Genomic DNA, 57,671 nt, shown 5'->3' with positions numbered 1-57,671 from the left:
GACAAAAGAGCGCTGTTTTATTCCGATGCCGAGAAAAACATTCATCTTTTAGATTTTGAAAAACTTATTAAAGAAAGTGTCGAGGCTGGCGAAAAAAGAATTGCTGTGCGATACTATTATTTATGGCTCTTGAAAGTAATGGCACAGCATCATTATATTAAATGGGATATCGAAAAGACCAATTCCGATTATTTGTATGAATTGCATAATCCTGCTCACAAAGAAGAGTTTACTTATCTTTCTTATCTATACAATTATATTTGGTATGGCGAATTTGAAATTGATGATTCAACATTCAGAAAGACTGAAAATAGTTTTAAAAAAGCATTAAAAACCTTTGGTAATGGATAATAAAGTTAAAATATACATTGCTATTCTGGTTTTAATTTTCGGAATAACATTACTCGTAGATAAAGGACAGCCAAAACCTATTGATTGGACTCCAACGTATTCTGTTGAAGATAAAATCCCTTTCGGATTATACGTTTTTGACCAAGAAGCTGATGGTATTTTTAAGCAGAAAATAGAAAGAATTTCTACGCAGACTCCTTATGAATATCTGGACTCTCAATATGATTCTAGAGAAAATGTAGAAAAGTATAAAATTAAAGGCTCTTTCATGAACATTTCTGAAGTCGATAATATTGACGAAGGATCAATGAGAGAAATTCTATACTTTGTTTCTCATGGAAACAATGCTTTTCTAAGTATGAAAGTATTTCCAAAAGCGCTGTTAGATTCTTTAAAAATCGAACTGAAAACCGATTTTATGCCCAATGATAGCATTTCGGTTTGGATGGCAAACAAAAAAGTAAGCGCAAAAAAATATACTTTTAATACCGGATTAAGCGATTATTTTTCTAAAATAGATACTTTAAACACAAAAGTTCTGGGATATCAAATCAGCAGTAAAAACAAAAGACAAGTCAATTTTATTGAAGTTCCATACAAAAATGGCCATCTCTATCTGCACACGCAGCCAGTGGCTTTTACCAATTACAATCTGCTCAAAAAAGATTATTATCAGTATGCTGAAAACGTTCTTTCTTATATCCCGAAAGGAAATATTTTCTGGTACAACAAAACTTTTAACGATAAACGAATTTCAAGCTCTCCGATGCGTTATATTTGGAGTCAGCCCGCTTTAAAATCGGCTTGGTATTTAGGCTTACTTGGAATTCTTATTTTTATGATTTTTAATGCAAAACGCAAACAGCGAGTCGTGCCAATCATAAAACCATTGCAGAATCTAACTGTTGATTTTACCAAAACAATTGGAAATCTATATTATCAAGAAGGTGATCATACCAATATAATTGATAAAAAGATTATTTACTTTTTAGAAAAAATTAGAACCGATTATTTGCTTGACACCACCAAACTCGATGACGATTTTATAACCAAATTACATTATAAAACAGGAAAAGATGAAAAAGATATTCGCGATGTAGTTCAGTTAATTAATGACCACCGAAACAGTTATCACGGAAGTCTTGAAGAAGATTTGATTAAAATAAACACAGCAATAGAAAAGATTTTACATTAATTTATTTAGCCACTCCCGATAGCTATCGGGATAAAAAGATTAGCACAGATTAGTTTTCAATAAAATCATTTTAATCCTTTAATCTGTGGCAAAAAAATAAAAAAACATACCAAATTATGGACGATATCAATACAACATCTAGCGAAATCACAAATGAAAATGTGAATTTTGAAACGAGAATTAATTTAGGACCTCTTTTAGATCACGTAAACACGATCAAAAAAGAGATTGAAACGGTAATCGTAGGACAGCACAAAATGGTAGATCAGCTTTTGGTTGCTATTTTGTCAAACGGTCACGTGCTTTTAGAAGGTGTTCCTGGAGTTGCCAAAACAATTACAGCAAAATTATTAGCTAAAACTTTAAATATCGGTTTCAGCAGAATTCAGTTTACGCCCGATTTAATGCCTTCTGATATTTTGGGAACTTCTATTTTTAATCTGAAAAACTCAGAATTTGAATTCAAAAAAGGGCCAATCTTTTCTAATCTGATTTTAATTGATGAAATCAACCGTGCTCCTGCAAAAACACAAGCTGCACTTTTTGAAGTAATGGAAGAACGCCAAATTACAATTGACGGTTCTGCTTATCAATTGGAAGCGCCATTTTTAGTAATTGCTACCCAAAACCCTGTTGAACAAGAAGGAACTTATCGTTTGCCAGAAGCGCAATTGGACCGTTTCCTTTTTAAAATCACGATTGATTATCCGAAATTGAATGAAGAGATTTTAATTATTCAGAGAGAACATTCGTTGCAAGACCACGGAAAACTCGACGCTATTAAAACTATTCTTTCTGCTGAAGAAATCAAAGAATATCAAGGTTTGGTAAAGCAAATCAGAGTAGAACAAAACTTATTGGAGTACATTGCTAGAATTGTGGTAAACACACGCGAAAATGCCTTTTTATATCTAGGTGCTTCGCCTCGTGCTTCAATCGCTATTTTGAATGCTTCGAAAGGTTTTGCTGCAATCCGCGGACGCGATTTCGTAACGCCAGAAGATATAAAAGAAGCTGCGATTCCAGTGTTACAGCACCGCGTCATCGTAGCGCCAGAACGTGAAATGGAAGGACTTACTAGTTCAGAAATTATTAAACAAATTATTGAAACAGTCGAAATCCCGAGGTAGTTATTAATTGTGAATTGTTAATGATAAATTGTTAATGGTGAATGGTGGACAAACTTGAAAGCGAAAACTTTGTACATCTCAATTGTCACCCTGAGCGAAGTCGAAGGGCACAACGGGCTTCGACTCCGCTCAGCCTAACAAAGAAGAGCAAACTTGAAACTTGAAACCTGAAACTTGAAACAATAAAAACTATAAAAAATTGAAACCGTCTAAACTTCTTATATCATTCTCTCTATTATTGTTGATTGCTTTTCAGTCATCAAATGCTGCGTTTTTTAAAAATAAAAAAGATTCTTTTTATTTCAAAAATGACAAACAGGAAATTGAAACTTTAGTAAAGAAACTTTACGAATGGGTAGAAACTAAAAATAGCAACAATGATTTCAATCCTCTTGCAAACAAAAAAGGAGACAAATACATTGGCCTAGATTTAAACTCACATAAAAAAAGACTGGAAGAACTGAAGAAAACCAATTTCTTTTCGCAGCAGTTTTTAGACAATTACAATAAAATCGCTTTACGAATAGATTCTAATCTTAAAACTAAAAAAATAGAATGGCTTGAAGGAGATTTGCCTCCTTTTGGAAGTGATTCTAATCCATGGTGCAATTGTCAAGACAATCCAGAAAATTTTTGGAAAACAATGACGATTAATCACTTGAAGATTGAAAACGATAAAGCTTCTTTTGATTGGACCTGGTCGTGGAAAGGCGATTTTAAATACAAAGTGAAAACCATCAAAGAAAACGGAGCTTGGAAAATAGCTTCTTTAGAAGGCTTTGATTTTAATGAGTTCACCAAAATTTATTAGAAAAAACATAAAACCGAGAAAACTTGAAATTCATAAAAAGTCTATATCTGAACAATTTCTTTTTCTATGTGCTCATTGGCATTATAGGATTGTTTATCTGCGCTTTCATTTTTCCGAATATGTACCACGCAGTCTGGCTGTTGGTTTTAGGTTTAGTTACTTTTTTAGGGCTTGATATTTTGCTTTTGTACTTGGCAAGAACTGGACTAGAAGCCGAAAGAATTACTCCCGAAAAATTATCAAATGGAGATTTAAATCCGATAAAGATTAATATAAAAAACCATTATACTTTCCCTGTTTCGGTTAAAATTATTGATGAAATTCCGTTTCAATTTCAAGTTCGCGATTTCAAAATCGTAAAAACAATAAAAGCGGCAACACAAAAAGAAATTGGCTATGATCTTCGTCCGACAGAACGTGGAGAATATCATTTCGGCTCTTTGAATATTTATGTTTCTTCGCCATTAAGATTGATTTCGAGAAGATTTACTTTTGATAAGGATCAAATGGTTCCAACATATCCTTCTTATATTCAATTAAGAAAATACGATTTGATTGCTTTTTCGAATAATTTATTTCAATACGGAATTAAAAAAATACGTCGCATTGGTCATACCATGGAGTTTGAACAGATTAAAGAATACGTTCAGGGCGACGATTTACGAACTTTAAACTGGAAAGCAACAGCCAAAAGAAATTCGCTGATGGTCAATCAGTTTCAGGACGAAAAATCGCAATCTGTTTATATGGCAATCGATAAAGGGCGAGTAATGCAAATGCCTTTTGACGGATTAAGTCTATTAGATTATGCAATTAATTCGGCTTTGGTTTTATCCAATGTCATTCTGAAAAAACAAGATAAAGCAGGACTTTTTTCTTTTTCTAAAAAAGTAGAAAACAGAGTTTTTGCCGAAAGAAGAGGATCGCAAATGCAGAAAATCCTCGAAACTTTATACAATGTAAAAACCGATTTCTTCGAAAGCGATTACAGCCGATTGTATGTTGACATTAAGAAAAACATTAATCAGAGAAGTCTAATAATTCTGTACACCAATTTTGAAACCATGGACGGTTTAAACCGTCAATTGCCTTATTTAAAAGGAATTGCCAAAAGCCATTTATTGGTTGTGGTTTTCTTTAGTAATACCGAATTAAATAGCATCATCAATAAAAAAACAACTACAATTCAGGAAGTTTATGACAAAGTAATTGCCGAAAAATTCATGTTTGAAAAACGATTAATTGTAAACGAATTGAAGAAATACGGAATCCATTCTGTTTTGACACAACCAGAAAATCTTACGCTTGACGCGATTAATAAATATTTGGAGATTAAGTCGAGAGGGATTCTATAAATTTATTTTTACCAATTTATAGTTGCATCACGTTATTGGGTAAAATTAGATAAATTAAATTAATTAGTTTTGAAGAAATCAGAACGATTAGTAATTTTAAATTGATTAAAAATGAGAAAAATATGCCTTATTCTATTTCTTTTATTAATTTATAAAACTCAAGCTCAAAAAAAAGAGACTATCACAATACCGAAAGGCATCGTTTACAATTATGCTGATACAAAAACGGTAGAAAAAGCAAAAAAACTAATCGCTGACAATCTATCTAACAATTCTGATTATAAATTATTACAAGACAATCTAGTTATTGGTCCTGTATTATGGAAAAGATTTAAAGACAATAAGAAAATACAAAATATCGAAGGAAGGAAAGTACAATTTCATGTTGATAATGAAATCTTAGACGGAAAATTGAGTCAGGATCTTAATGAATCAAAAATTATATGGGATGAGTTTAAAACCGAAGTTGCAAACGATTTTACAATAAGAAAAGCTACTCCTCAAGAGCTAATATATTATTGGTCGGTAATTTCCTTTGATATTGATGAACCTTTATTAATTGTGGAAACAAAAGAGCACAACTACATTTTGAATCTTTTAAAGAAAAATTTAAAATTAATGTGGTTAGACGAAGCCCCGAAATCAAACAAACCTAATGCAACTGTAGTCTATCAAAATGGGGAAATCGTTGATTCTGTTTCGAAAGGAGAAAAAGAAACGAAACTTGAACAAGTCATTTTTCTAAATTCTGATGCAGAATTAGTCGAAAATAGTTCATTTGAAGATCTCAAGTTAATCATTGAAAAAACAAATGTAATATTTGAAGAACTATTTAAAAACTCCCAAAAGGCAGGAAAAATAAGAGTTCAATTTGTACTAAAGGAAAAGAAAAACGAAATAGAATATGCCATTAAAGACGATTTGGATTTAGATATCATGAAAGTATTTGAACAAAGAGTTAATGCCGAAAGTTATCCAAACTCAAAAAAAGATCCGATTAAATTACAACTCTTATTTAAGGTTAACTCTTTTAATGAATTAGAATAAATGTATTTTTTATAATCTGTTAACTTATGGTTATTTTACAGATTGGATTTACTGTTATCTTTATTATTAAATTAGTTTTGAAAGAAAATAACAATCTGAATATAACAACTCAAAAACAGATAAAAATGAAAAAAACAATTCTAATTCTATTCGTTTTATTTGGCATTCAATCTCAAGCGCAAAAAACAGAAAACATCATTATCATTACTACTGATGGCTTTAGATGGCAGGAAGTTTTTAAAGGAATCGATCCAGCAATTGCCAATGATAAAAAGTTCAATCAAGGAGACAGCGCTTACATTTATAAAAAATATAGCGATGCTAATGTCAAAGAAGCTCGTAAAAAACTAATGCCTTTTTTCTGGTCTGAAATTGCTTCTAAAGGTCAGATTTACGGGAACCGAGATTTAGGAAATAAAGTTGATGTTGCCAATCCGTATTGGTTTAGTTATCCTGGCTATAGTGAAATCATGACTGGAAATGTAGATGTAAAAGTCAACTCAAACGGTTACAAAGCCAATCCAAACGTAAATGTTCTGGAATTTTTAAATAAACAGTCTAAGCTGAAAGGAAAAGTTGCCGCTTTTGGCGCATGGGATGCTTTCGACAGAATCTTAAATGAAGAAAGAAGCGGGTTTCCTGTAATTTCAGCTTTTGACAAAGTAGGCGGAAATAAACCAACAGCAGCTCAGAACTTATTAAATGAAATGCGTGACAATTCATATAAACCATTTCACATGGATGAATGTTTAGATGTTTTTACGCATTATCAAGCTTTAGACGAGCTAAAAAATAAAAAACCAAAAGCACTTTATATCGCTTATGGTGAAACTGACGAATGGGCACATCATGCACAATATCGTTCGTATCTGGATGCAGCCAATCAAGTCGATAAATGGATTCAGGAAATCTGGAATTTTGTTCAAAACGATCCGCAATACAAAAACAAAACAACGCTTTTCATAACCGTCGATCACGGACGTGGAGACAAAGTAAAAGCACAATGGACAGATCACGGCTCTGATATTCCGGGTGCTTCAGAAATTTGGTTTGCTGCAATGGGACCAGAAATTACTCCAAAAGGCGAAATCAAAACAGAATCACAATTCTACCAAAAACAATTTGCTCAAACATTAGCAAAATTAATGGGATATGATTTCAAAACCGATCATCCTGTTGAAACTGAGATTAAAGAAGTTTTTGAGAAATAGTTTTTTTAGCCACGAATTCCACGAATTTTCGCGAATTTCTATTTTTATTTTGCCACAGATTAAGGGATTAAAAATGATTTAATCTGTGAGAATCTCTTTAATCTGTGGCGAAAAATTATTACAATTCGTAAAATTTGTAAAAATGATTCACCCGTTCTCTGTCGCTCGGGTCGTGGCAAACAAACTTTACTATTATACCTACAAGGTTTTAAAAACCTTGCAGGAAGAAAAAAACTCAGTACCTTAGCGCCTTAGAATCTTAGTCGCTTAAAAAAATGAAACAAATTACTTCAGTTCAAAATCCGTTTATAAAATCTTTGGTTTTACTTCAAGAAAAAGCCAAAGCCAGAAAACAAACCGGAACGTTTTTGATTGAAGGACAACGCGAAATTTCATTAGCCATAAAAGGTGGTTACGAAATCGAAACGGTTTTATTCTTACCAGAATTAGTTTCAGAATCAGAAATCAATAAGCTGATTCAGAATCCGTTTCAGATTATCGAAATCAACAAAGAAGTTTATCAAAAACTGGCTTATCGAGATACAACGGAAGGAATTCTAGCCATAGCGAAAACCAAATCCTTAAAATTATCTGATTTAAAATTATCTGACAATCCTCTGATTTTAGTGGTAGAATCTTTAGAAAAACCAGGAAATATCGGTGCTGTTTTACGCACTGCAGATGCAGCAAATCTAGACGCAGTTTTAATCGCCAATCCAAAAAGCGATTTATACAATCCGAATATTGTCCGTTCAAGCGTTGGATGTCTTTTTACCAACCAAATCGCAACTGGAACATCAGAAGAAATTATTGCTTTTTTGAAAGAAAAAAAGATCAATTTCTACAGCGCCACTTTACAAAATTCGACTTCATATCATACACAAAACTTTACTACTCCAACTGCTTTGGTTGTCGGCACAGAAGCAACGGGCTTAACTCAGCAATGGCGAGATGAAGCAACTCAAAACATCATTATCCCAATGCAAGGAGAAATCGACAGCATGAACGTTTCTGTTGCTGCTGCAATTCTAATTTTTGAAGCAAAAAGACAGAGGGGGTTCTGATTTTAGATTTTAGATTTTAGATTTTAGATTTTAGATTTTAGATTTTAGATTTTAGATTTTAGATTTTAGATTTTAGATTTTAGATTTTAGATTTTAGATTTTCTAAAGTCGCTTTGCTCCTTTGGAATTTGGGATTTGGAATTTAAAAAAATTGGAATTTATTCCTTCAAAAATCCAAAATCTACACTCTAAAATCTACAATCATATGGCCTTGCGTATGTTCAAACTAATTCTTATTTTTAGTACTTGAACTATGCCGTTATGACAGAAATAGATATAGAAAAAGAAAACAAAGCTATTGCGCAGGAATACAAGGAATTACTTCGAATAAGTTATCAAACTTTAAGCCCTACTGACAAGAAATTAATTAGAAAAGCTTTTGATGTTGCCGTTGATGCTCATAAAGATCAGAGACGTAAATCGGGCGAAGCTTATATCTTTCATCCTATTGCAGTTGCAAAAATTGTTGCCTCAGAAATTGGTCTGGGCGCGACCTCTATCGCTGCGGCTTTAATGCACGATGTTGTAGAGGATACACCAATGACTGTAGAAGATATTGAGCGTTTATTCAATCCGAAAGTGGCGCAGCTAGTTGAGGGTCTTACTAAAATATCTTTAGTTCAAAAAGATTTAAATGCCTCAATGCAGGCTGAGAATTTCAGAAAAATGATTCTGACACTGAATGATGATGTTCGTGTGATTTTAATTAAGCTTGCCGATCGTCTTCATAATATGCAAACAATGGATTCGATGGCGGAATACAAACAAACCAAAATCGCATCTGAAACTTTATACATTTATGCTCCCCTAGCTCATCGCTTAGGACTTTATAACATTAAAACCAAACTTGAGGATTTAGGACTAAAATATACCGAACCGGCAGTTTATGAGGATATCGTAAGTAAGATTCGTGAAACTAAAGAACAGCAAGACGCCTATATCAAAGATATTTCGGATGTTCTAAAAAAATCTTTAGACAATGAAGGTGTAGATTATATTATTAAGGGGCGTCCAAAATCTATCTATTCTATTCGTCGAAAAATGCGCGCTCAAAACGTAACCTTTGATGAAGTTTATGACAAGTTCGCGCTTAGAATTGTATATAAAGCTGATGCGCACGAAGAAAAATTTATTGCCTGGAAAATATATTCCATCGTAACAGATCATTACAGACCGAGCCCGAGCCGTTTGCGTGATTGGATTTCATCTCCAAAATCAACTGGTTATGAAGCCCTTCACATTACCGTAATGGGACCAAAAGGACGCTGGGTCGAAGTTCAGGTTCGAAGCGAACGTATGGATGAAATTGCCGAAAAAGGTTACGCAGCGCATTACAAATATAAAAACGGCGCGACAGAAGAAAGCGGTCTGGATACTTGGCTGAATCTTCTTCGTGAAGCCCTTGAAAATCCAGAAACGAATGCGGTTGATTTTGTGGAAGATTTTAAAATGAATTTATATTCTAAAGAAATCTTCGTCTTTACTCCAAAAGGAGAAATCAAATCGTTACCAAAAGGCGCTACTTCTCTTGATTTTGCTTTCAGCATCCACTCTGAAATCGGAATTAAAACTCGCGGAACTCGTGTAAACGGACGTCTAGTGCCCTTGAATTACGAACTAAAAAGCGGTGATCAAGTTGAAGTAATTACTTCTCCAAACCAGAAACCAACTGTAAACTGGTTAGAATACGTAACGACTTCGAGAGCTAAAAATAAAATTAAAAACGTTCTTAACGAGAACACTAAAAAAATTGCAGAAGAAGGAAAAGAATTACTTGTTAGAAAATTAAAACACCTAAAAGTTACATTCAACGAACAAGTAACAAACGAGTTAGTTAATTTCTTCAAATTAAAAACAAGTTTAGATTTATTTTATAGAGTCGGAATTGGTGCGATCGAAAATCAGCAATTAAAAGATTATGCGGCACAGAAAAGCAATTCGTTTATCAATTTCTTCAAAAATAAAATCAAACGAACAAAAGACACTGCAGACGAGGATATTCACAAACCAGTCATCAGCAGCAATTATGACATGCTGGTTTTTGGAACCGAACATGACAAGTTAGATTATAAACTTTCACAATGCTGTAACCCAATTCCTGGTGATGATGTTTTTGGTTTTGTTACCATTAATGAAGGAATAAAAGTGCATAAAAAAGATTGTCCAAACGCTATTGGAATGCAGTCTAATTATGCTTACAGAATTATGAGTGCCAAATGGATTGACTCTTCTCAAGAAGAATTCAAAGCCATTATCAATATTACAGGAATGGATGTTTTAGGACTTACCAACCAGCTGACAAAGGTAATTTCAAACAATATGAGTGTAAACATTCAGAGTATTTCGCTAAGTACGGATGCTGGAATTTTCCATGGACAAGTTGCTGTAATTGTGAAAAACAATACGATTTTGAAAAAAATGATTAGCGCAATTAAGAAAATTGACGGAGTCGATAAGGTTACTCGAGAGTACAGAACCTAACTTTTTAGGGAAACTATAAGAATTTTGTAACGAAACTTTAAACCCGAAACTTTTATTCATTAAAAATAAAAAATTATCTTTGCCGGATATGACACTTATTTCAACTGACAACACTAAGAATCAAGAAATTGTAAAAAATGTTTTTACACTATATCTTGAACAAAAAGGGCATCGCAAAACTCCTGAGCGTTATGCTATACTTCAGGAAATTTACGATAGCGAGGAGCATTTTGATATAGAAAACCTTTATATCAAGATGAAAAACAAGAACTATCGTGTGAGTAGAGCTACTTTATACAACACGATCGAGTTATTGTTAGACTGCGCTTTGGTTAGAAAACATCAATTTGGACAAAATCAGGCTTACTACGAAAAATCATATTTTGATAAACAGCATGATCACATCATTATGACGGATTCGGGAGAAGTAATTGAATTTTGTGATCCAAGAATTCAAACTATCAAAAAGACTATCGAAGAAATTTTTGATATTGAAATCACTAATCATTCGCTTTATTTCTACGGAAACAAAAAGCAAAATTCAAATTCATAGTCTATTCAATTAGACTTTTTCAAAAAAAATAAAAAAAGAAAATTAACTACATAATCAGTAGGACGACTTAGATTGTCCCAACGCAAATTAAAACAGAATGACCGTAGATTTATTACTAGGATTACAATGGGGAGATGAAGGTAAAGGAAAAATTGTTGACGTACTTACCTCAAATTATGATATTATTGCACGTTTCCAAGGAGGACCAAATGCAGGACATACATTAGAATTTGACGGAATTAAACACGTACTTAGAACTATCCCTTCTGGAATTTTTCATAAAAACTCAGTAAATGTTATCGGAAATGGTGTTGTAATTGATCCTGTAGTTTTTCAAAAAGAAATTGAAGGTTTAGAAAAATTCAACCTTGATATCAAAAGTAAATTAATCATTTCTAGAAAAGCACATTTAATTTTACCAACTCACCGTTTATTAGATGCGGCTTCTGAAGCTTCTAAAGGTAAAGCTAAAATTGGTTCTACTCTTAAAGGAATTGGGCCAACTTACATGGATAAAACAGGTAGAAATGGTTTACGTGTTGGAGACATCGAATTAGAAGATTTTAAAGAGCGTTACAGAGCTTTGGCGGACAAACACGAAGCTATGATTGCTTTCTACGATGTTAATATTCAATACAACTTAGCTGAATTAGAAAAAGAATTCTTTGAAGCTATTGAAGAATTAAAGAAATTAGATTTCATTGACAGTGAAGAATACATGCACCAAGCTCAAAAAGCTGGAAAATCTATTCTTTGCGAAGGTGCTCAAGGATCTTTATTAGATGTTGATTTCGGAACTTATCCTTTCGTTACTTCATCAAATACTACTGCTGCTGGAGCTTGTACAGGTTTAGGAATTGCTCCTAACAAAATCAAAGAGGTTTACGGAATTTTCAAAGCTTACGTTACACGTGTTGGTAGCGGACCTTTCCCAACTGAACTTTTTGACGAAGTTGGTGCTACAATGGCAAAAGTAGGGAACGAATTTGGTTCTGTAACAGGAAGACAAAGACGTTGCGGATGGTTAGACCTTGTTGCTTTAAAATATGCAGTTCAAGTTAACGGAGTTACTCAGTTAATGATGATGAAAGGTGATGTACTTTCTGGTTTTGAAACTTTAAAAGTTTGTACAGAGTACAACTATAAAGGACAAAACATTTCTCACTTCCCTTATAACATTGAACCAGAAAATGTTACTCCAGTTTACAAAGAGTTCAAAGGATGGAAACAAGATTTAACTGGATTGACAACTTACGATCAATTGCCAATTGAGCTAAAAGAATATATTGAGTTTATTGAAAAAGAAATCGAAGTGCCAATCAAAATTGTATCGGTTGGACCAGATAGAAAGCAAACAATAACAAAATAATACATTTTAAACGCTCTGATTTTCAGAGCGTTTTTTTTGACTATTTACTACTGACATGAGAAAAAATCCTGAAATTGAGATTACAGAGACCAAGTTATTATCAGACAATTGGTATATCTTAAACAAAGTTACTTTTAACTACACAAAAGAAAACGAAAAAGTAGAATCACATATTCGTGAAGTTTACGACCGCGGAAATGGTGCAGGAATATTGCTATATAATACGGCAAAAAAAACAGTTATCCTGACACGACAATTTCGTTTACCAACCTATCTTAACGGAAATAAAACCGGAATGATGATTGAGGTTTGCGCGGGGCTTTTAGATAAAGACAATGCAGAACAAGCTATTATTCGCGAAACTGAAGAAGAAACAGGATATCGTTTAACAAAAGTTCAAAAAGTAATCGAAACCTATATGTCTCCAGGATCTGTTACAGAGATTTTGTATTTATTTGTTGGCGAATATGATGAAAGTATGAAAGTAAGCTCTGGTGGCGGACTTGACGCAGAACAAGAAAACATCGAAGTTTTAGAATATACTTTTGATGAAGCTTACTCTATGATTGAATCTGGAGAAATTACTGATGCTAAAACTATTATGCTTTTGCAGCATGCAAAAATTAAAGGACTAATTTAAAATCGTAAACTACATACTCTTTAAATTTAATAAAAAAATTGGCAAACAAATTTTCTTACACTATAACGATTAGTAACAATAAATCCGAAAATGAAGCTCTGGAATTATTAGTTAAATCTGATGTTAACTTTATTAAACCAGATAAGGATAGCAGAAAGAAAATACTTGATTTACTTGACATAGATAAAAAATACTCAAGAGCATTTGACTTAGTTTTAATTCCTGGTCATACTAATCTCGAAAAAATTATTGAGATAGAAGATATAAGTAACATTATTTTGATCGAATTAAAAACTACAAAGAAAAAATTAGTCAATTTACCTTACGGTTTTTTCTTTGGAGCAACTGAAAGCGAATTTGCTTTAGCAACACAACTTGGCAACCAATATAAATTTTGTTTTATTTCTTTACATAATGAATCATCAAATTATGTTTTACTAACACTTGAAGAATTAAATAAAATAATTAAAACGAAAAGAATCCAGTACCAGATAAATTTATAATTAATGTAAATCCCGAAACCAATTCAAAAAATTATGTAACTCTTTTTGGCTATCAGATTTATAACTTTGTATTCATAAAAATGCACCCATGAAAAAGTTATATTACACAGCAAACGCCACACTAATCTTGATGTTAGTCTTATTAGGTTCTTGCAAAAAAACCGATACTATAACATTGACTGAAAATAAAAAAGAGAAAAAAAAGGTTATTGAATACAAAAAACCTGAAACAGTTTCTTACAAAATAACAAATACAAAAGAATGGCTAAAGCTTAATGAAGCTGACAGCTCTAAAATGGATGTTGTTTATGCTTTAAACCGAACAGATAAAGCTAATTTTAAGAAATTAGATTCTATTGTAATTCCAGCAGATTTTAGCGGAGATTTGGTCTATTATCTTCCGTTTCCGCTTCATGTTTCGGCTCTAGAAGAAGTTTCAAAAATTATTCTCTTTTCTTATCCAACCCAAACTTTTGCTGCTTACGAAAATGGTGAATTGGTTCGTACCGGTCCTACCAATATGGGAAGAAAAAAAGATCCTACTCCTACTGGATTGTTTTTCACCAATTGGAAAGCCGAACAAACCACAAGCACTTTTAATGACGAATGGGATTTAAAATGGAACTTTAACATTGAAAATAAACTGGGAGTTGGTTTTCACGAATATGCTTTACCTGGTTATCCAGCCTCACATTCTTGCTTACGCCTATTAGAAAAAGACGCTAAATATCTCTATAAATTTGCCGACGAATGGATTTTAAAAGACAGAGAAAATGTAAAAGTAAAAGGTACGCCTGTGGTAGTTTTTGGAAGTTATAATTTTGATGGCCCAAAACCGTGGCTACAATTGGCATCAGATCCAGAAGCTTTAAACATCTCTGAAGGCGATATTGAAAACACAGTAACGCCGTACTTAAAAGAAATCTTAGAAAATCAGAACCTAAGAGAAGCCGAGCCAACAAAAACTCTGTAAAAATATATTCTAAATACATAATCAGCTGAAATGATACAATATCGTTTCAGCTTTTTTTTTGTTTGCTTTTAAGCTTAAAATTTGGCTAAAGCCCTTCTCTTTGTCCTTTTTTCAACCTCCAGCTAAAGCTGGAGGTAATCCATTTCCAAACCTTAAAAACCTTTGTCTCTTTGAACCTTTGAACCTAAAAAACCCAACACCTCAAAACCTCAGCATCTTAGAATCTCAGCATCTTAGAATCTCAAAAAAAAAAAAATAAGCGATCGTTCATTTATTATTCATATCTTTGTACCGTAATTAATTAAAATTATGAGAACAAGAGATATCAATAAAGAAGAAATTGTAAAGCAGAAAGCAATAGAAATGATTGTCACGCAAGGCGTAGAAGGTTTTGGAATGAATCGTTTGGCTAAAGAATGCGGCATTTCTGTTGCGACACTTTACATCTATTATTCAGACAAGGAAGATTTGATTCGTAAAATCGGAATTGAAATTGGCCAGAACTTCTTTGAAAAGATGTTTGACGGTTTCTCTACAGATATGTCTTTTAGAGACGGATTACGAAATCAATGGGAAAACCGTATTTATTTTAATCAAAATTTTACACTACAGGCAACCTGTTTTGAACTTTTAAGACATTCTACTCATGGTGATGCAATCATACAAGAAGTAACAGGAAAGTACAAACAAATGATGACCGAATTTATGGTTTCGGCAATTGAAAGAAAAGAACTTATTTCTGTTCCTTATGAAGTATTTTGGAGTATTGCTTACGGCTCGCTTTATTCTCTTTTAGAATTTCATAGAGATGGAAAATCCATGTCTGGAAAATCTTTTGTTCTCAATGAGGAGATTAAAACTAACGCTTTTAATCTGGTTTTAAAGGCGCTTACTCCATAAATAAATCCGAAATTCCAAATTCCAAATTCTAAATTCTAAATTCTAAATTCTAAATTCTAAATTCTAAATTCTAAATACTTTATCACTCTGTGTTAAGTCACAGAACAATTACAATATTAATTTCAATAAAAATGAAAACTTCAATTATAGAAAATAAAAAAATAGCCATTATTGGTGGTGGTCCAGTCGGATTAACAACGGCAAGAATTTTACAAATTAATGGTGCCGATGTTACGGTTTACGAAAGAGACATTGATGCTCAAGCCAGAACATCGGGCGGAACTTTGGATATTCACTCCGATTCTGGTCAATATGCAATTCAGAAAGCAGGTTTAATGAATGAATTCTACAAATATGCAAGACCAACTGGAGAAAAAATGGCCGATATAGATGGAAACATAACTTCTGATGAAATGCCAGACGAAACCAATGCTTTTTCACGTCCAGAAATTGACAGAAACGATCTTAGAAAAATTATGCTGGATAATCTTGAAGAAGGCACTGTTGTTTGGGACAGTCAATTGGTCAATCTTGAAAAAACAGAGAACCAATATATTTTAGAATTCAAAAACGGCACAAAAACAATCGCAGATTTTGTTATTGTAGCAAATGGAGGAAGATCAAACGCTAGAAAATTTGTAAGCGATCAAGAACCCCAGCTTTCTGGAACATATATCATTCAAGGAGAAATTACAAATCCAGATCAAGATTATCCCGAATTTAAGCCTAAATACGGAAACGGAAATGTCATGGCAATGGGCGAACATAAAATGTTTTACACACATACCATGCGCGACGGTTCTGTACATTTTGGTGTTTCTTTTAAAGCGGATGAAAACTGGATTTCAAACCACGGAATTGATTTTGAAGATGATCAATCTGTTATTTCCTTTTTGAACGAAACTTTTAAAAATTGGACAGATGATTATAAAAAATTCTTTGCTGCATCAACTGAATTTTCTGGTTTGCCATTGCGTTTATTTTCTTTAGAAGAATCTTGGAAAGAACATTCAAACATTACACTTGTTGGTGATGCAGCTCACTTAATGCCTCCATTTGCTGGCGAAGGTGTAAATATGGGTTTATTTTATGCTTTCCATTTGACCGAGAATTTAACCAACGGAAAATTTGAAACAATTGACGAAGCAATTGCTGATTATGAAAAGAAAATGTTTGGTTACGCCTTAGAAGCACAACGCATGACAAAGAAAATGGAAGATTTACTGCATTCTGATATTGTTACGGAAGATATTCTGAACAGCCGATACGAATAAGAATAAATAAATTTCATAGCTTTATAGTTATGAGCGATATTTCAAAAAATAAGAGAACTTGTAAAAAAGGGCATCACTATTTTAAAACCAGTGATTGTCCTACTTGCCCTATTTGTGAAGCGGAACGAAAACCAAATTCCGGACTTTTATCCGTTTTATCTGCGCCGGCAAGAAGAGCTTTGGAAAGTAAGGACATTAAAACTGCGGAAGATTTATCTCAATTTACTCAAAAAGAAATTATGTCTTTGCATGGAATAGGCCCAAGCAGTCTGCCAAAACTCTTGGAAGAATTAAGAAAGAATAAACTTACTTTTAAAGAAAACCATTCTAACTGTATAAAATAGTTTTTATTTCTTACTTTCGTTCTCTAAGCGAAAAAAGCGCTTTGAATTACCTATGAAAAAACTATATTTATTTCTTTTTGCTTCCGTTACATTTTTAAATTACGGTCAGTCCAATCAAACTTTAGATTTTAAAATACGGTTCTCACCTCAAACTGTTTACAATCAAACAATGACAAATTCAGCTTCATACGAACTTACTTATGAAGGATCTGAAGATTTTCTCAATACATTAAAATCTACTGGCGTAAAAAACCCGACAATAACTAATTCTACTATCGACATGGAGTCAGTTTTTAAAACTGGCAAAACAAATGCAGAAGGAAATTTTCCTGTTGTAATTGAATATATAAAATCTTTAGACAACAAAGGAAATACTATAATCCCGAATGGCACTTTAATCTACGGGAAAGGATCAATTTCTGCATTGCCAAAATTGGATTCTATTGTTGCAAAAGATCTTGATGAAGCATCTAAAAACACTATTTTTGAAATCGTAAAAAGCTCTTTTTCCCAACTTGCATTACCAGAAAAAAAATTAAAAGTTGGCGAAGCATTTTCTCAGGAAAGCCCTCTTACAATTCCAATTGGAGCACTTAACATTGATATGTCAATCACAACTATTTACAAACTAACAAATATCGTTGACAAAAATGCTTATTTTGACATCAATCAGGTTTATACGGCAAATGTTTCATCAGAAAACTTAAACAACATTATTGTCTCAGGAACCGGAACCGGAAAAATGACATACGACATTCCTAATTATTTTGCGAGCGAAAGCGCCATAGATATGAAGCTTATGTTTGACTTGAAACAAGATGAATTTGGCATTAAATTAAACTCTGCCACAAGCATAAAGCAAACTGCCAGAATTAGTAAAATCAAATAAAAAAAGGCGTAAGATTTAAATCTTATGCCTTTTGTTTTATATAAAGACTAAAAATTATCTAGAATAATTTGGAGCTTCTTTTGTAATTGTTACGTTATGCGGATGACTTTCAGTGATTCCGCTTGAAGTGATTCTCACGAAACGTCCTGTTTCTTGTAAAGTAGGAATATCTTTTGAACCACAGTATCCCATACCTGCACGAAGTCCTCCAATAAACTGAAGCATACTTTCGTTTAATTCTCCCTTGTAAGGAACACGTCCAACGATTCCTTCTGGAACTAATTTTTTAACGTCGTCTTCAACATCTTGGAAATAACGGTCTTTTGATCCTGTCTGCATTGCTTCAACAGATCCCATTCCGCGGTAAGATTTGAATTTTCTTCCTTCAAAAATAATAGTTTCTCCTGGAGATTCTTTTGTTCCTGCTAATAATGAACCTAACATTACGCAGTCGGCACCTGCAGCGATAGCTTTAGGAATATCTCCTGTATAACGAATTCCACCATCTGCAATTACTGGAACTCCAGTTCCTTTAATAGCCGCAGCCACTTCTAAAACCGCTGAGAATTGAGGGAAACCAACACCCGCAACGATACGAGTAGTACAGATAGAACCAGGTCCGATTCCAACTTTTACTCCGTCTGCTCCGTTTTCTACTAAATATTTAGCCGCTTCTGGAGTAGCAATGTTTCCAACCACTACGTCTATTTGAGGGAATTTTGATTTTACTTCTTTTAATACATTCACCACACCTTCTGTATGTCCGTGAGCTGTATCAATAATAATGGCGTCTACCCCTGCAGCAACCAAAGCTTCAGCTCTTTGAACTGCATCTCCAGTAACTCCAATTGCAGCAGCAACTCTTAAACGACCAAAAGAATCTTTGTTTGCGATTGGTTTTTGAGTCAGTTTTGTAATATCTCTGAAAGTGATTAAACCAACTAATTCATTTTTATCGTTTACAACTGGTAATTTTTCGATTTTATGACCTTGTAAAACTACTTCTGCCTGTTCTAAAGATGTTCCTTCAGAAACTGTTACTAAGTTTTGGCTTGTCATAACCTCTACGATTGGTCTTGCACCATTTTTCTCGAAACGTAAGTCACGATTGGTTACAATTCCTTTTAAGATTTTGTTTTCGTCAACGATTGGAATACCACCGATTCCAAATTCTTTCATTGCATTTTTTGCGTCTGCAATAGTAGAGTTCATTGGTAATGTTACCGGATCGATAATCATTCCCGCTTCAGCACGCTTTACTTTTCGAACTTTTCCTGCTTGTTGTTCGATAGTCATATTTTTATGTAAAACACCAATTCCGCCTTCTTGTGCCATAGCGATTGCCATTGCACTTTCTGTAACTGTATCCATAGCAGCAGATACAATCGGAACGTTTAATGTAATGTTTCTTGAGAATTTCGATTTGATACTCACTTCGCGGGGAAGCACATTCGAGTAGTTAGGTACTAATAATACATCGTCGTAAGTCAAACCTTCGCCGATAATCTTGGAGTTGTGTGCTATCATGTTGCAATTTCTAGTTGAATTGCGTGCAAATATAGTGAATAAATTGCTAACTTGAATACTAACTTATTCATAAATTTGTATTTACAGGAAAAGTCTTTCAAATTAAATTCCAATTTTTTAAATTCCAAATTCCAAGTTAGAACGAAAAAAAAGCTTCGCTTTTTTTGGAATTTGGAATTTGAAAAATTGAATATTTCTATTCCTTGTCTTGAAAAACAAAATTGATTCCGAGTTGAAATGCCGCACTACTAGCTTTGGAGATATCTTTATATTCTAAAACATTATTGACCAGAGCATAAATATTTACTGGACCAATTGTTCCTGCAAGACCTAAACCAATATTTGTACTTGAAAAAGTATCTAAGGTATAAGTGGCTTTAAAATCTAATTTCCTAAAAATATTTCTTCTGTAAAAAGCTGTTAAGGCAAATAAAGGTGTTCGAGGTGCAGTCATTGCAAAAAGCTGTGCTCCTACCGCATTTTTATAATATGTATTAAGTTTTCCATGACAATTACATTCGTCATCTGGACGCGCTTCACCAAACGAATATTGAATGGAAGAATAAAACTTCGTCGGACGCCAAGTTGTATACTTATTATAAAGTGTATCTCTTGGTATAGCTTTGTCAAATTCGTCAAATACATTTTCTGGATCATCTGAACCTAAGAAATCAGGATTAGCACCATTGTATTGGTAAGTACCTTTGTAAGTAAGGGTTTCTATGTCTTTAGTCTGTCTTACAAAACCCAAATCTATAATACTCGCCGTTAGCTGCAAATTGTCTTTTATATAATAGGTAATTCCTGCATCGACGCCAAAACCTAGACTTCCTTTAAAGAAGGTATTATTGGCAATATCACGCGCTATATTTCCTTCGTACTCATCTTTAGTGAAACTTGCAATTCCAGAGGTTTTTAGTTCTAAATTGGAAGAAATAACCTGATTGTAAAGGTTTGGAGTTCCGGGCTCTTGTCCTGTATAAATGTATCCTGAATTTTTTGTTGAAGTAGCATTTGCACCGCTTGAATAAATTTTGGCACGTCCTCCATAAACAAATTTATCATTGACTTTTTTATGGAAACCAACATGAAATACAGAAAGCACTTCGGCTTTCATGTTTAAATCACCCAAATTAAATGATTTTCCAATATAATCTCTATTTCCGTTTAAGGCCAGTAAAGCTAAATCTTTTGGAACAAACATAAAGAAATCAAATTCCTGATATAAGCCGAAAGAAACATACGAACGGCTTTCTCTTCCTCCAATTCTGAATCCGCCCGAAAATAATTCAAGTTGCTGATTGGTCACAACTTTATCATTGCTAGAAGATTTATTGACTACATCTCTCACTTTTTGATTAAAATCGACTCCATTATTTGAAAACAAATCATAAGCTGAGAAACTGCTGGAACCTACATTTGCTGAAATTCCAGATAAAACTGGAAATCCGAAATAATATTTATACGAAACATCAGCTCCCGGATTTACAAGTGAAGATTGCGGAATTGAAGTAAAATTATATAACAACTCTCTGTTTTGGGCAAAACAAGAAAGATGAAAAAACAAGCAAAGGATTAGCGTTTTTCTCATTCAATTTCTAAATAAGCAGTTGCACTTGATCTTAATTTTAAATCTCCTAGACTCTCACTATTCAATGGAGACCCAGCTGCAATTATTACCACAAAGCCAATCTTTTGGGTCTGTTTTAAAAGATCTAATCGCGCATTTTCAAAAACTTCTGTAGGGTATTTTATAACATTTGGTGTTCCTTTATAAGATGGAACTGCGAAAGATAATGTCTGCAAGACCTTATTCTCTGCATTAAGCAAAAGCATGTTTATAACAAAAGAACGATTTATAGTATTCTCAATTTCAAAATCAAACTCAGCTTTTTTAAGACGTTCATTAAAAAATTTATTTTTAAAAATATCAAAGTCTCTTACGTCTGGATAGACATTTGTACCTCCATCATCTACAAGTTTGTTTGCCGGAATATCAAAATAAGCTAGGTTTGCCACAAATACTGGCTCTAGCTTAAAATCGTTTATCTGATCAAAATCTAAATCGCTTGAACAAGACAGAAAAAAAACTGCAGCAAACAATATTGAGATTTTTTGTATGAGATTTCGTTTCATTTTAATTTTATTAGCATAAATAAAAACGCTTTTTTACGTAAGATATTACTTATGTATTTAAATATTTTTTAATGAAACTTTCCGAACAATTTCGAAGCTTCATTATAAGCACTTTCAAAACTAAGAGAATTAAGTCCTGTTATTTTTTTATTGGCTGTAAAATAGGAAACCAGTTTTTCTGTCGGCATATTTCCTGTGAGTTTATCGGTTGCCATTGGGCAGCCTCCAAAGCCCTGAATAGCACCATCAAAGCGAGTACAGCCTGCTTTTGCAGCCGCATCGATTTTTTCGAACCAGCTTTCTGGCGTTGTATGCAAATGAGCACCAAATTCAATTTCAGGATATTTCGGAATTAAATCTGAAAACAAATACGTGATTACCTCTGGCGTAGAAGTTCCAACAGTATCAGAAAGCGAAAGAATTTTCACGCCCATTCCAGCCAGTTTTTCGGTCCACTCGCCTACAATTTCTACATTCCACGGGTCTCCGTATGGATTTCCGAAACCCATTGAAAGGTATGTTACAACTTCTTTGTTTTTCTTATCGGCCACTTCAAGGATTTCTTCGAGCGTAACTAGAGATTCTGCAATAGTTTTATGTGTATTACGCATCTGAAAGTTCTCAGAAATAGAAAATGGAAAACCTAGATACTGAATCTGTGCATAATCTGCAGCAGTTATCGCGCCTTGCGTGTTGGCAATAATAGAAAGCAGTTTGCTTGTCGTTTGCGAAAGGTCTAATTGTGCCAAAACCTCAGCAGTATCCTGCATTTGCGGAATAGCTTTTGGAGAAACAAAACTTCCAAAATCAATTGTATCAAAGCCTACTCGCAGCAAAGCTTGTATGTAGGTAACTTTATTTTTGGTTGGAATAAAATCCTTAATGCCTTGCATGGCATCTCGAGGACATTCGATGATTTTGATTTCTTTACTCAAAGCTTATTCTTTTGTAAGGCTAAGTTAGTTCCTTTTTTAATGAAATAAAAGATAATTTTAGCACAAACAAATTTATTAATGAATATTGTAATAATCACTTTTATTACCAAAAAACGTAATAAATTAAAATATTACCAAAAAACGTAATAATTATTTTTATTCCTTATATTTGTAATATAAAATTTATAATTTTTTAATTATATTTGAGTTATGACTAGTGTAATTACAGGTGACATAATTGGTTCAAGACAGCAATCTGAACATTGGGTTGAAGATTTAAAGAAAATCTTAGCTCCCTTCGGCCATACTCCAAGTCAATGGGAGGTATATCGTGGAGATGAATTTCAAATAGAAGTTCGCAATCCCGAAGATGCGTTGTTAGCGACTATTTTGATAAAAGCACATTTAAGAGCCATAAAGTCTGATGCTCGAATGAGCATTGGTTTTGGAGATAAAACGCACAATGCTGAAAGAATATCTGAAAGCAATGGTTCTGCTTTTATACACTCGGGCGAACTTTTTGAAACTTTAAAAAAGCAAAAAGTTACTCTGGCTATGCGAACAGGAGATACTGATTTGGATGAAAAACTGAATTTAATGCTCCAATTAGCATTGACTTTTATGGACAGCTGGCTGGTGCAATCGGCAGAATTTGTAGCTGTTGCAATTGAAAATCCAACTTTGTCACAAGAAGAATTAGGGCAAAAACTAGGCATTAATCAAGCTGCCGTCAGCCGAAGACAAAAACGCGCTCAGTTTGATTTGGTAATGAATTTAGATCGATATTTTAGAAAACAAATAAAACAACTTACAGCCCCATGATTTTATTTACAAAACTGTTTCTCGCTCATTTATTTGGTGATTTTATCTGGCAGCCCAATTCTTGGGTCGCCAATAAAGAACTCAAAAAACACAAAAGTGTTTATTTGTATATTCATATTTTACTGCACGGAGTTTTAGCAGCAGTTTTAGTGGGCGAAATCAATTTTATCCCTTATGCAGCTTTAATCGCTGTTACGCACGGCACTATCGATTTAATCAAACTGCATTTCCAGAAAGACAAAACCAAACGTATTTGGTTTGTTCTAGATCAGATTGCACATATTCTTGTTTTAATTGGCATAGTGTTGCTTTATGAAAACAAAACCATAATCAACTTTTGGCAAAACAATACCTTCTGGATTCTCATTACCGCAATTTTACTGCTAACTAAACCTACCTCAATTTTTATAAAAACCATAATTTCAATATGGGCTCCTGAAAGCAAAAACAGCCATCAGGATAATTCTCTGATAGCTGCTGGAAATTATATTGGTATTTTAGAACGCTTATTTGTTTTCGGTTTTATTTTAACCGGACATTTTGAGGCAATCGGTTTTTTGCTGGCCGCTAAATCTATTTTTAGATTCGGAGATTTAAAAGAAGCCAAAGACAGAAAATTGACCGAATATGTAATGATTGGAACCTTAATCAGTTTTGGAATTGCAATACTTGTCGGATTAACTGTTCAAGCGCTGCTTTTATAATTGCTCTAAAACTTTTTTGTTGATTGCTTTTATCAAAGCTGGCCCTTCATAGATAAAACCAGTGTATAATTGCACCAAACTGGCACCTGCATTTAGTTTTTCAATTGCATCATCGGCAGAATGAATTCCTCCTACTCCAATAATAGGGAACGCTTTATTGCTTTTTTCTGAAAGAAAACGAATTACTTCTGTAGAGCGTTTTGTTAATGGTTTTCCAGACAAACCTCCTGTTTCTGTTTGGTTAGCAGACTGTAAACCTTCTCTTGAAATAGTTGTGTTTGTCGCGATTACACCTGCAATTTGAGTTGTTTTTACAATGTCAATAATATCCAATAATTGCTCATCTGTTAAATCTGGAGCAATTTTTAAAAGAATTGGTTTTACTTTTTGAGTGCTTGTTTTTTGCTTTTCAACATTTCTGTTCTGTAAAGTCTGCAATAAAGCCGTTAATGGTTCTTTATCTTGCAGTGCTCTCAAATTTGGTGTATTTGGCGAACTCACATTCACTACAAAATAATCTACATGATTAAAAAGTGCATCAAAACAAATGATATAATCTTTTACGGCATCATCGTTATCAGTCACTTTATTTTTTCCGATATTTCCTCCAATCAAAACACCTGAGTTCTTTTTCAGACGTTCTACAGCTTCTAGAACTCCACCATTATTAAAACCCATTCGGTTAATAATCGCTTGGTCTTCTTTTAGACGGAATAAACGCTTTTTCGGATTTCCTTCTTGTCCCACTGGCGTTACAGTTCCAATTTCGATAAAACCAAAACCAAAATCACCTAGTTCTTTATACAACTTAGCATCTTTATCAAAACCAGCCGCAAGTCCAACTGGATTTTTGAATTTAATTCCAAAAACTTCTCTTTCTAGTCGAGTGTCTTTTACTTCATAAATTGATCTTATAATTGCCGAAACTCCAGGGATTTTTGAAATGAATTTTACAAATGAGAAAGTAAAGTAATGTACTTTTTCAGGATCAAAACAAAAAAGTATCGGACGAATTATCAATTTATACATAAGAGTTGTGTTGTTGTTATTTTGGCTGCAAATTTAAATATTATAGTTTAAAAAGGTGTCTTTTTTACAAAAACAAATAACTGATCTTTTGTTTAATTATTTCATTCATAATCCAAACAATTCCAAAAACTGATAAAGACTAATACTACAAAAACCTCTTTTTTGTGTTTCAAGTTATAAAATGAAACCAGTTAAGTTGGTTCAGAAACAGCTTCCAAGCTTATAATATTTAAATTTGAGTGATTACATTTCAAAATTTTAAAAACTATAAGCCAGTAAAAATATTTCAATTCAGAGAAGACTAAAATTCGATTTTTTTCAGATTATTTTTTATACACAAAGTTCAACAAAGTGTCCCGCACAAGATCAATAATAATAAATAACTTAAATCATGAAAGTCAGTAAACAATTCATCCTGAAAAGTATTTTCACCCTGCTATTTTGCCTTTCATTAGGCTTAACCTCGAAATTAGCCGCTCAGGCAGATCCTCAGAAAGTAACTAAAGAAAATTTCCATGGTGTCATCGAACTTGATATTAGAAATTCAAAACCAGACTGGAAGCCCTACACAAAAAAAGCAGCTCCAGAAGGTGCACCAAACGTATTGTTTATCTTATACGATGACACAGGACAGGCTGCCTGGTCTCCTTATGGAGGAGCCATAAACATGCCAACACTACAAAAATTAGCAGACAATGGTATTACCTACACCCAATGGCATACTACAGCATTATGTTCGCCAACCCGTTCTACTTTATTAACTGGTCGTAACCACCACTTAAACGGTATGGCATCCATCACCGAAACTACAGATGGTTATCCTGGAGCAAACGGACAAATCCCAGCTCAGTGTGCTACAATTGGTCAAGTATTACAACAAGCAGGATGGAGTACTTTCTGGATTGGAAAAAACCACAACGTACCGGAACAAGACGTTTCTTCTGGAGGTTCCAAAGCACAATGGCCAACCCAAATGGGCTTTGACCGCTATTACGGATTCATAGGAGGCGAAACCAACCAATGGTATCCTGATTTAATAGAAGACAACCACTTTATTGAGGCACCTTATACTCCTGAAGAGGGCTATCACTTATCTAAAGATTTAGCCGATAAAGCCATTGAATACATCAAAGACCAAAAAGCCACCAATCCTTCTAAACCATGGTATATGTGGTATTGCCCTGGAGCAAACCATGCACCACACCATGCACCAGAAGAGTACATTGCTAAATACAAAGGAAAATTTGATACTGGTTACGATGCTTATCGCGAATGGGTATTACCTCGTATGATTGCTAAAGGAATTGTACCTAAAGGAACTAAAAACACCGATTTCAATTTCTTACCTCCTAATATTGCTAATCCTGGTGATTATGTAAAACCTTGGAATACACTAAGCGCTGATGAGAAAAAATTATTCTCAAAACTAGCCGAAGTATATGCCGGTTTCTCCGAATACACTGATGCTCAAGTAGGACGTGTTATTGAGTATTTAGAAAAAACAGGTCAGTTAGAAAATACTGTAGTTCTTTATGCTGCCGATAATGGTGCTTCAGGTGAAGGTTCTCCATCTGGATCTGTAAACGAAAACAAATTCTTTAACGGCTATCCTGATGAATTATCTGAAAATTTAAAATATTTGGATAAACTAGGAGGTCCAGATACTTACGAGCATTATCCTACTGGTTGGGCGGCGGCTTTCTCTGCTCCTTACAAAATGTTTAAACGCTACAGTAATTATGCAGGAGGAACTTGTGATGCATTAGTAATTTCATGGCCAAAAGGAATTAAAGCCAGAGGCGAAATCCGTAATCAATACCACCATTCTACTGACATTGTACCAACAATTTTAGACATCTGTGGTTTAGAAATGCCTACTAAATATAATGGCGTAGATCAATATCCATTATCTGGAGTTTCAATGAAATACTCGTTTGATGCTAAACCAGATGCTCCTACTCAAAAACACATACAGTACTATACAATGTTGGGGACTCGTGCCATTTGGAAAGACGGTTGGAAAGCAGTTGCTGTACACGTACCACTTACGGGTAAAAGTAACTTTGACAAAGACGAATGGGAATTGTACAATGTAGATGTGGACAGAGCTGAGTCAAACAATTTGGCTAAAAAGTACCCTGAAAAATTAAAAGAACTTAAAGATGCTTGGTTTGACGAAGCGGCTAAAAATTTAGTTTTACCTCTAGACGACCGTTCTCCTATGGAATTATTAAGCACGGAACGTCCTTCTCAAGAAAAACCAAAAACTCGTTACATTTACTACCCTGGAACTGCTGCTGTACCAGAAGGTGTAGCAGTAAACGTACGTGGTCGTTCATACAAAATTGTAGGTGATGTAGATATTAAATCGGGAGCTTCAGGAGTAGTTTTTGCTCACGGATCTCGCTTTGGAGGACACTCTTTATTCATCAAAGACAATAAATTATACTATGTTTATAATTTCTTAGGAATTCAGCCAGAACAAACTTTTGTTTCATCGGCTACCTTAACTCCTGGTAAACATGCCTTAGGATTTGAGTTTGTAAGAGAAAGTACTGGTAAAAACGGAGAACAAATTGGTACAGGTCATTTATACATTGATGGCAAAGAAGTAGCCAAAGGTCCTATGAAAACACAACCAGGTAAATTCACACTTTCTGGTGATGGTCTTTGTGTAGGATTCGATAGTGGCGACGCTGTAAGTCATCAATACAAATCACCAGGTACTTTTAAAGGTGGAGAAATCTTAGGTGTTGGTGTTGATATTAGCGAACAAAGCTATGAAGATCTTAATAAAGAAGCTTTAAGAATTATGAAAAGCGAGTAGTCTTATAGAAAAATAAAATTAAAGAGGTATTTATATACTGAAAAAAGTAAATAAAATACCTCTTTTTTATTAAAGATTAAAAACTAAATCACAATGACTAGTACAAGCCATCTTAAAAAAACACTTTTTCTAACAGCTCTTTTGTACTTAATCATTCAAAACAAAATTTCAGCTCAGGAAAACGAAGAAAAAGAATTCAAATCGCATCATCAAATTGGATTATCGATTAATCATGTTCATGTTTTTGAAGGTCGTGATGACGAAGGAAATCGGGAAACTTTAACCCTTCCTGCTTGGGGGATAGATTATACATTTCAGTTTCATGAAAAATGGGCAATTGGTCTTCATACTGATTTTATTATGGAAAAATATAAAGTCGAAAAAGTATACGTTAGTGAAAAAGACAAAGAAACCGTAGAAAGAAGTTATCCTATTGCCCCTGCCCTTATGGGAATTTACAAACCAAACGAAAATTGGAGTTTTCTTTTAGGTTTTGGAGGTGAATTTGCCAAAGAAGAAGATTTTTTCTTAACCCGAGCTGGTGTAGAATATGGCTACGAACTCCCTAAAGGATGGGAAGTTTTTGGCACTATGAGTTACGACTTTAAATGGAATGCCTATGACAGCTGGGGAATCGGTTTAGGAATTGCAAAAAACTTTGGAGGAAAATAATTTATAAACCTATTGATCTTATGCGCAGCTCAAATAAATCAAATCGTATTTCTAAACACCTACTCTTTATTTTCCTTTTGTTGATTGGTTTTAAAGGATTTTCGCAACAAGAAAAAGACACTACCAAACTAATGAATGTTCGTTATGGCAGTAAAGGAATTGAACTGGAAACCCGAGACAAAAAATTTCTGTTTCAACTAGCAAGCCGTCTTCAGTTTCGCTTTTCAACACCAAATGATACAGATCCATTGACTTACGATGATTATAGCCAAGATGCTAAAACCACTTTCAAAATAAACCGTGCCAGATTAAAAGTCGGCGGTCATGCTTTTGAACCTTGGCTTAAATATTATTGGGAATATGAATTGAGTCAATCTAATTTGCTTGACTTCAGAATAATGATCGAAAAATGGGATTGGCTGAGTTTTAAAGTGGGACAATGGAAAACAGAATTTACCCGCGAGCGCTTTATTAGCAGTGGTGAACAACAAATGGTAGATCGATCCTTAATCAACCGCCCTTTTACCGTTGACCGACAATTAGGAGCCGAAGTTTATGGTCATTTAAAAGGAGCCGGAATTGCCGATTTTAATTATTGGGCCGCAGCATTAACAGGAACAGGACGCGGAAGCACTTCAAACGATGATAATCACTTAATGTATTTTGGAAGAGCACAATGGAATTTCCTAGGCAGATTTCTTGATTTTGAAGGCTGTGATTTAGAATTTCACGAAAAACCAACTCCAATTATTGCCTTTTCTGCTGTAACCAATCGAAGTCCGTATACACGATTTTCGCAAGCTGGAGGAGGTTCTTTAGACGGATTTGAAGATGGATTACCAGGTCAATATAGAGTTAATCAATGGAACTTAGAAAGTGCTTTTATGTATCGCGGCTTTTCTTGGCAAAGCGAATGGCATACCAAAGAAATTATTGACAAATACAATAACAATGATATGACAGTAATGAAAGGCTATTATGTTCAAGCTGGATATTTCTTTCATAATGTTTTTGACTGGTGGCCAAAACATTTAGAAATGGCCGGCCGTCATGCAGGCTACAGACCTGATAATTCTATAAGAGAAAATAGACAAGAAGAATCTACATTGGCTTTTAACTGGTTTTTCAACGGACACAAAAATAAATTGACTTCAGAGGTAAGTTACTTTAGTTTTCAAGACAAAACACTTCCGCTACAACAAGGCTGGCGTTTTAGAATACAATGGGATATCTCATTATAATTCAAACTTTTAATTCATTAATTCAAAACGAACATTTTTTTTCATAACTTTAAATCACATAAATTACTGAATATGAAAAGTATATCGAAAACAGTAAAAAAACTGGCACTTCTAATGTGTTTAACTGGAGCTTTTTTATTTATTTCTGTTGACAGCTTAGCGCAGCGTCATCGAGGTGGCGGAGGTGGCGGCGGATTTAACAGAGGCGGTGGCGGAGCAGCTACACACACTCGTCAGGCTAGACCTGCTACACAGTCCAGACCAAATGTGTCAAGACCAAGTACAACTAGACCTACTGCAACGACTAGACCAGGAGCCAACAATTCTGGCACTCAAATAACTAGACCTGCAAACAATTCTAACAGAAACAACGCTGTAAATAGAAACAATACAGTAAATCGAAATAATACTGTCAATCGAAACAATGTAGGCAATAGAAACACCAACATAAGTGGCAATACCGTTAACAGAAACAGAAATAATGTCAATATTAATGTTAACAATAGTGTTCATGTTCGAAATAATCGAAATACAGTAGTTCGTCCAGGATATAGACCATATACACGTCCACCTTATGTGTATGGTGGTTACAGATATAATTGCTATCATCCCTATTATCCGCGTCCTTATGTACCATTTTACTGGGGACCAGTTTGGCATCCTTGGGGATTTTTCGTAGCAACTCTAGCAACTACAGCAATTATTGTAAGCGTGCAAAACGAAAAGTATCACTACGATCAAGGAGTTTGGTATACCTCGACCAATGGCGGTTATACAGCAGTTCCTGCACCAGTTGGAGGTACTGTAAACAATATTCCTAGTGGAGCAGAAACGGTAAATACCGGAACGGTAAACAATTACTATTACGGCGGAACCTATTATGAAAAAGATGGCGGGAAATATACTGTAGTTGCTCCTACAGCAGGAACAATAGTAGATAATTTACCTGAAGGCGGAGAAGAAGTGACAATTGGTGATGCTAAATATGTAAAATTTGGAGAAACCTATTATCAACCCGTACAGATTGATGGAAAAAACAAGTACGAAGTAGTTTCGGTTGAGAAAGAATAATTTAATTTTATTAATTCTATAAAATTACTATACTTATAAAAGTAATTTTCCCTAATTTTATACCTGCTATTGATAACCATTATAAGCTCAAATAAATAAACCATGAAAAACAAAACCTTTTGGATTTTTGCATTACTCACATTATCCATTATTTCAATCGCTTACAGCTATACTAGATTTACAAATAAGGAAGAAAAAGCAGAAAAAACAGTTGCAGAATGTCATGAAATTCCAAGCAATGCAGAATCTGAATTCAAGCCAACTGTTGAAAATAAATTTAAACCAACAGAAAAAGCCCCGAAAGGCATGGTTTGGATTCCTGGTGGCGAATTTTCTATGGGAACTAATGTTGAAGATGAAAGTCTATGTAGCATTAAAGGCGTGACAAAAGATGCAGCTCCAATTCACAGAGTTTATGTAGATGGCTATTATATGGACGAAACTGAAGTAACTAATGAAGAATTTGAAAAATTTGTAAAAGCAACTGGTTATGTTACTGTTGCTGAACAAAAACCAACTAAAGAAGAATTTCCAACGGCAAACGAGGAAGATTTAGTAACAGGTTCTGTAGTCTTCACTCCTACACCATCAGCAGTTAATTTGAACAATTTCTTGCAATGGTGGCGTTACGAACCAGGTGCAGATTGGAGACATCCAGAAGGCCCACAAAGCACCATTATAGGAAAAGAAAAATATCCTGTTGTACATGTTGTTTACGAAGATGCTGCGGCTTATGCAAAATGGGCTGGAAAAAGACTTCCGACTGAAGCTGAATGGGAATTTGCCGCAAGAGGTGGAAAAACTGGAAATTTATACGCTTGGGGAAATGATTTAAAACCAAAAGGAAAATTTCAGGCTAACATCTACCAAGGCCATTTTCCAATTAAAGACGGTGATACTGGAGAAGACGGATTTAAAGGAATTGCCCCAACCAAACAATACGCTCCAAATGCATACGGATTATATGATATCGCTGGAAATGTATGGGAATGGGTAAACGATTGGTACAGCGTAGATTATTACAAATCATTAGCAGAAAGCGGTAAAGTGACAAAAAATCCACAGGGACCGAGTGCATATTATGATCCTAGCGATCCGTCTGAAATAAAAAGAGTTCACCGTGGAGGTTCTTTCTTATGCACCGATCAATACTGTACTCGTTATATGGTTGGAACAAGAGGAAAAGGTGAAATCAGATCTGCCGCAAACCACGTTGGTTTTAGATGCGTAAAAAGTAAATAACAAACTCAAAATACCAAAAAGGGATTCAAAATTGAATCCCTTTTTTATTAATTCAGATATTGAAAGCTAAATTTCCTAGCAGAAAAATTTTTCTATATTTGCTAAAAATTCAAAAAAATGCAACATATCATAGATCGCTTTATCAGTTATGTAACGATTGATACGGAATCGGATCCAAATTCACAAACAACCCCGAGCACACAAAAACAATGGAATCTTGCCAATAAACTAGTTGACGAACTAAAAGCAATTGGTCTTGAAGATGTAACCATAGATGACAAAGCGTATATCATGGCAACACTTCCGAGCAATGTTGATCATGAAGTACCAACAATTGGTTTTGTTTCTCACTTTGACACTTCTCCAGATTTTAGCGGAGCTAATGTTAAACCTCAAATCGTTGAAAATTACGACGGAAAAGATATCGTACTGAACGCTGAAAAAAACATTGTTTTATCTCCAGATTACTTCAAAGATTTATTACAATATAAAGGACAAACCATCATTACAACTGACGGAACAACACTATTAGGCGCTGATGATAAAGCTGGAATTACTGAAATTGTTTCGGCAATGGAATACCTAATCCAACATCCGGAAATTAAACACGGAAAAATCAGAATCGGTTTTACTCCAGATGAAGAAATTGGTCGTGGGGCACATCATTTTGATGTAGAAAAATTTGGAGCACAATGGGCTTACACTATGGATGGAAGTCAGATTGGCGAATTAGAATACGAAAATTTTAACGCTGCTGGAGCAAAAATTACTTTTAAAGGAAAAAGCGTTCATCCAGGTTATGCCAAAGGAAAAATGATCAATTCTATGCTTTTGGCAAATGATTTTATCAACGAACTTCCAAAAGGCGAAACTCCTCAAGAAACTAGAGGTTACGAGGGCTTCTTTCACGTACATCATATCAAAGGAAATATAGAAGAAACAGTTTTAGAACTGATTATTCGTGATCACAACAGAAAGAAATTCGAAAAAAGAAAAGAATTGATTCATAAACTGACAAAACAATTCAACAAGAAATTTGCAAAGAAATTTGGAGAAGATATTGTAATTGCTCAAGTTAAAGATCAATATTACAATATGAAAGAAAAGGTTCTACCTGTAAAATATATTGTAGACATTGCCGAAAAAGCAATGAGAGAATTAAACATCAAACCAATCATAAAACCTATTCGTGGCGGAACGGACGGTTCTCAATTATCGTTTATGGGATTACCTTGTCCGAACATTTTTGCGGGCGGACATAATTTCCACGGAAAATACGAATATGTTCCAGCTGAAAGCATTCAGAAAGCAACTGATGTTATTGTAAAAATTGCTGAATTAACTGCAATTCCAGGAATTTTTGACGCACCAGAAAAATCTAAGAAAAGAAAATAATGGAATCAAAATCCGAAAATAAAGGCATTTGGAAATACGGCGATCAATGGGAAGAAGAATTGCTTTTCCTAAAATCGATTATTGACAAAACTGAACTGACTGAAACCACAAAATGGGGCGGTCCAGTTTATGTTTACGAGAAGAAAAACGTAATTGGCCTTGGCGGATTTAAAGATTATTTTGCAATATGGTTTTTTAATGGTGTTTTCTTAAAAGACAAGAAAAAGAAACTCATTAACGCTCAAGAAGAAGTCACAAAATCTTTGCGTCAATGGCGTTTTACTTCTAAAGATCAAGTAAACGAAAAAGAAGTTTTAGAATATATTTACGAAGCGATTGAAAACGAAAAACAAGGTAAAGTCATAAAACCTGCAAAAAAAGAAGCAATAGTTTCAGAACTTCTAAATGCAGAAATGGCTAAAAATCCAGATTTAAAAGAAGCTTTCGCGAAGTTTTCTCCTTACAAACAATATGAGTTTTTAGAATATATTGAAACGGCTAAACAGGAAAAAACCAAACTTTCGAGAATCGAAAAAGTGATTCCGATGATTTTGGCTAATGTTGGACTCAACGATAAATACAGATAGTTTAAATTCCAATATTTAAAATCCAAATTCCAAAACCATACGAAAACCTTTGTCAAAGTTTAAAACCTTGACAAAGGTTTTTTTATAATAGAAAAATATCATCTGGTAAACTAGTCCGTGGTTTCAACCACGGGGACACAATCATTATCATAATCACAATCCTTATTCCCATAGTTGAAACCACGGGCTATATTTTCATACAATGAATTAAAGTCTTTGCGGAGCTACTTGCGAAGATTTCTCTCTTCGTTCGAAATGACAAAACTGCAGTATTCAGTTAAAAACGAAAAAAAATCCCAAACTCCTTTTGGAATTTGGGATTTTTAAAATATTGCAATTTAAAATTAAGCTTTCTTATTCAAAGCAGCGCTCAATTCTAAAGAGATAGCAGAACGCTCTAATTTTAATTTTCCAGACATCGTTTCGATTACAACTGTAGTTTCTGCTAATTCAGCGATTTTACCGTGGAAACCACTTTTTGTTACTATTTTGTCACCTACTTTTAGGCTGCTTTCAAATTCTTTTTCGTTTTTAGCTCTTTTTTGTTGTGGTCTGATCATAAAGAAATAGATTACCACAAACATTAAAAGAAATGGCGCAAATTGAGATAATTGTCCCATAATTTAAATTTGTTTTTGATTTATATTTAATATTCTTTTTTTTTTGGAATTTGGAATTTAAAAATTGATTATTTTAAATCTTACATTAACCCTCTTCCTACTTTTACCATCTTTTTGTTGGCAGTCAGTTCCTTAACCAGATTGTCTAAAATTCCGTTGATAAAAATACTACTTTTTGGTGTAGAATACTCTTTTGCAATTTCTAAATATTCGTTAAGAGTTACTTTTACTGGAATTGATGGAAATTTAACAAACTCGCAAATAGCCATTTTTAAGATAATTGTATCAATTTCAGCAATACGATCACTATCCCAATTTGGCGTTTTATCTTCGTATTCTTTTGCAAAAGCCGTTTCGTTTAGAATTGTTCTTCTAAACAAATCTTTAGCAAAATCTTTATCTTCAACATCTTTATACAATTTTGGCACTCTAAAATCGTCTGGATCTTCTGTTTTAATTGCTTTCAATTGTTTAACGATATGAGTATTTACAACCGGAATATCATCAACCCAAGTTAATTTATCATCCTCCAAATATTCATATAATTTTTCATTTGGTACAATAACATTTTCAAACAAATCAATAATAAATTGTCTGTCTTCTTCAAACGTATTGACGTTATTGCTCATGTATTTTTTGTAGATATCGCTTGCTTTAACATCATTTAAAAGCAAAATGATATAATCATCGTTTAAAGACCAGTTATTGATTTTACGATTTTCTAAAGCAATGCTAAGAGAATTACTTTCTGCTAAAAGCTGAAAGATTTTGTTTTTGATGAACTTTTCGTTCGGATTACGTTCTGCCGCAGTAGCAAGGTGTTTTTTACTTGACAGATGCAAATAGACAGCTTCTTTTTTGCAAATTTCTATCAATGAAGAAAGCATTATAAGATATAAGTCCTGAATATTGTCAATGCTGTAGAAAAGAAATTTCTCTTCTTTTTCCATGTTATCAGAACCGCTTTGGTGCATTGCATAAATGGATTGCATTACTTTAACGCGTATGTGTCTTCTATTTACCACCTTGTAAGAACATTTAAAAATTAGTCTGCAAAAGTATAACTTTAAAGGCGTATTTTAAAATTAATTCGTAAAAAAGTCGTCATTTTAGTGGTCAGTTTTCAGAATTTAGTGGTCAGTCTCTATTTATAGTCGTCAGTGATCAGTGTTTAGTGAGCAGTACCAAACATGCGCAAAAAAAATCTCAGTTACAGAATAAACTGCAAACTGAGACTTTAAGACTGAACACTTAAGAAAGTGAACACTGAACACTTAATTACTTCTTAGCGTTCTCGATTCTTCTTTGATCGATACGATTTTGAGCAATTGTAAGTGCCGCTTTATGAGTTGTAATATTGTTTTTAGCAGCAAAATCTATAATTTCTAACGTTGTGTTATAGATATTTTCTGTTTTGCTCATGATTTCAGCTTTACCGTAGTTAGCTAATTCAGCATAAACATTGATGATTCCACCAGCATTGATCAAGAAATCTGGAGCATATAAAATTCCTCTTTCTTGCAATCTTGCTCCGTGAACATTCTCATCAGCCAATTGATTGTTTGCTGCACCTGCAATAACTTTAGCTTTAATTTTATCTACTGTATTATCATTTATTGTTGCTCCCATCGCACACGGCGCATAGATATCAACATCTGCAGTATATAAATCTTCACCAGTATAAATTGTTGCATTGTATTTTGAAGCAACTTGAAATAATTTTTCTTCGTTGATATCAGAAATAGTTACCTGCGCTCCTTCTTTAGTTAAATATTCAACCAAAGTTTCACCTACGTGCCCAATTCCTTGTACCAAAACTTTTTTACCGTCTAAAACATCAGTACCAAACTGACTTTTAGCTGCCGCTTTCATACCTAAATAAACTCCGTAAGCAGTAATTGGAGAAGGGTTTCCAGAACCACCTCTTTCTTCAGAAATACCCGTAACATAAGGCGTTACGTCTCTTACTGTATCCATGTCTTTAGTTTCCATTCCGACATCTTCTGCAGTAATATATCTTCCGCTAAGTGAGTGAACGAATTCACCAAACTTACGCATTAATTCAGGTGTTTTTTGAGTTTTAGCATCACCAATAATTACAGCTTTACCTCCACCAATATTTAGTCCAGTAATAGCAGATTTAAACGTCATACCTCTAGAAAGGCGTAAAACATCGTTTAAAGCTTCCCATTCTGTGTTATAATTCCACATTCTGGTTCCTCCCAAAGCTGGCCCCATAACCGAATTATGAATACCAATAATTGCTTTTAAACCTGTATCTTTGTCATTGCAAAATACAATTTGTTCGTGATCGTCAAAAGATAATTGACCAAAAACAGGATCCATTTTTTGAAGTTCCTTTCCAGTTGCGAAAGTTGCATCCATAGCGCTAGTATTAATTAGGTTAAAATTATGAATTTGTCAAAAAGACATCTCAAACATAATTAAAAAATACACATGCGCTAATTTTTTGTCTTTAAAATAACAATTTTACAATATAATTGTTTTGATTAAATCGCAAATTATTATAATTTTATTTAATAATAATTCTTAAATTCAAATCAATTCAATATCATATTTCTTAAAAAAATGAAAGAATTAAGCTATTTAAACAAATATTTCATCAAATATAAATACAGTTTTTCACTTGGAATTTTAATCACTATAATCGCACAAATATTTTCTTTATTTACTCCAAAACTGATTAGCAAGTCTTTAAATGCTATTGAGAATTTTGATAAATTATCTGCTGCAGAGCAAAAATCAGAAATAGTAATTGCAACTTTTCGTCAGGATCTCATTCATAATGTGCTACTTATCATCGGAACTACTATCGTTGCTGGTTTTTTAACATTTTTAATGCGTCAGACTTTAATTGTAATGTCGCGCCATATTGAATTTGATTTAAAAAATGAAGTTTTCAGACAATATGAGAATCTTTCACAGAATTTCTACAAACAAAACCGAACAGGAGACTTAATGAACCGTATTAGTGAAGACGTTTCAAAAGTACGAATGTATGTTGGGCCAGCTGTAATGTATACTATAAATACAGCTATCCGTTTTGCCATCGTTATATTATATATGTATAATGTATCGCCACGGCTTACCTTATATACCATACTACCTTTACCTATTCTTTCGTATTGTATTTTTAAATTAAGTTCAGAAATTAATAAACGAAGCACCACGTTCCAGCAATATCTTTCTAAAGTGTCGAGTTTTACTCAGGAAATCTTTTCAGGAATTCGAGTTATAAAAGCGTATTCTTTAGAAAATCAGCATCAAAATAATATGGTTGATTTGGCAGAAGAGAGCAAACGTAAAAGTTTAAGTCTTGCAAGAGTACAATCTTTATTTGGACCTTTAATGATTGCTCTTATCGGAATCAGTAACTTGGTTGTAATATATTTTGGAGGTGTAATGTATATTAACGGAAGCATTCCTAATATTGGAACCATTGCTGAGTTTATATTATATGTAAATATGCTGACGTGGCCGGTTGCTTCTTTAGGATGGGTTTCTTCTATGGTTCAGGAAGCGGAAGCTTCTCAAAAACGTCTGAATGAATTCTTGAAAATCGAACCAGAAATCAAAAACAACAACGAAAACACTTCAGAAATTCAAGGAAATATCTCTTTCGAAAATGTTTCTTTTACTTATGATGATACTAATATAGAAGCGTTAAAAAATGTTTCTTTTACAGTAAAAAAAGGAGAAACATTGGCAATTCTCGGAAAAACTGGCTCGGGGAAATCGACTATTCTTTCTTTGATTTCGAGATTGTATGATGTAACCGAAGGAGAAGTTAAAATTGATCAACATGAAATCAGCACTTTAAATTTAAATGATCTTCGTAATAATATCGGAATTGTGCCTCAGGATGCTTTCTTATTTTCTGACACGATTAAAAACAATATCAAATTCGGAAATCAGAATGCAACTGATGAAGAAGTAATCGAAGCTGCTAAAAATGCTGTTGTTCATGATAATATTATTGCCTTTAACAAACAGTATGACACCGTTTTAGGAGAAAGAGGAATTACACTTTCAGGAGGACAGAAACAGCGTGTTTCTATAGCAAGAGCCATTATTAAAAACCCTGCAATTTTACTTTTTGACGATTGTTTGTCTGCCGTTGATACTGAAACTGAAGAAATGATTTTGAATAATTTATTCGAAATTTCTAAAGACAAAACAACTATAATTGTGAGCCATCGAGTATCATCTGCCAAGAATGCAGATAAAATTATTATACTCGAAGATGGTAAGATAATTCAACAAGGTTCTCATAATCAATTAATAAATCAAGAAGGTTATTATGCATCGTTATATTTAAAACAACTTTCGGAAAAAGAATTACTTTAATTGTTGCGTAATAGATAATTTTTTATGATTTTTGAGTACTATTAATTCCAAAAATGATAGAACGTATTATGAGAGAAAATGACATGTTAGAAAAAGAAGAGATTTTTTCTAAAGTATTACGCGCAGGAAGAAGAACTTATTTCTTTGATGTGAGAGCTACCAAAGCTGATGATTATTATATCACGATTACAGAAAGCAAAAAATTTACTGAAGAAGATGGTTCTTTTCACTTCAAAAAACACAAAATCTATTTATACAAAGAAGATTTTAGTGCTTTCTCCGAAATATTAGAAGAAATGACTTCTTATGTTTTAAACCACAAAGGCGAAGAAGTAATTTCTGAAAGACACCAAAAAGATTTTAAAAAAGAATACAGCTCTGAAAAGACTGAAAGCCAAAGATCTAGTTTTACAGATATTGATTTTGACGATATTTAATCTAAAATCATCTACATAAAGTAGAAGTCCAATTTGTTATGCATTTTGGACTTTTTTTATATATTTATGTTTCGAGATGTGAATTGTAAAATGTGAGACGTACGATTCATGCACTTTTTACTTCAAATAATTTTACAAATTACATTTTACTTCTAATGAAAAAATTAATTATTCTTCTAAGTTTCTTCTTCTTTGGATTTTCTCTTTCTGCACAGAATATAGAGTATGAAACGAAAAACAATATCCAATATTATAGTACGGCTGTAAATAAATCTGATAAATACATCAACGAAAGATGTGTTTTGGATATTTACTATCCCAAAAACAAAACCGGATTCGCAACAATCGTTTGGTTTCACGGCGGCGGATTAACTGGCGGAAACAAAGAAATCCCAGAAGCTTTAAAAAATAAAGGTTTTGCAATTATTGGAGTAAATTATAGATTGTCGCCAAAAGCAAAAGCAGAAAAGGCTATTGAAGACGCTGCAGCAGCTGTTGCTTGGACTTTCAACAACATTGCAAATTATGGAGGCGATAAATCCTTAATTTTTGTTTCTGGACATTCAGCTGGAGGATATTTAGGAATGATGATTGGTTTGGATAAAAAATATCTTCAAAAAGAAAACATTGATGCCAACCAAATTGCGGGGCTTATTCCGTTTAGCGGGCAATGCATTACGCATTTCGAAATTAGACGAGAAAACGGAATTCCCGAAAAACAGCCAACAATTGACCAATTTGCTCCTTTATATCACGTTCGTGTCGATGCTCCGCCAATGTTATTAATTACTGGAGATCGTGAACTAGAAATGCTTGGGCGTTATGAAGAAAACGCATATATGGCCAGAATGATGAAACTGGTTGGACATACACAGACTAAATTATATGAATTGGACGGTTACGGTCACGGAATGACAGAACCTGGTTTTCCGCTTTTAGTTAATGAAATAAACCGAATTTTAAAAGAACGCAATAAAAAACTATAAGTTTAATATAAATTAAAAAATCAAACACATAGAAAGATAGTTTTAAAAAAAAGAAGCAAAGAGTAAATAGAGAAACACATTTCTCACGCATAGCTAATGTTTACTAAACAAAGCATAGCGCCTTTTTTAGTCTATAAAATCTATATCTCTATGTGTTAAATTAATTGCGCTGAGTAAATAAAATAAATCACTAAATAAAAATTCCACGGCAATGGAGACACAACTATTAATTATACCAGGACTTGGAGATTCTGGAGAGAAACACTGGCAAACCTTTTGGCATAAAAAATTCGAAAACTCAATTCGCGTTGTCCAAGACAATTGGGACGAACCAATTCGTGAAGAATGGCTTGAGAGATTAAATGAAAACATCTTAAAACTTGACAAACCCACTATTTTAGTGGCACACAGTTTGGCTGTTTCATTGGTTTTGCATTGGGCAGAAAAATACAATAATCCGAATATTATTGGGGCTTTATTAGTCGCTCCTGCTGATGTTGATTCACCTCAGCATACACCTGAATGCATAAGAAATTTTTCTCCAATTCCGCTTTATAAATTACCTTTTCCTTCGGTAGTAGTAGCGAGCGAAAATGATCCTTATGCTTCTTTTGAAAGAAAAAAACTCTTCGCTGAAAAATGGGGAAGTGATTTTGTAAATATTGGTCAGCAAGGACACATTAACTCTGATTCTGATTTAAAGTATTGGGAAGAGGGACAATTGATATTACAGAAGTTAATCGATAATATTAAAGAGTAGTCAGTGTTCAGGTTTTGAGTGTTCAGTTTACTAAAGTTTAATCATCATTACTGAACACTAAAAACCTGAACACTGAACACTAACCTATACGTAATCCATTAGGAATCTTAAAATCAGGAGCCAACAAAATCACATCTCCTTCCTCTCCTACCGCTCCTAAAACAAGGCATTCACTCATAAATTTTCCGATTTGCTTTCTTGGGAAATTTACAACTGCCACAATCTGACGATTAACTAAATCTTCCTTCTGATATCTTTTAGTAATTTGTGCAGATGATTTTCTAATTCCGATTTCTGAACCAAAATCAATTGTTAGTTGATAAGCTGGTTTTCTTGCTTCAGGAAAATCATTCACTTCTATAATTGTTCCAACGCGCATATCAGTGCGTTCAAATTCGTTCCAGGTTAAATCCATTTTTAAATTGTATTATTTACAAACCTATAAATTTTGTAATTAATGCGCCTAATTCTATAACCTTTTTCTTTTTCTTAAATCTAATTTTACGAGAAGAAAACGAAAAACACTCACGAAAAAAGATATAACATGGAACATATTGAACCAAATGCATGCATGTCAATTAAAGATTTTGAATCTAATTTAAAACAGGTTCACACAGATAAATACATAGAAACTGCTCAAAATGTAAGGCTTTATGTGAAGGATTACGGTCAAGGAAAACCAGTAATTCTAATTCACGGCTGGCCACTTTCGAATGAAATGTGGGAATATCAGATTGATCATCTAGTGCAAAACAATTGTCGTGTAATTGCCTATGACCGACGTGGCTTCGGAAAATCTTCTCAGCCTTGGGATGGTTACGATTATGATACTTTGACAGATGACCTTAAAGAAATTATCGAACAATTAGAATTAGAAGACGTAACTCTTGTCGGTTTTTCAATGGGCGGTGGCGAAGTAGTTCGTTATTTCAGTCGTCATGGCGGAAAAAATGTTATTAAAGCAGCTTTAATTTCATCAATTATTCCGTTTCTTTTAAAGACTCACGACAATCCTGACGGCCATCCAAAAGAGAAAAGCGAGAATACTGCAGCAGCAATCAAAGAAGACCGAATTGGTTTTGTAGACAATTTCGGAAAAACGTTTTTTGGCATAAACATTATCAATAAACCAATCAGCACTCCATTATTAGAATATTACAGAAACTTATGTTCTGTGGCTTCTCCAAGAGCTACTTTAAAATGTGCAGAATCTTTTTCTTATACTGATTTCAGGGACGAATTGGATTTCATAAAAGTTCCAACCTTGATTATTCATGGCGACGACGACAAAATTGTACCTATTGATCTTACTTCTAGAAAAGCGGCAAAATCAATTGCTAATAATACTTATATCGAATATGAAGGAGCGCCTCATGGTTTATTTTATACCGATAGAGAAAAACTAAATGAAGACTTATTGGAGTTTTTGAATTCATAAAAATTTAAAACAGTACCCAAAGAAGCAAGCTGAAAAGGCTAACTGCTTTCTTTGGGTATTTTTTATTCTTGTGCGCTTTTATTTACAGATTTTTAAAGCTATTTTTGAGAATCAAATTTCAGATAAAATGGCACGAACAGAATCAACAATGCTTCCTTTAGGAACAATTGCACCTGATTTTTATTTAAAAGACACCAACTCGAATAATACTTTTTCTTTTGAAGATTTAAAAGGTTCGAAAGGCACTTTGGTTATGTTCATATGCAACCATTGTCCGTTTGTGCATCATGTTATTAAAGAAATTGTAATGATTGCCAATGATTATCGCGTTCAGGGATTAGGAGTAATCGCGATTTCGAGCAATGACGTTGTCAAATACCCTGAAGACAGTCCAGAATTAATGACTGACTTTGCTATGGAAAACAAAATTGACTTTCCGTACTTGTATGATGAAAGCCAAGAAACGGCAAAAGCATATCAGGCAGCATGCACGCCAGACTTTTATTTATTTGATAATCAAGACAAATTATTCTATCGCGGTCAGCTAGATGATTCAAGACCTGGCAACGGAATTCCCCTTAGCGGAAGCGATCTGAGAGGCGCTATAGATGCCTTAATTTACAACAGAAGTTTAAAAGAACCACAGAAACCAAGTTTAGGTTGTGGCATTAAATGGAAGTAAAACCTCACTAAATTCAAAAAGATTACGTATCTTTGCAGATCAATTTAATCCTCCTTATGGGAAATAAAACACCATTTACAGCTTCTATAAAGTCGTTTTGCGTAGCAAAACCGCTACCTGCTGTAATTATTTCACATAATAAGGCCTTTATTTTTTAGGCCTCCGTCTACTTCACTTTTCTTCTTTTTGACGGAGGATTTACATCAGCTTAAACATTTCTATTATTTGACAAAAATCAATTTTTGATCAGATATTTTTTTGTTTTTCAGATTAAACGTTTCGATTCTGCCTTTTAAAAAAGTCAGAGAAATTTTTACTTGTAAATTATTCGAAGGAGAAAAAATCATTTAAAATTTTATAACAATAAATTCAATATAGATATGAAACCAACACCCACTTTCTGTAAATCAGATTATCAATTTTTAAGAGAATTGATTTTAAAAAGTAAAAACTCAACAAATACTAAAGAAGCCAATCAGCTTTCGCAAGAATTAGATCGCGCTGTAATTAGTAAAGAAAGCGAATTAGACAGTTCGGTAATACGAATCAATTCATTTGTAACGATAGAAGATGTAAAAGCTAAGAAACAAATGAAAATTCAAATCGTTTTACCTTCTGCAGCAGATGTAAAACAATCTAAAATTTCAATTTTAGCACCTTTAAGTGTTGCTATTATTGGTTTTAAAGAAAATGACGAAGTGGATTGGGAATTACCTGCTGGAATCAAAACTTTAAAAGTAATCGCTGTAGATAATTCGGCGGTACATCATTCTTAAATTTTAAAACACCTCATTCTGTGACGGTGTTTTTTTTATATCTATTTGAAAATAAAAAAACTGTTCAATAGAACAGTTTTTTTATGCTTTTTTCTCAAACTCAAAATTACAATTGCGAATCAATATAGCTGGTAATTGAAGCCATTTGAGTTTCGTCTAATTTTGCTTTTTTACCCATTTTTACTAAAATCGGTGTCCATTCTGTTTTTGTATATGCTTTCGGTTCATAAAGCTTATGACATCTAGCACAGCTGTTCTCATAGAGGCTTTTACCTGCTGCCAATTCAGGTGTTAATTCTTTTGCTTTAATTTCCTTCTCAGCAGGAGCAGTTTCTGCAACAGCCGTTTTTTTAGTGCCACATGCCGCTGCAAACAACATGATAGCCATTAAACTTAAAATCGTTTTTTTCATTTCTTGGTTTTGTATTTTTTTAATTCAAGTAAATATAAAAAAATCCCATACGCCACGGCGCATGGGATTATTATTTAAAACAATACTAAATTGCTTTTAAACTCTTATTTTACGTCCATTAATTCAACGTCGAAAATTAAAACAGCGTTTGGTGGAATAACTCCTCCAGCACCAGACGGACCGTAAGCTAAATCAGATGGAATTACAAAACGAGCTTTGTCTCCAACTTGCAATAAAGCAATACCTTCGTCCCATCCTTCGATAACTTGTCCAATTCCTAATTTGAATTCGATTGGTTTTTTACGTGGGTAAGAAGAATCAAATACTTTTCCGTTATCTAGAGATCCTTCGTAGTGAACAGAAACTGTTTTTCCAGCTTCAGCTTTCTTACCTTCTCCTTTTTGAATCATTTTATAACGTAAACCGCTTTCTGTTCTATCAAAACCAGCAGCTAATTGTTCCATTTTTGCTTCAGACTCTGCTTTTAAAGCTGCCTCACGTTTCATACGAGCACCTTTTAAACCAATGAAAGCTTCAATTGCATTCCATTTTTGAGCTTCTTCTCCAACTCTGATAATTTCAACAGACTCTAAATTGTCACCTTGAGCAACAGCATCAACAATATCTTGTCCTTCAACAACGTGTCCAAAAACACTGTGTTTGTTATCTAACCAAGGAGTTGGAACGTGAGTAATGAAGAATTGAGAACCATTACTTCCTGGACCAGAATTTGCCATTGATAAAACTCCTGGACGATCGTGTTTTAAGCTTGGGTGAAATTCATCATCAAATTTGTAACCTGGATCTCCAGTTCCAGTTCCTTTTGGACAACCACCTTGAATCATGAAATCTGCTATTACTCTATGGAAAGTTAATCCGTCATAGAACTTTTGTCCTTGAGGTTTCACTTTATTTTCCATATTTCCTTCTGCAAGAGCAACAAAGTTCCCTACAGTTCCCGGTGTCAAATCGTGTGTCAATTTTACTAAAATTGAACCTTTGCTAGTATTGAATTTAGCGTATATTCCGTTTTCCATGTTGTTATTTTTAATTTGAACGCAAATTTACAAATTAATTTTTTAATCAATTTGCGCTTTTGCTTTTTTAGATTTTGATTTATATGTGAATCCGTACACTGTTAATGACAATAATGATAAGACCATACAGCCAATTGTTACATACTGCCATCCACCCATTTTCCATAACAACAAACCGTATGCCGATCCCGCTGCTGTTCCTAAAAATGTCAGTGACATAAATACGGTATTCAATCTGTTTCTTGCTTCTGGCAATAACGAATAAACTCTAGTTTGATTAGAAATGTGAACACCTTGAATTCCGATATCAATAAACACAATTCCGATTGCGATTCCGATTACACTTTCTATTGAAAAATAAAAAATCAAAAAGCTGATTAAAACCAATAAAATACCATAACCAACTGCAATTCTAGAGTTTCCTTTATCTCCCAATTTCCCAACAAGAGGTGCTGCTAAAGCTCCAGACGCACCAACGATTCCGAATAAACCAATTGTTGCACTATTAAAATCGAAAGGTTTTCCAGAAAGCAAAAGCACCATTGTGGTCCAAAATGCTCCGAATTGAGCAAAACTGAAAACATTGATTGCGGTTGCTTCGCGCAAAACGGGCTGTGTTTTTATAAGCGTAAACAGTGACTGGATCAGTTGTCCGTAAGTTCCTTGAAATTGTGGTTTGTTCTGTGGAAATTTGCTCTGAATTACAAAAAAGATCAAAAGACAAATTCCTGCTGCGATATAAAACATGGATCTCCAGCCCAGAACCTGACCGATAAATCCGCTTAATGTTCGCGAAAGCAAAATCCCGACCAAAAGTCCGCTCATAATAGTTCCAACAACTTTTCCTCTTTGTTCGGGCGCGCTCAAAGAAGCGGCCAAAGGCAATATAAGCTGCGGTACTATTGAAGTGATTCCGATAAGTAGGGAAGCAATTTGTAAAACAAGAAAACTTTTGGCTGTTGCCGCAATTAATAAGGCAATTACAGTAGCAAAAGTAGTCATCAAAATTTGCCTTTTTCGTTCTATTTTATCGCCAAGCGGCACCATAAAAAACAATCCGATAGCATAACCCGCCTGAGTAAGATAGGTTATCGTTCCGGCACTCTCTTCTGGAATTTTAAATTCGTTGGCAATTAAAACAATCAAAGGCTGGCAGTAATAAAGATTTGCAACTATAAGACCAGTGCAAACTGCCATAAACAGTACATTAGTTTTAGATAAATTCATGCTGCAAAAATACCACCTATATTTAAGCTAAACTATAATTTAAGTTTTTTTTAAAATTAAATCTACTTAGATCCGCGTTTTCGCGATAGCGAATCCGTCTAATCCGTGTCTGTTCTTAGAACGCGGATAATGCAGATTCGCTATCTCGAAAACGCAGATTTTTACTGATTTTTTATTTTTAATATTGTAAAAAATCTTCTCGTGCAGGACTGAAAACATCTGTCAGCATGCCCGTTTCCAAACATACAACTCCATGAACAGCGTGAGGCGGAATATAAAAACTATCGCCTTCTTTTAGAGTCTGGGTTACTCCGCTGATTGTAACATCAAATTTTCCGCTTGCAATGTATGTAACTTGAGAATGATAATGATCGTGCAAAGTACCAATTCCGCCTTTTTCAAAATGAACGTTTACCAACATTACTCTTTCATCAAAAGCCAAAATCTTACGCTTAATTCCTTCACCGACTACTTCCCACTCGATTTCGTCTCCTTTTATAAATTCTTTACTTGTTGCCATTTTCTATTTATTTTTTAATTGATTTAAGATCTTTTTCCATTAGCATTAATCCTTCATCAAGATTATTTTCTTTAAAGTATTCTTTAAGCTCTTTCAATCGTTTTACATTATCATAATTAAACCCTGAATTTAATTTTCTTTGACAGAGAGAACACAATCTAATAGAATGTGAATCTGTTTCTATCATACTATTTGTACCATTCATAACACAACTGGCTTCAATACAATGATGTAGACCAAACATATGCCCTATTTCATGCGAACAAATTTTCAGCAATCGTTCTAAACCTAAATTAAAATCGGCTTCTTTTTGCATTCTATACATAGAACTTACTGCGATTTTATCTCTATAAGATGCCAATCCAAAAACATAATTCCATTCGGGTTTTGGATACAAATCTTTTTCAGTTATTGCCATTAAAGCAATTCTTTTATTAGGTTTTTCTTCTTTTAAAACATCGGTCAAAATATATCCAGCTAAAAACTGTTCTTGCCCAACGTCTCCCATCCGTCTGGCATGATTTGGAATAATCTCATTTGAAACATTTTCTAAAACCTTAGTTTCCAACTGAAAAAATATTTGCAGATACTGACGAACTAATTCAATTTGTTTTATTTGCATTGAATTGAACTTTCCTATAGGCTGCAAATAAATAATGTTTTCTTCTTTTGTTGGAACAACATGTTTAGTTCTAACAAATTGTTCGAAACTTTGTCCGTTTTCTTTATGAGAAAACAACCAATCACCATAGGCGGGTTTCCCAAGTTTAACATCATTAATTTTAATATCTATGAAATAAGGTTGAGGCGGTAAAATTTGCTGCGGAACTGGCGGTGGCTTTAAATTTGTCTTTTCTTTTTTATTAGATTGACAAGACAAAAGAATTACAAATACCAATAAAAGAAGTTTCTTCATGAACAGGAATTAGACTAAATTTTTCGAAATAAAACCACAGCTCATTTTTATCGATTCAAAAGAATTTGAAGCAAAATTATTTTCCTGTTCTACAAAAAAATGAATCATTCCTGATTGTTTTGCTGCCGCGAAGAAAGGTTTAAAATCGATTGTTCCCGAACCAACTTCAGTATTTAAATCATTATTTTTCTTGTCTTTATCTTTTACATGCCACATTTTGAAACGGCCTGGATTTTCTTTGAAAAGTTTTAATGGATCATTTCCAGAATGAATTACCCAATATAAATCCAATTCAAAATAAACCAAATCTTTATCAGTTTCCTTTAATAAAATTTCGTAGCCTGTAACGCCATCATGTTTTTGAAACTCAAAATCATGATTATGATAAGCCAGTTTCAAGCCTGCTTTTTTGCACATTTTTGCAGCTTCGTTTACACGCGCTGCAATCTTTTTATAATCTTCGATATTTCTTCTAAAAGGTTCATCGACCCACGGAATAACCAAAAATTCATTATTTAGAATCTTTGCGGCTTCAATAGAAGCGACTAATTCTGTAGTATTTCCGTCATATAAGAAACTTCCAAGATTGTAATGCCCGCTAACTGCTTTTAGTCCGTTTTCATCCAGAATCTTTTTTAATTCTTGAGGCGTTAATCCCCAAAACTGATCTTTGATTGAAAAACCGTATGTCTCGACAGTGGTATAGCCTGCTTTTGCTACTTTTTCTAAAGTTCCTTTTACATCTTTAGGAAATTCATCGCGAAGCGTATACAGCTGTAAACCTATTTCTTTTTTATTCATAGAAAGTGCAAATGATGGTGAAGCCAAAACTGCAGTTGCAGCAAGACCTGTGGTTACGATAAAGTTTCTTCTGCTAATCATTTGAATGATTTAAATTTCAGAAAGTAAATATATTATAAAAATTGATTCTTAAAGTTTTCTGCAAAGTTTTGAAGTGCATTTGCAGTTTCTTCCGAAACGATTTCTCCTTCAGCGTTAACTTTTCCTCGTACTCCTTGAATTAAAAGTTGTGTTGCATCATCAAATTTAGCCTCGATTGTTTTCATTACCAACAAAAGCTGTTCGTGTCCCATTTCGCCAGAAGCTGAAGCTGTAATTAGACCTGTCTTTTTATTTGAAAAAATAGTGGTTGAAACGCACCACTCTAAAGCATTTTTCAAACTTCCAGGAAGACTAAACACATATTCGGGCGTGCAAATGATAACGCCATTAGCATTTATAATTTTATTTCTAAATAAAGTGATTTCTTGGGGAGGATTATCTGTATCTAAATCTGGATTAAAATGCGGAAGACGTTCTAAATCTTCAAAAAACTCTACTTCAAATTCAGGTTTTAAGCAATTTGAAATGTATTTCAGAATTTTAAAGTTACTAGAATTACTTCTTGTACTTCCAGATATAGCAAGGATTTTTATTTTTGGTGAAGTCATATTCAGATTAAAGAATATTAAATTAATTCCTTAAAAATAAACTTTTCATCATAATCGACTTCAAATTTTTCAAGAAAGTTAATGTATTCCTCCCTAAATGTTTTCTTTTTATGATGTTGTTCTTGATTTTCGATATAAGCGATAACAGCGTTTAATTGAGATTTGCTATATGAAAATGCTCCATATCCTTCTTGCCACTCAAAATGATTATTCGCAAATTTATTTTCATTTATCCATTTTGATGAATTTTGTTTTACACTTTTCATCAATTCCGAGATAGACTGCACAGGTCTTATTCCGATCAAAATATGAATATGATCTGAAACTCCTTTTATAGCCAAAAGTTTATGATTGTTATTTTTTATGATGCCTGAAATATACTTAAACAATTCATCTTTCCAATTTTTGTGAATCATCGCCCTTCTATATTTTACAGCGAAAACAAAATGAATATGAATTTGTGTATATGTATTTGCCATGATGTAGTCCCTACGGGACATTAATCCTTTTACTATTTTTTTTTCTACCGATATTTTATTCCTAGCGGAATATTTTTATGCCGCACAAATATAACTAAAAAAAGAAAGAATTATCTTTCTTTTTTTTGATTATGTTCTAAATTAAAATATCCTGTCAAGAACAAAATATCGATAACATAATAAAATAATATCATCCTAAAAAATCCGACATATCTAGTTCCATTGGGAACAAAATATCAACAAATTTTGAAAGCATGAATGGAACATGTTCCGTTAGGAACGAAATATCGCTAGAAAATATTCATGAAAAAGAGCACAAGTTCCGTCAGGAACAAAATATCGGTAGCACAAAAAAATCAATCACGTCGATTTTGTCCCGTAGGGACTACATTTTATTTTGCAGTCAACAAATTCATTCCCTGCATTTTTGCCGAATCAATTGCCTGTGGCGGATAATTCTGTTTCTCTTGTCGCGTTGATGTAACTTTACCTTCTTTATTTATGTACACATAATTGTAACGCCAATAATTTGCTCCTGCCAATGACGTTGTTCCATCTTCAGTAAAGACTTGATCGGCATAAACAAGAATTTCTCCATTTTGATTATTATCTAAAGTTCTTACAGGATTTCCTAAAGTTTTTAGCACTTTCGATTTAGCTTCTCCCACAGCGACCGTAGCTGAGCTAGTACTTGCACAGGAGAATACAAAAAGTGCAAGCAATGCGGACATTAATATTGTTTTTTTCATTATTAAGTATTTGAATTTACGTTTGGATTTGGTTGTTATCCACTGATAATTAAGATCGTAATGATAAATAAAATTACAACATTAACTTTTACACAATTTAACAAGTATGTTATATAATTATTACCAAAAGACTCAATAGCATTATTTGTATCTTTGCCAGCAAGAAAATTATCGAATAAAGATGCGAATTGACATTATTACTCTTTTACCTGAATTATTAAGAAGTCCGTTTGAGGCTTCCATTATGAAACGCGCCATAGATAAAGGTTTGGTCGAAGTGCATTTTCACAATCTTCGTGATTACAGTACAAACAGACAGAAAAGCGTAGATGATTATCCTTTTGGCGGAGGCGCTGGAATGGTAATGACAATTCAGCCTATAGACGACTGCATCACACATTTGAAAAGCCAACGCGAATATGACGAAGTAATTTATATGTCTCCTGACGGCGAAACTTTAAACCAGAAAATGGCAAATAAAATGTCTATGTATGAAAACATTATCATTTTATGCGGACATTATAAAGGTGTTGATCAAAGAGTTAGAGATCATTTCATCACAAAAGAAATCTCAATTGGAGATTATGTGTTATCTGGAGGAGAATTGGGAGCCATAGTTTTATCTGATGCCTTAATCAGATTAATTCCTGGTGTTTTAAGCGACGAAACCTCAGCATTGACCGATAGTTTTCAGGACAATTTGTTGTCAGGTCCAATTTACACAAGGCCTGCAGACTATAAAGGATGGAAAGTTCCAGAGGTTTTAACCAGCGGTCATGCGGCTAAAATCGATAAGTGGCGTGAAGACATGGCATACGAACATACTAAAAATAGACGTCCAGATTTATTGGAAGGACACTAAAAAAGTGGTCAGTTTTCAGTCGCAGTATTCAACCCGATAAAACTGAGACTGAAAACTAAAAAAAAATGAATCTAAAACGAATTTATAATACTCGCAATTATATTGAGACAAATTACAATCAAATTATCTCAATAAGTGCTCTTGAAGATATTTCCAGCTATTCTTACCGAAATTTACAGCGTGTTTTTTATTCTTTGTTTCAAGAAACTATTGGTGCTTATCAGACTCGACTGAAAGTAGAAAACGGATATAAAAAACTTTTATACTCTAATAAACAAGTTTCAGATATTGCTCTTGAAGTTGGTTTTGCTGATGTACAGTCTTTTTCCAAGACTTTCAAAAAACATTTTAAACGTTCTCCTTCTGCTGCACGAAATCAAAAAGAATTTCTTTTAAATGATTTTCACCCAAAAGAACTTGTTGTTTGCATTTTAGAACCTGAAATTGTTTTTGTTCCAGAAATAACCGCTTATTATTCCAGCTGCAAAACTTCATACATTAATCCTGAGATAGAAACTCTTTGGGATTCTCTATTAGAAAATGAAATTGCAGAACCCATTTCAGATTACTTTGGTATTATTACAGACGATATTCTAATTACCGAAAAATCGAAATGTACGTATGAAGCCTGTATCGTTACTGAAGCTCTTATTAGAAATCTTCCAACAAAAAAACTTTTTGGCGGCAGATATGCCCGTTTTTTTCATCAAGGATCTTATGAAACCCTGGAGGACACTTATCAGCAAATTTTTGGCGGATGGTTCCTAAGTAATGATTTTGAAATATCTCATTTACCAGTTATTGAACAATACATCAAAAACGATTCAAATTGCAAAACGCCAGCTGATTATCTTACAGCTATTTATATTCCTCTTATTTAAATTGTCCATTTTGGACAACTTCTCAATTACTATTTAGAAATACATTTGTCCCGTCAAGTTATCGGTACAAAAAGGCACTAAATATTTAAAAACAAATCAACTAAGATGAAAAAACTTTTTTTTACATTATTATTAATTCCTCTAATCTCTTCTTGTCAAGGGGATGAAATGAATATAATTACAGATAAAATAGAAAATACCGAAGTTATGTACACAATGCCAGAAGAATCGGCTCCACATGAAGGAACTTGGCTTCAATGGCCACATCAATATCAATATGGAATTGATTACAGAAATGATTTAGACGCAACATGGATCGCCATGACTAAATCACTAATAACAAGTGAAAAAGTTTTTATTATTGCCTACGACCTTGTCGAGAAAAGCCGTATTGAAGCTTTATTACAAGAATCTGGAGTTTCATTATCTTCTATTGAATTTAAAATTTATAAAACCGATGACGTTTGGGTAAGAGATAATGGGCCAATTTATGTAAAAGACAAAAACAATCAATTAGTTATTCAAGATTGGGGATTTAATGGTTGGGGCAAAAAAGCTGCTTTTCAAAATTGCGACATGATTCCTTCCCAAATCGCTTCAGATCAAAAAATTACAATTGTAGATTTAAACAAAACAATGATTAATGAAGGTGGAGCTGTAGAAATAGATGGAAATGGTACTTTAATGGCTACCAAAAGTTCAATATTAAATTCAAATCGAAACCCTTCAATGACGCAGCAGCAAGCCGAAGCGAATTTTAAAAAATATCTTGGAACAACTCATTTTATTTGGTTAGACGGCAAAGCAGGAAGAGAAATTACGGACATGCATATTGATGGATTTGCTCGTTTTGGCAATAAAAACACTATTGTAACCATGAATGAAAATGATTTATTGTATTGGGAAGTTCCTCAAAATGACATTAGTACTTTATACAACTCAAAAGATAAAAATGGTAAAAATTATACTTTCTTAAAATTGCCATTGTCTAAAAATAATGTTGTTACAACTTACGGTAAAAACTTAGGATACAAAGGTTCTTATGTAAACTTTTATATTGGAAACACTGTTGTTCTAGTTCCAAATTATAATGATCCCAATGACGTTGTGGCTAATCAGCTAATTCAAAGTTTGTATCCTACTCGAAAAGTAATTGGTATTGATGTTCGAAATTTATATGCAAACGGAGGAATGATTCATTGTGTTACACAGCAACAGCCGAAGTAAGATTTTAGTTTTCAGTCTCAGTGTTCAGTAACTGAGACTGAAAACTGAGACTATTACTTAATCTAAACCACAACATAAAAACCTTTTTATCAACAAGTTAAAATAATTTACAATTTATAATTCATAATTTATAATTATTTTTTACATTTGCACCCGAATTTGACCAACCTCTGGCGAGATCCGTGCATGTTGCTCTAATATAAAACCATAATTTAAATTATCATGGCAGATTTATTAAAATTCGTTCAAGACGAATTCGTTGCTAAAAAAGATTTCCCAGATTTCGGAGCTGGAGACACAATCACTGTTTTCTACGAAATTAAAGAGGGTGAAAAAACAAGAACTCAGTTCTTTAAAGGAGTTGTGATTCAAAGAAGAGGTTCTGGAGTTACAGAAACTTTTACTATCCGTAAAATGTCTGGATCTGTTGGTGTTGAGCGTATCTTCCCAGTAAACTTACCAGCTTTACAAAAAATCGAAGTTAACAAGAAAGGTGCTGTACGTAGAGCTAGAATTTTCTACTTCAGACAACTTACTGGTAAAAAAGCTAAGATTAAAGATAAAAGAAGATAATCATTTATCAAAATGTTATAAAAAACTCGTTTCATACTGCTTGAAACGAGTTTTTTTTATGTTCTATTTTCATCACTATCAAAACTGTAATTTTTTAATACCAAAATCATCGATTTAGCAATTTAACGAGCTCGAAATAACAATCTGTTAATTTCATCATTTCTCTTCAAAACTCAACCGTTTTCGTTGTGATTTTATTATATTTGCTCCGCTCATTTTGAGCCGAATATATCTTTTACATCGTTAACTCCTGACGATACGATTATAAAAAAAAAAGAAAATGAATAAATCAAAAATTTTTTACACCTTAACTGATGAGGCGCCTCTATTGGCAACGTACTCTTTGTTACCAATTGTTCAAGCTTTTACAGCAACAGCTGGAATTGAAATCGAAACCAGAGATATTTCGCTGGCAGGAAGAATTTTATCAAACTTCCCAGATTCTTTGACAGATGCTCAAAAAACTGGAGATGCGTTGGCTGAATTAGGCCAATTAGCAACTCAGCCAGAAGCAAACATTATTAAACTACCAAACATTTCAGCATCTGTACCGCAATTAAAAGCGGCTATTGCTGAATTACAATCTCACGGATACAACGTACCAAATTTCCCAGAAGATCCACAAAATGATGCTGAAAAGGAAATTAAAGCAAAATATGCAAAAGTTTTAGGTTCTGCTGTAAACCCAGTTTTACGTGAAGGAAACTCTGACCGTAGAGCTCCAAGAGCAGTTAAAAACTTCGCAAAAGCAAATCCGCACTCAATGGGTGCTTGGTCTGCTGACTCAAAAACTAAAGTAGCTTCTATGTCAGGCGGTGATTTTTACGGAAGTGAAAAATCATTAACTGTAAACGAAGCAAACGATGTAAAAATCGAATTTGTTGCTAAAGACGGAACTACAACTGTTCTAAAAGCAAGCACTCCATTAAAAGCTGGCGAAATTATTGACAGTTCTGTTTTAAGCGTAAGCAAATTGAAAGCTTTTGCAGCTGATGTTATCGCTGAAGCTAAAGCTGCAGGAGTTTTACTTTCTGTACACTTAAAAGCTACAATGATGAAAGTTTCTGATCCAATTATCTTTGGCGCTATCGTTGAAGTATATTTTGCAGATGTTTTCAAAAAATACGCTTCTTTATTCGCTGAATTAAACGTTGACACAAGAAACGGTTTAGGCGATATCTACGCTAAAATCGCTGGAAGACCTGAGCAGGCAGAAGTTGAAGCTGCTATTGATGCAGCAATCGCTAACGGACCAGCTTTGGCAATGGTTAATTCTGACAAAGGAATTACAAACTTACACGTACCTTCAGACGTAATCGTTGATGCTTCTATGCCAGCAATGATCCGTACTTCTGGACAAATGTGGAACAAAGAAGGAAAAGCGCAAGATACATTTGCTGTTATTCCAGACCGTTCTTACGCTGGAGTTTATACTGCAACTATCGATTTCTGTAAAAAACACGGTGCTTTTGATCCAAAAACAATGGGAAGTGTTCCTAACGTTGGATTAATGGCTCAAAAAGCTGAAGAATACGGATCTCACGACAAAACTTTCCAAATTAAAGGTGATGGTGTTGTACGTGTTGTAGATGCAAACGGAACTGTTTTAATGGAACAAAACGTTGAAGCTAATGACATTTTCAGAATGTGTCAAGCGAAAGACGCTCCTATTCAGGACTGGGTTAAATTGGCTGTAAACAGAGCTCGTTTATCTAGCACTCCTGCTGTTTTCTGGTTAGACGAAAACAGAGCACACGACAGAGAATTGATCGTAAAAGTTCAAAAATACCTTAAAGACTACGATACTACAAACTTAGATATCCGTATTTTAAACCCAGTAGCTGCTACTGAATTTACTTTAGACAGAATCATCAAAGGTTTAGATACTATTTCTGTAACTGGAAACGTATTACGTGACTACTTAACAGATTTATTCCCAATTTTAGAATTAGGAACTTCTGCTAAAATGCTTTCTATCGTTCCTTTAATGAATGGTGGTGGATTGTTCGAAACTGGTGCTGGAGGTTCTGCTCCTAAACACGTTGAGCAATTTACAGAAGAAGGATATTTACGTTGGGATTCATTAGGAGAATTTTTAGCTCTTGGTGCTTCATTAGAGCATTTAGGACAAACCTTAGACAATTCTAAAGCAATTGTTTTATCTGAAACATTAGATCAAGCAAACGATAAATTCTTAGCAAACGATAAATCTCCAGCTCGTAAAGTGGGTCAGATTGATAACCGTGGATCTCACTTCTATTTAGCATTCTACTGGGCTCAAGCTTTGGCTGCTCAAACTAAAGATGCTGAATTGAAAGCAATCTTCACTCCAATCGCTGCTGAATTTGAAGCTAACGAAGCTAAAATCGATGCAGAATTAATTGGTGCTCAAGGTAAACCTCAAAACATTGGCGGTTACTACCAACCAACACCAGAATTGGTAAGCAAAGCAATGCGTCCAAGTGAAACTTTCAACGCTATTGTTTCTAAAATCAAATAATTCAGAATACATCTGTATTTCTAAATAAACAAAAAGGACAACTCAAAAGGTTGTCCTTTTTTTATCTTAACTTATGTTTAACAAAAGTTCCGTAAGAATATTTAGTAAGAATTTGTTAACTATGTAAATCAAAATCAATATAATGATTACAAAAAATACCTGCACATTTTTTCTTTTTATTTTAACGATTCTAACCTCATTTGCGCAGGAAAAATTCACTCTTAGCGGAACTATTAGCGACAGCAAAAACAACGAAACTTTAATTGGAGTTAATATCTATATTCCTTCCCTAAAAATAGGAACTACAACCAACGAATACGGTTTTTATTCACTTTCTGCACCAGAAGGAGAATACGAAATCGAAATCAGCTATATTGGTTATCAAACCATTCAAAAACATATTTCCTTAAATCAGAATACAAAAACTAATTTCTCAATTAGCGAAGGAAATGGCGAAGAACTTCAAGAAGTTGTCATTACAGAAAACAAAGG

Annotated in this window: 58 protein-coding genes (2 of these 58 running past the window's edge); 40 read left to right on the top strand and 18 right to left on the bottom strand. The window is 33.7% G+C overall.

Annotated elements, in window-relative coordinates:
• The 18 genes from PQ463_RS00750 to PQ463_RS00665 all read left to right on the top strand — a co-directional run.
• A protein-coding gene (locus PQ463_RS00750; protein WP_274255844.1) for a DUF4129 domain-containing protein crosses the window boundary here: on the top strand, window positions 1-351 show its end. 423 nt of this gene lie to the left of the window's left edge; 351 of the gene's 774 nt are visible here — the last part of the coding sequence; its start codon lies off the left edge, out of view; its stop codon occupies window positions 349-351.
• Window positions 344-1,546, top strand: a complete 1,203-nt coding sequence (locus PQ463_RS00745) for a DUF4350 family protein (protein ID WP_274255843.1) — start codon at window positions 344-346, stop codon at window positions 1,544-1,546. Before PQ463_RS00750 ends, PQ463_RS00745 begins: the two co-directional genes overlap by 8 nt.
• A 116-nt stretch (window positions 1,547-1,662) precedes the next feature.
• Window positions 1,663-2,676: an AAA family ATPase gene (locus PQ463_RS00740; protein ID WP_111377928.1), complete on the top strand. Its 1,014-nt coding sequence runs from the start codon at window positions 1,663-1,665 to the stop codon at window positions 2,674-2,676.
• Between the two features lie 199 nt (window positions 2,677-2,875).
• Entirely contained in the window at window positions 2,876-3,487 is a 612-nt protein-coding gene (locus tag PQ463_RS00735; protein ID WP_274255842.1) for a DUF3828 domain-containing protein, read from the top strand.
• 23 nt (window positions 3,488-3,510) lie between these two features.
• Window positions 3,511-4,842, top strand: coding sequence for a DUF58 domain-containing protein (locus PQ463_RS00730; protein WP_274255841.1), 1,332 nt, complete (start codon window positions 3,511-3,513; stop codon window positions 4,840-4,842).
• Window positions 4,843-4,953: 111 nt separating this feature from the next.
• The gene (locus tag PQ463_RS00725) at window positions 4,954-5,889 is read left to right on the top strand and encodes a hypothetical protein (protein WP_274255840.1); all 936 of its coding nucleotides are present in this window, start codon (window positions 4,954-4,956) and stop codon (window positions 5,887-5,889) included.
• A gap of 125 nt (window positions 5,890-6,014) precedes the next feature.
• Window positions 6,015-7,100, top strand: a complete 1,086-nt coding sequence (locus tag PQ463_RS00720; RefSeq protein ID WP_274255839.1) for an alkaline phosphatase family protein — start codon at window positions 6,015-6,017, stop codon at window positions 7,098-7,100.
• Between the two features lie 275 nt (window positions 7,101-7,375).
• Window positions 7,376-8,164 carry a TrmH family RNA methyltransferase gene (locus PQ463_RS00715; RefSeq protein WP_274255838.1) on the top strand — a complete coding sequence of 263 codons (789 nt, stop codon included), beginning with the start codon at window positions 7,376-7,378 and terminating at the stop codon, window positions 8,162-8,164.
• A 261-nt stretch (window positions 8,165-8,425) separates the two neighbouring features.
• Window positions 8,426-10,645: a RelA/SpoT family protein gene (locus PQ463_RS00710; protein WP_274255837.1), complete on the top strand. Its 2,220-nt coding sequence runs from the start codon at window positions 8,426-8,428 to the stop codon at window positions 10,643-10,645.
• Between the two features lie 88 nt (window positions 10,646-10,733).
• Entirely contained in the window at window positions 10,734-11,198 is a 465-nt protein-coding gene (locus tag PQ463_RS00705) for a Fur family transcriptional regulator (protein WP_008462215.1), read from the top strand.
• Between the two features lie 97 nt (window positions 11,199-11,295).
• Window positions 11,296-12,567, top strand: a complete 1,272-nt coding sequence (locus tag PQ463_RS00700) for an adenylosuccinate synthase (protein WP_129747286.1) — start codon at window positions 11,296-11,298, stop codon at window positions 12,565-12,567.
• A gap of 55 nt (window positions 12,568-12,622) precedes the next feature.
• Window positions 12,623-13,207 carry an NUDIX domain-containing protein gene (locus PQ463_RS00695; protein WP_274255836.1) on the top strand — a complete coding sequence of 195 codons (585 nt, stop codon included), beginning with the start codon at window positions 12,623-12,625 and terminating at the stop codon, window positions 13,205-13,207.
• 38 nt (window positions 13,208-13,245) lie between these two features.
• The gene (locus tag PQ463_RS00690; RefSeq protein ID WP_274255835.1) at window positions 13,246-13,710 is read left to right on the top strand and encodes a hypothetical protein; all 465 of its coding nucleotides are present in this window, start codon (window positions 13,246-13,248) and stop codon (window positions 13,708-13,710) included.
• 88 nt (window positions 13,711-13,798) lie between these two features.
• Window positions 13,799-14,683, top strand: a complete 885-nt coding sequence (locus tag PQ463_RS00685) for a L,D-transpeptidase (protein WP_274255834.1) — start codon at window positions 13,799-13,801, stop codon at window positions 14,681-14,683.
• A 309-nt stretch (window positions 14,684-14,992) separates the two neighbouring features.
• Window positions 14,993-15,583: a TetR/AcrR family transcriptional regulator gene (locus tag PQ463_RS00680; RefSeq protein ID WP_274255833.1), complete on the top strand. Its 591-nt coding sequence runs from the start codon at window positions 14,993-14,995 to the stop codon at window positions 15,581-15,583.
• Between the two features lie 131 nt (window positions 15,584-15,714).
• Window positions 15,715-16,857: an FAD-dependent oxidoreductase gene (locus tag PQ463_RS00675; RefSeq protein ID WP_274255832.1), complete on the top strand. Its 1,143-nt coding sequence runs from the start codon at window positions 15,715-15,717 to the stop codon at window positions 16,855-16,857.
• Between the two features lie 29 nt (window positions 16,858-16,886).
• Complete coding sequence (locus PQ463_RS00670; protein ID WP_274255831.1) at window positions 16,887-17,201, top strand: helix-hairpin-helix domain-containing protein; 315 nt, start codon at window positions 16,887-16,889, stop codon at window positions 17,199-17,201.
• Between the two features lie 52 nt (window positions 17,202-17,253).
• On the top strand, window positions 17,254-18,090 hold the full coding sequence (locus PQ463_RS00665) for a hypothetical protein (RefSeq protein ID WP_274255830.1): 837 nt from the start codon (window positions 17,254-17,256) through the stop codon (window positions 18,088-18,090).
• A gap of 54 nt (window positions 18,091-18,144) precedes the next feature.
• On the opposite strand, the gene guaB is transcribed toward PQ463_RS00665, so the two are convergent.
• The 4 genes from guaB to PQ463_RS00645 form a co-directional block, all read right to left on the bottom strand.
• Window positions 18,145-19,617: an IMP dehydrogenase gene (gene guaB, locus PQ463_RS00660; RefSeq protein ID WP_274255829.1), complete on the bottom strand. Its 1,473-nt coding sequence runs from the start codon at window positions 19,615-19,617 to the stop codon at window positions 18,145-18,147.
• 196 nt (window positions 19,618-19,813) lie between these two features.
• On the bottom strand, window positions 19,814-21,208 hold the full coding sequence (locus PQ463_RS00655) for a DUF5723 family protein (protein WP_274255828.1): 1,395 nt from the start codon (window positions 21,206-21,208) through the stop codon (window positions 19,814-19,816).
• Entirely contained in the window at window positions 21,205-21,753 is a 549-nt protein-coding gene (locus PQ463_RS00650; protein ID WP_274255827.1) for a hypothetical protein, read from the bottom strand. The genes PQ463_RS00655 and PQ463_RS00650 overlap by 4 nt, the downstream gene beginning before the upstream one ends.
• 68 nt (window positions 21,754-21,821) lie before the next feature.
• Entirely contained in the window at window positions 21,822-22,688 is an 867-nt protein-coding gene (locus PQ463_RS00645; RefSeq protein ID WP_274255826.1) for a hydroxymethylglutaryl-CoA lyase, read from the bottom strand.
• 210 nt (window positions 22,689-22,898) lie between these two features.
• Between PQ463_RS00645 and PQ463_RS00640 the strand changes: the two genes are divergently transcribed.
• Window positions 22,899-23,510 carry a SatD family protein gene (locus tag PQ463_RS00640; protein ID WP_274255825.1) on the top strand — a complete coding sequence of 204 codons (612 nt, stop codon included), beginning with the start codon at window positions 22,899-22,901 and terminating at the stop codon, window positions 23,508-23,510.
• The gene (locus PQ463_RS00635) at window positions 23,507-24,214 is read left to right on the top strand and encodes a DUF3307 domain-containing protein (RefSeq protein ID WP_274255824.1); all 708 of its coding nucleotides are present in this window, start codon (window positions 23,507-23,509) and stop codon (window positions 24,212-24,214) included. Before PQ463_RS00640 ends, PQ463_RS00635 begins: the two co-directional genes overlap by 4 nt.
• Here PQ463_RS00635 and PQ463_RS00630 read toward each other — a convergent pair.
• A complete protein-coding gene (locus PQ463_RS00630) occupies window positions 24,209-25,243 on the bottom strand; it encodes a quinone-dependent dihydroorotate dehydrogenase (RefSeq protein ID WP_274255823.1) in 1,035 nt (344 codons plus the stop codon). The genes PQ463_RS00635 and PQ463_RS00630 overlap by 6 nt on opposite strands.
• A 391-nt stretch (window positions 25,244-25,634) precedes the next feature.
• On the opposite strand from PQ463_RS00630, the gene PQ463_RS00625 reads away from it, so the two are divergent.
• The 7 genes from PQ463_RS00625 (at window position 25,635) to PQ463_RS00595 (ending at window position 34,278) form a co-directional block, all read left to right on the top strand.
• A complete protein-coding gene (locus tag PQ463_RS00625; RefSeq protein ID WP_274255822.1) occupies window positions 25,635-28,070 on the top strand; it encodes an arylsulfatase in 2,436 nt (811 codons plus the stop codon).
• A gap of 93 nt (window positions 28,071-28,163) precedes the next feature.
• Entirely contained in the window at window positions 28,164-28,742 is a 579-nt protein-coding gene (locus tag PQ463_RS00620) for a hypothetical protein (RefSeq protein ID WP_274255821.1), read from the top strand.
• A gap of 20 nt (window positions 28,743-28,762) precedes the next feature.
• On the top strand, window positions 28,763-29,983 hold the full coding sequence (locus PQ463_RS00615) for an OprO/OprP family phosphate-selective porin (RefSeq protein ID WP_274255820.1): 1,221 nt from the start codon (window positions 28,763-28,765) through the stop codon (window positions 29,981-29,983).
• Between the two features lie 72 nt (window positions 29,984-30,055).
• Window positions 30,056-31,054, top strand: a complete 999-nt coding sequence (locus tag PQ463_RS00610) for a DUF6515 family protein (RefSeq protein ID WP_274255819.1) — start codon at window positions 30,056-30,058, stop codon at window positions 31,052-31,054.
• 102 nt (window positions 31,055-31,156) lie between these two features.
• Complete coding sequence (locus tag PQ463_RS00605; RefSeq protein WP_274255818.1) at window positions 31,157-32,296, top strand: formylglycine-generating enzyme family protein; 1,140 nt, start codon at window positions 31,157-31,159, stop codon at window positions 32,294-32,296.
• A 117-nt stretch (window positions 32,297-32,413) separates the two neighbouring features.
• A complete protein-coding gene (gene pepT / locus PQ463_RS00600; protein WP_274255817.1) occupies window positions 32,414-33,691 on the top strand; it encodes a peptidase T in 1,278 nt (425 codons plus the stop codon).
• On the top strand, window positions 33,691-34,278 hold the full coding sequence (locus tag PQ463_RS00595) for a YdeI/OmpD-associated family protein (protein ID WP_274255816.1): 588 nt from the start codon (window positions 33,691-33,693) through the stop codon (window positions 34,276-34,278). Before pepT ends, PQ463_RS00595 begins: the two co-directional genes overlap by 1 nt.
• A 344-nt stretch (window positions 34,279-34,622) precedes the next feature.
• Here PQ463_RS00595 and yajC read toward each other — a convergent pair whose 3' ends face one another.
• From yajC to PQ463_RS00580, 3 genes are all read right to left on the bottom strand, one after another.
• Entirely contained in the window at window positions 34,623-34,898 is a 276-nt protein-coding gene (gene yajC / locus PQ463_RS00590) for a preprotein translocase subunit YajC (RefSeq protein ID WP_012024270.1), read from the bottom strand.
• 80 nt (window positions 34,899-34,978) lie between these two features.
• A complete protein-coding gene (gene nusB, locus PQ463_RS00585; RefSeq protein ID WP_198856845.1) occupies window positions 34,979-35,890 on the bottom strand; it encodes a transcription antitermination factor NusB in 912 nt (303 codons plus the stop codon).
• Window positions 35,891-36,176: 286 nt separating this feature from the next.
• Window positions 36,177-37,283 (bottom strand): Glu/Leu/Phe/Val family dehydrogenase, encoded by a 1,107-nt coding sequence (locus PQ463_RS00580; RefSeq protein WP_274255815.1) that lies wholly within the window; start codon window positions 37,281-37,283, stop codon window positions 36,177-36,179.
• A 204-nt stretch (window positions 37,284-37,487) separates the two neighbouring features.
• On the opposite strand from PQ463_RS00580, the gene PQ463_RS00575 reads away from it, so the two are divergent.
• The 4 genes from PQ463_RS00575 (at window position 37,488) to PQ463_RS00560 (ending at window position 41,449) form a co-directional block, all read left to right on the top strand.
• Window positions 37,488-39,266 (top strand): ABC transporter ATP-binding protein, encoded by a 1,779-nt coding sequence (locus PQ463_RS00575; RefSeq protein WP_274255814.1) that lies wholly within the window; start codon window positions 37,488-37,490, stop codon window positions 39,264-39,266.
• 68 nt (window positions 39,267-39,334) lie between these two features.
• Window positions 39,335-39,703 (top strand): PUR family DNA/RNA-binding protein, encoded by a 369-nt coding sequence (locus PQ463_RS00570; RefSeq protein WP_008462177.1) that lies wholly within the window; start codon window positions 39,335-39,337, stop codon window positions 39,701-39,703.
• Window positions 39,704-39,858: 155 nt separating this feature from the next.
• Window positions 39,859-40,689, top strand: coding sequence for an alpha/beta hydrolase (locus tag PQ463_RS00565; protein ID WP_274255813.1), 831 nt, complete (start codon window positions 39,859-39,861; stop codon window positions 40,687-40,689).
• A 211-nt stretch (window positions 40,690-40,900) separates the two neighbouring features.
• A complete protein-coding gene (locus PQ463_RS00560; protein ID WP_274255812.1) occupies window positions 40,901-41,449 on the top strand; it encodes an RBBP9/YdeN family alpha/beta hydrolase in 549 nt (182 codons plus the stop codon).
• Window positions 41,450-41,528: 79 nt separating this feature from the next.
• Here PQ463_RS00560 and PQ463_RS00555 read toward each other — a convergent pair whose 3' ends face one another.
• Entirely contained in the window at window positions 41,529-41,864 is a 336-nt protein-coding gene (locus PQ463_RS00555; protein ID WP_095931381.1) for a tRNA-binding protein, read from the bottom strand.
• Between the two features lie 129 nt (window positions 41,865-41,993).
• Between PQ463_RS00555 and PQ463_RS00550 the strand changes: the two genes are divergently transcribed.
• From PQ463_RS00550 to PQ463_RS00540, 3 genes are all read left to right on the top strand, one after another.
• A complete protein-coding gene (locus PQ463_RS00550; protein WP_274255811.1) occupies window positions 41,994-42,887 on the top strand; it encodes an alpha/beta fold hydrolase in 894 nt (297 codons plus the stop codon).
• Between the two features lie 127 nt (window positions 42,888-43,014).
• Complete coding sequence (locus PQ463_RS00545; protein WP_274255810.1) at window positions 43,015-43,569, top strand: thioredoxin family protein; 555 nt, start codon at window positions 43,015-43,017, stop codon at window positions 43,567-43,569.
• A gap of 380 nt (window positions 43,570-43,949) precedes the next feature.
• Complete coding sequence (locus tag PQ463_RS00540; protein ID WP_095931379.1) at window positions 43,950-44,345, top strand: GreA/GreB family elongation factor; 396 nt, start codon at window positions 43,950-43,952, stop codon at window positions 44,343-44,345.
• Window positions 44,346-44,451: 106 nt separating this feature from the next.
• On the opposite strand, the gene PQ463_RS00535 is transcribed toward PQ463_RS00540, so the two are convergent.
• The 9 genes from PQ463_RS00535 to PQ463_RS00495 all read right to left on the bottom strand — a co-directional run bounded on the left by PQ463_RS00535 (window position 44,452) and on the right by PQ463_RS00495 (window position 51,118).
• Window positions 44,452-44,757: a cytochrome c gene (locus PQ463_RS00535; protein ID WP_111377894.1), complete on the bottom strand. Its 306-nt coding sequence runs from the start codon at window positions 44,755-44,757 to the stop codon at window positions 44,452-44,454.
• Window positions 44,758-44,861: 104 nt separating this feature from the next.
• On the bottom strand, window positions 44,862-45,794 hold the full coding sequence (locus tag PQ463_RS00530) for a peptidylprolyl isomerase (RefSeq protein ID WP_274255809.1): 933 nt from the start codon (window positions 45,792-45,794) through the stop codon (window positions 44,862-44,864).
• Window positions 45,795-45,836: 42 nt separating this feature from the next.
• Window positions 45,837-46,991: an MFS transporter gene (locus tag PQ463_RS00525; protein ID WP_274255808.1), complete on the bottom strand. Its 1,155-nt coding sequence runs from the start codon at window positions 46,989-46,991 to the stop codon at window positions 45,837-45,839.
• A gap of 208 nt (window positions 46,992-47,199) precedes the next feature.
• Complete coding sequence (locus tag PQ463_RS00520; RefSeq protein WP_111377891.1) at window positions 47,200-47,541, bottom strand: cupin domain-containing protein; 342 nt, start codon at window positions 47,539-47,541, stop codon at window positions 47,200-47,202.
• 7 nt (window positions 47,542-47,548) lie between these two features.
• Window positions 47,549-48,439, bottom strand: a complete 891-nt coding sequence (locus PQ463_RS00515) for an archaemetzincin family Zn-dependent metalloprotease (protein ID WP_274255807.1) — start codon at window positions 48,437-48,439, stop codon at window positions 47,549-47,551.
• A gap of 27 nt (window positions 48,440-48,466) precedes the next feature.
• Entirely contained in the window at window positions 48,467-49,339 is an 873-nt protein-coding gene (locus PQ463_RS00510) for a sugar phosphate isomerase/epimerase family protein (protein WP_274255806.1), read from the bottom strand.
• Between the two features lie 32 nt (window positions 49,340-49,371).
• Window positions 49,372-49,908, bottom strand: a complete 537-nt coding sequence (locus tag PQ463_RS00505; RefSeq protein WP_274255805.1) for an NADPH-dependent FMN reductase — start codon at window positions 49,906-49,908, stop codon at window positions 49,372-49,374.
• A 17-nt stretch (window positions 49,909-49,925) separates the two neighbouring features.
• On the bottom strand, window positions 49,926-50,387 hold the full coding sequence (tnpA, locus tag PQ463_RS00500; protein ID WP_274255804.1) for an IS200/IS605 family transposase: 462 nt from the start codon (window positions 50,385-50,387) through the stop codon (window positions 49,926-49,928).
• Window positions 50,388-50,779: 392 nt separating this feature from the next.
• Window positions 50,780-51,118 carry a hypothetical protein gene (locus PQ463_RS00495; protein WP_274255803.1) on the bottom strand — a complete coding sequence of 113 codons (339 nt, stop codon included), beginning with the start codon at window positions 51,116-51,118 and terminating at the stop codon, window positions 50,780-50,782.
• Between the two features lie 199 nt (window positions 51,119-51,317).
• Between PQ463_RS00495 and trmD the strand changes: the two genes are divergently transcribed.
• From trmD to PQ463_RS00465, 6 genes are all read left to right on the top strand, one after another.
• Complete coding sequence (gene trmD, locus PQ463_RS00490; RefSeq protein WP_111365359.1) at window positions 51,318-51,998, top strand: tRNA (guanosine(37)-N1)-methyltransferase TrmD; 681 nt, start codon at window positions 51,318-51,320, stop codon at window positions 51,996-51,998.
• Window positions 51,999-52,063: 65 nt separating this feature from the next.
• A complete protein-coding gene (locus PQ463_RS00485) occupies window positions 52,064-52,879 on the top strand; it encodes an AraC family transcriptional regulator (RefSeq protein WP_274255802.1) in 816 nt (271 codons plus the stop codon).
• Between the two features lie 105 nt (window positions 52,880-52,984).
• A complete protein-coding gene (locus tag PQ463_RS00480; protein ID WP_274255801.1) occupies window positions 52,985-54,106 on the top strand; it encodes an agmatine deiminase family protein in 1,122 nt (373 codons plus the stop codon).
• A 222-nt stretch (window positions 54,107-54,328) separates the two neighbouring features.
• Window positions 54,329-54,679: a 50S ribosomal protein L19 gene (gene rplS, locus PQ463_RS00475; RefSeq protein ID WP_008462155.1), complete on the top strand. Its 351-nt coding sequence runs from the start codon at window positions 54,329-54,331 to the stop codon at window positions 54,677-54,679.
• 280 nt (window positions 54,680-54,959) lie between these two features.
• Complete coding sequence (locus PQ463_RS00470; protein ID WP_274255800.1) at window positions 54,960-57,179, top strand: NADP-dependent isocitrate dehydrogenase; 2,220 nt, start codon at window positions 54,960-54,962, stop codon at window positions 57,177-57,179.
• Window positions 57,180-57,321: 142 nt separating this feature from the next.
• A protein-coding gene (locus PQ463_RS00465; protein ID WP_274255799.1) for a TonB-dependent receptor crosses the window boundary here: on the top strand, window positions 57,322-57,671 show its 5' end (the start). 2,035 nt of this gene lie beyond the right edge of the window; the window shows 350 of its 2,385 coding nt (coding positions 1-350); it begins with the start codon at window positions 57,322-57,324; the stop codon falls past the right edge of the window.

The sequence above is a fragment of the Flavobacterium sp. KACC 22763 genome (assembly GCF_028736155.1).
In the GTDB taxonomy this organism is placed as follows: Bacteria; Bacteroidota; Bacteroidia; order Flavobacteriales; family Flavobacteriaceae; genus Flavobacterium.
The sequence above is the reverse complement of the archived record's forward strand: the minus strand, read 5'-3'. Positions and strand labels throughout refer to the sequence as shown.

What these genes read in the sequence shown, in the direction of transcription:
- PQ463_RS00665 (WP_274255830.1), top strand. Translation starts at nt 17,254, where the DNA reads ATGAAAAAACTATATTTATTTCTTTTTGCTTCCGTTACATTTTTAAAT.
- PQ463_RS00485 (WP_274255802.1), top strand. Translation starts at nt 52,064, where the DNA reads ATGAATCTAAAACGAATTTATAATACTCGCAATTATATTGAGACAAAT.
- yajC (WP_012024270.1), bottom strand. Translation starts at nt 34,898, where the DNA reads ATGGGACAATTATCTCAATTTGCGCCATTTCTTTTAATGTTTGTGGTA.
- PQ463_RS00555 (WP_095931381.1), bottom strand. Translation starts at nt 41,864, where the DNA reads ATGGATTTAACCTGGAACGAATTTGAACGCACTGATATGCGCGTTGGA.
- PQ463_RS00575 (WP_274255814.1), top strand. Translation starts at nt 37,488, where the DNA reads ATGAAAGAATTAAGCTATTTAAACAAATATTTCATCAAATATAAATAC.
- PQ463_RS00550 (WP_274255811.1), top strand. Translation starts at nt 41,994, where the DNA reads ATGGAACATATTGAACCAAATGCATGCATGTCAATTAAAGATTTTGAA.
- PQ463_RS00630 (WP_274255823.1), bottom strand. Translation starts at nt 25,243, where the DNA reads ATGTATAAATTGATAATTCGTCCGATACTTTTTTGTTTTGATCCTGAA.
- PQ463_RS00595 (WP_274255816.1), top strand. Translation starts at nt 33,691, where the DNA reads ATGGAATCAAAATCCGAAAATAAAGGCATTTGGAAATACGGCGATCAA.
- PQ463_RS00535 (WP_111377894.1), bottom strand. Translation starts at nt 44,757, where the DNA reads ATGAAAAAAACGATTTTAAGTTTAATGGCTATCATGTTGTTTGCAGCG.
- PQ463_RS00650 (WP_274255827.1), bottom strand. Translation starts at nt 21,753, where the DNA reads ATGAAACGAAATCTCATACAAAAAATCTCAATATTGTTTGCTGCAGTT.
- PQ463_RS00685 (WP_274255834.1), top strand. Translation starts at nt 13,799, where the DNA reads ATGAAAAAGTTATATTACACAGCAAACGCCACACTAATCTTGATGTTA.
- PQ463_RS00670 (WP_274255831.1), top strand. Translation starts at nt 16,887, where the DNA reads ATGAGCGATATTTCAAAAAATAAGAGAACTTGTAAAAAAGGGCATCAC.
- PQ463_RS00520 (WP_111377891.1), bottom strand. Translation starts at nt 47,541, where the DNA reads ATGGCAACAAGTAAAGAATTTATAAAAGGAGACGAAATCGAGTGGGAA.
- PQ463_RS00635 (WP_274255824.1), top strand. Translation starts at nt 23,507, where the DNA reads ATGATTTTATTTACAAAACTGTTTCTCGCTCATTTATTTGGTGATTTT.
- pepT (WP_274255817.1), top strand. Translation starts at nt 32,414, where the DNA reads ATGCAACATATCATAGATCGCTTTATCAGTTATGTAACGATTGATACG.
- PQ463_RS00530 (WP_274255809.1), bottom strand. Translation starts at nt 45,794, where the DNA reads ATGGAAAACGGAATATACGCTAAATTCAATACTAGCAAAGGTTCAATT.
- PQ463_RS00525 (WP_274255808.1), bottom strand. Translation starts at nt 46,991, where the DNA reads ATGGCAGTTTGCACTGGTCTTATAGTTGCAAATCTTTATTACTGCCAG.
- PQ463_RS00580 (WP_274255815.1), bottom strand. Translation starts at nt 37,283, where the DNA reads ATGGATGCAACTTTCGCAACTGGAAAGGAACTTCAAAAAATGGATCCT.
- PQ463_RS00715 (WP_274255838.1), top strand. Translation starts at nt 7,376, where the DNA reads ATGAAACAAATTACTTCAGTTCAAAATCCGTTTATAAAATCTTTGGTT.
- PQ463_RS00655 (WP_274255828.1), bottom strand. Translation starts at nt 21,208, where the DNA reads ATGAGAAAAACGCTAATCCTTTGCTTGTTTTTTCATCTTTCTTGTTTT.
- PQ463_RS00675 (WP_274255832.1), top strand. Translation starts at nt 15,715, where the DNA reads ATGAAAACTTCAATTATAGAAAATAAAAAAATAGCCATTATTGGTGGT.
- PQ463_RS00610 (WP_274255819.1), top strand. Translation starts at nt 30,056, where the DNA reads ATGAAAAGTATATCGAAAACAGTAAAAAAACTGGCACTTCTAATGTGT.
- PQ463_RS00720 (WP_274255839.1), top strand. Translation starts at nt 6,015, where the DNA reads ATGAAAAAAACAATTCTAATTCTATTCGTTTTATTTGGCATTCAATCT.
- PQ463_RS00480 (WP_274255801.1), top strand. Translation starts at nt 52,985, where the DNA reads ATGAAAAAACTTTTTTTTACATTATTATTAATTCCTCTAATCTCTTCT.
- PQ463_RS00545 (WP_274255810.1), top strand. Translation starts at nt 43,015, where the DNA reads ATGGCACGAACAGAATCAACAATGCTTCCTTTAGGAACAATTGCACCT.
- guaB (WP_274255829.1), bottom strand. Translation starts at nt 19,617, where the DNA reads ATGATAGCACACAACTCCAAGATTATCGGCGAAGGTTTGACTTACGAC.
- PQ463_RS00605 (WP_274255818.1), top strand. Translation starts at nt 31,157, where the DNA reads ATGAAAAACAAAACCTTTTGGATTTTTGCATTACTCACATTATCCATT.
- PQ463_RS00565 (WP_274255813.1), top strand. Translation starts at nt 39,859, where the DNA reads ATGAAAAAATTAATTATTCTTCTAAGTTTCTTCTTCTTTGGATTTTCT.
- PQ463_RS00680 (WP_274255833.1), top strand. Translation starts at nt 14,993, where the DNA reads ATGAGAACAAGAGATATCAATAAAGAAGAAATTGTAAAGCAGAAAGCA.
- PQ463_RS00740 (WP_111377928.1), top strand. Translation starts at nt 1,663, where the DNA reads ATGGACGATATCAATACAACATCTAGCGAAATCACAAATGAAAATGTG.
- PQ463_RS00625 (WP_274255822.1), top strand. Translation starts at nt 25,635, where the DNA reads ATGAAAGTCAGTAAACAATTCATCCTGAAAAGTATTTTCACCCTGCTA.
- PQ463_RS00470 (WP_274255800.1), top strand. Translation starts at nt 54,960, where the DNA reads ATGAATAAATCAAAAATTTTTTACACCTTAACTGATGAGGCGCCTCTA.
- PQ463_RS00560 (WP_274255812.1), top strand. Translation starts at nt 40,901, where the DNA reads ATGGAGACACAACTATTAATTATACCAGGACTTGGAGATTCTGGAGAG.
- PQ463_RS00725 (WP_274255840.1), top strand. Translation starts at nt 4,954, where the DNA reads ATGAGAAAAATATGCCTTATTCTATTTCTTTTATTAATTTATAAAACT.
- PQ463_RS00695 (WP_274255836.1), top strand. Translation starts at nt 12,623, where the DNA reads ATGAGAAAAAATCCTGAAATTGAGATTACAGAGACCAAGTTATTATCA.
- PQ463_RS00540 (WP_095931379.1), top strand. Translation starts at nt 43,950, where the DNA reads ATGAAACCAACACCCACTTTCTGTAAATCAGATTATCAATTTTTAAGA.
- PQ463_RS00700 (WP_129747286.1), top strand. Translation starts at nt 11,296, where the DNA reads ATGACCGTAGATTTATTACTAGGATTACAATGGGGAGATGAAGGTAAA.
- PQ463_RS00745 (WP_274255843.1), top strand. Translation starts at nt 344, where the DNA reads ATGGATAATAAAGTTAAAATATACATTGCTATTCTGGTTTTAATTTTC.
- PQ463_RS00710 (WP_274255837.1), top strand. Translation starts at nt 8,426, where the DNA reads ATGACAGAAATAGATATAGAAAAAGAAAACAAAGCTATTGCGCAGGAA.
- rplS (WP_008462155.1), top strand. Translation starts at nt 54,329, where the DNA reads ATGGCAGATTTATTAAAATTCGTTCAAGACGAATTCGTTGCTAAAAAA.
- tnpA (WP_274255804.1), bottom strand. Translation starts at nt 50,387, where the DNA reads ATGGCAAATACATATACACAAATTCATATTCATTTTGTTTTCGCTGTA.
- PQ463_RS00570 (WP_008462177.1), top strand. Translation starts at nt 39,335, where the DNA reads ATGAGAGAAAATGACATGTTAGAAAAAGAAGAGATTTTTTCTAAAGTA.
- PQ463_RS00510 (WP_274255806.1), bottom strand. Translation starts at nt 49,339, where the DNA reads ATGATTAGCAGAAGAAACTTTATCGTAACCACAGGTCTTGCTGCAACT.
- PQ463_RS00505 (WP_274255805.1), bottom strand. Translation starts at nt 49,908, where the DNA reads ATGACTTCACCAAAAATAAAAATCCTTGCTATATCTGGAAGTACAAGA.
- PQ463_RS00495 (WP_274255803.1), bottom strand. Translation starts at nt 51,118, where the DNA reads ATGTCCGCATTGCTTGCACTTTTTGTATTCTCCTGTGCAAGTACTAGC.
- PQ463_RS00620 (WP_274255821.1), top strand. Translation starts at nt 28,164, where the DNA reads ATGACTAGTACAAGCCATCTTAAAAAAACACTTTTTCTAACAGCTCTT.
- nusB (WP_198856845.1), bottom strand. Translation starts at nt 35,890, where the DNA reads ATGCAATCCATTTATGCAATGCACCAAAGCGGTTCTGATAACATGGAA.
- trmD (WP_111365359.1), top strand. Translation starts at nt 51,318, where the DNA reads ATGCGAATTGACATTATTACTCTTTTACCTGAATTATTAAGAAGTCCG.
- PQ463_RS00705 (WP_008462215.1), top strand. Translation starts at nt 10,734, where the DNA reads ATGACACTTATTTCAACTGACAACACTAAGAATCAAGAAATTGTAAAA.
- PQ463_RS00640 (WP_274255825.1), top strand. Translation starts at nt 22,899, where the DNA reads ATGACTAGTGTAATTACAGGTGACATAATTGGTTCAAGACAGCAATCT.
- PQ463_RS00615 (WP_274255820.1), top strand. Translation starts at nt 28,763, where the DNA reads ATGCGCAGCTCAAATAAATCAAATCGTATTTCTAAACACCTACTCTTT.